This window comes from Fodinicola feengrottensis (genome assembly GCF_010993775.1).
GTDB classification, from domain to species: Bacteria; Actinomycetota; Actinomycetes; order Mycobacteriales; family HKI-0501; genus Fodinicola; species Fodinicola feengrottensis.
The window spans coordinates 1-55,314 of sequence record NZ_WOTO01000061.1; the positions used below are offsets into that span (position 1 = coordinate 1).

Genomic DNA, 55,314 nt, shown 5'->3' on the forward strand with positions numbered 1-55,314 from the left:
ACGCCCAGCACTCCCGATACGCCCGGCCGGGGAAAAGAGATCGCGGTCCGGGAGGTCTGCGCCTTGCCCTGTTGCCCACCGCGCGGACAATCAAACGCATCAAGGCTCTTTGCCGCGTATTTCACGGCGTCCTGGATCTGCCCGTAGTTTCCGTAACCAGCCAGCGAAAGGTTGATGACCTTGGCGCCCTGGTCGGCGGCGTACCGAATGCCTTTCGCGACGATGTTCGGATCGATCGGCGTCGCCTCGCCGGAATCGGACTGGGCGTCGTCGACGATGCGTACGGGCAGGATCGTCGCGCCCGGCGCGATGCCTTCGAAACCGACGCCACTGGCCGCCCGCGCGGCGATGATCGACGCGACGGCCGTACCGTGCGAAGCGCAGTCGTAGTTGCCGGGAAGCGTTCCCACCAAATAGAAATCCCGGCCCGGCAGGACGGCTCCGCGCAGCTGCGGATGATCCGCGTCCACGCCGGAGTCGACGACCGCGACTGTACTCAGGTCGAAAAGCTGCTGGGCCCACGGCAGCTGCGTGATCACCGGGCGGGACGGCGACGGGTTGTTGCACGCACCGTCCGGCGGCGCGGCGGCAACCGACGCCGGAAGGGACAGCGCCGCTATCACCGCCGCGCCGCGGCGGCCAATGCCGCAAGTCTCCTCATGGTTTGCCATCATCGGGCCTCAGCGGGCTCTTCAACCCGGCGTGGCAGTTACCGGTCAAGACCCGGAATCCGGTGGCCTACCTGGAAAGATCATGCGCACAGACGTCCGTACGAGCGACCGGGAGACTCGTTGCATTCCACCGCGCAGCACCTGGCCAGCATCGCGGAGATTGCGACCAAACTCCGCACCCTTCGCGACGAGAGCGCGAAACTGGAGGCGACCGCCGAGTCGCCGGACGGTCTCGTGGCCGCCACCGTCAACTCCCGCGGCGATGTGGTCGAGCTGGAACTCGACGACCGCGTTTACCGTACGAGCGACTCCGCCGCGCTGGCCGCCGCCATCACCCAGAGACCATCCGCGCCGCCGCGGCAGACCTCGAGCGCATCATGGCTACCCGCGCCAACGCTCTCTTCGCCAACCAGCCGGAAAAATCCGACCTCGCCCGCTCCTGGTAAATCACTATCGGTCAGTCGGTCAGTCGCTTCGCAGTCACAGGAACAATCGCACCATCCATCTGATGAGGTTCGCCGCCCAACTCACAGGAGTTGAACGCGCGCGCTCTATTGTCCTGCGTCTGAAATCCATTAAGTAAGTGTGGGATTTCTGTTCATGGCGGGGAGTGGGGCGTCCGAAGGCTGAGTTGGTGCTGAGAAACTGGAGGCGACCGCCGAGTCGCCGGACGGTCTCGTGGCCGCCACCGTCAACTCCAGCGGCGATGTGGTCGAACTAGAACTCGACGACCGCGTCTACCGTACGAGCGACTCCGCCGCACTGGCCGCCGCCATCACCCAGACCATCCGCGCCGCCGCGTCAATCGCGCCGTCCATCTGATGGGTTCGCCCCCAACTCGCAGGAGTTGAACGCGCGCGCTCTATGTTTCGTTGGGGTTATTGTGAAAGTATCCAATTCCTGATCACCCGTACGCGGCCATATTGTCGGTGCCGGCGGTAGAATTAATTAATGTCATGGCCGCCGGCGACGAAGTCACCTCTCCAGAGCTCTGGAGGTGTGACCCGGACGAGTTGGGTGAGTTGCTGCAGGAGAAAGAAAAAGCGGTCTGGCTACTGCAGGTCGAAGTGTTGGACATTGTCGCGGCGATCCACCGGGGAAACGTCGGCAAGACGCTCGGGCACCGCAACACCCTGGGCATGCTGCAAGACCTCCTTCGACTGTCCCCCACAGAGGCATCCCGCCGCTACAAACGGGCCCTGAACCTGTGCCCCAGCCAAGCCCTGACCGGGGAAACACTCGCACCCACACTCAGCATCGCGAGTGAGGCGATGCGCCGCGGGGAACTCGCGGACTCCCAGATCGACACGATTGTTGGGGTCGTGACCAGGCTCCCGGCCAGGGTGACCATCAAGGACCGTGAGGAAGCCGAAGCGTCGCTGGTGGAGCACGCGAAACGGTACACCGCACCAGGCCTAGCCAAAGTCGGGCGACGGATCCATGATCACCTGGGCCCCCCGACGGACCGGCGCCGTCCGAACACGAAAACGAGAAACCACGCCGCGAACTGTCCTTGCACACCGGGACAGACGGACGCCTGAACTTCAGTGGCTCGTTCGACGGGGGGAAACCGGCACTTTGTTCAGTGAAATTCTGAGCCCCCTGGCCAAACCCCGCCCCGCCGAGAATGGCACCCCTGATCAGCGGTCAGTGTCCGAACGCAACGGGGACGCGCTCGCGGAAGCGTTGAATCTGATCGCGGACTCCGGGAAACTCCCCGTCCAGGGCGCCGAGCGGCCGCATCTCACCATCACCATCAACTGGGACATGCTCCGCGACCGCCTCGGAGTCGCATACCCACACAGCGGCGCACCGATTTCCCCAGAAGGCGTCCGACGGCTTGCCTGTGACGCGGACATCATCCCGATCGTGCTGGGCAGCGACAGCGTGCCCCTTGATGTCGGGCGCAACGAACGACTCATCACACCAGCCCTACGCAAAGCCTTGATAGCGCGAGACAAAGGCTGCGCCAGATGCGGCCGACCACCCCGCTGGACGCGGGGGCACCACGTGCAGCACTGGGCCGATGGTGGGCATACCTGCCTTGACAATTGCGTACTCCTGTGCGACCGCTGCCATCGATTAGTGCACCACGGTGGCTGGGACGTACGCATCGTCGACGGAATCGTTGAATTCCTACCGCCCGCCTACGTTGACCGCGAACGAAGACCCATCCGCGGCATCAACCAACTCGCCGCATAGAAAAATCCACCCGGCCGCCGGGCACCACCACGCCCGGCGGCCCACAACCCTGCTCTACTAAGCCGGCCGTGTCGTAGTGGAACAAACGCCGTGGAGTGGGCAAGGGTTTCCTTCGATACACAGCCAGAGCGGTCTCTATGGATCACCCGGGTTCGTTGGAGGCCGACCGTTCCGGGAAGGATGAACGGTATGGCAGCGGCGATGAGATATCCGGCGGAGTTGAAGGTTCGCGCGGTGGGATGGCGCTTGAGCTTGGTGAGGGGGTGGCGCGATCGCGCGGGCGGAGCAGCTTGGCGTGAATGCTGAGACGTTGCGGCACTGGGTGCGGCAGGACGGCAAGGGGACGCGGCCCTCGGGTGAGCCGAGCGGCGGGGTCGGAGTCGGACGCGCGGATCGCGGTGTTGGAGGGAGATGATCAGGTCTCCACAAAGCCGGAGCGGTTCAATTAAATCAATGCCGTCTTGTAGCGCGCCAGACCCTGCGCGACAGGGATGAGCTGGCAAGCAAAAGGACCCGTCCAGAAGTGTCAGTGGCCGCCCTGGTGCTCGGTGGGCGAGGACCCCGCTTTGGCGTCTCTCCAGTCCTGACTATCGGAACCGTACAGGGAATCCAGCAGCCGGCCCTGGTCCGCCGCCGACAGCGGAGTCCGGAGCTGCGGAACGTTGTTCGCGTCGACCTGCCCCGAATAGAGGTCGGGCGGGACGTACGCGCCGTGGATACGCCCGGCGTTGACGTACTGCACGGCGATATTCGCCTCCGACGCGCCACCGTCGGTGTTGTTCAGAGCCTACAACGGCGCCACGCCGCTCCCGGCGTCGTGGGAGACCGCGTCCTTCCATTCGGTGCCAGCGATCACCGACGCGACCGTTCCGACGCCAGGAAGTTTGGTGATCACTTTGGTCGCGATGGCCTTGCCGACCGCGATCGCGCGCCCGGTGTCGCTCGCGTTCTCGGCCCTGACATGGTCGGCCGCGAGAGTGTGCTGGTGCTGTGCCTCCTGCTGAGCGTTGTAAAGGTTTCCTCGAGAATTCTGCTGCGGTAAGCGCTCGCGCCGGGCGACAGATCCGGATCATGGATCAGCTGCTGCTCCTGCGAGCCAGCCGCGCCGGCGAACGCGTGCAGCGCCTCCGGCTTGGCTCCGATCTGGGTGAGCAGATCCTTTCGAGCGTCCGCGCCGATCTCCAGGTGTCCACCAACCACACCCGTGTTGCTGTTCTGGGCGGCCGGCTCGGTGAACGCGCTGACGTTGGCCTGCGCCACCCGGCCAAGACTGGTGGCAAGCTCCGGGTTCTTTGAGAAATCGTGGAAAAGCTGCTGGTCACTGCCCCCATCCCGGAAACCGCCATCGGTGATGAGGTGGATAGGTTTCGCGGCCGCGTCGTTCGCGGGCTGGTCTTCGGTACCGTGCTGGTGAGCGGCGATGGTGTCATCCGCGATCCAGTTCGTCAGGCCACCAGCCGCCTTTCCCTTGTCGGCCCAGTCGAAGTCGGCGAATGTGTGATAGGTGCTCGCGCCGTCCGGTGCGAGGAACACCTGAGCGTCGGCGTCATGGCTACGAGTGGAAGCGGACAGGATGTCCTGAAGGCTGTTGGACAGGGCATCATGGTTTGATTTCGCGAAGAGGCCCTCTCCAAGAACCGGCGCGAACCAGGGCGTGGCAGCGATTTCCGTACCGACGTGGGCGAACTCGGCCGCTCGCCTGGTCAGGTCGCTGGAGAATTCCGTGCCGCCGGTAAGCGTCGAAGCACCCAGCGCCGTCGACAGTCCGCGCCACGCCTCATTGTTGGCGAACAGATAGGTGGCGGTCGACTGGGCGCCCGCCGGATTCGGGCTGGGAACAAGACTGACCTGGTTTGGCGTCGCCGTGAGGTCATGGATGGCCAGCGGCAGGCCATAGCCGGGGTTGTCCGGGGTGGCGGCGAGCGAAAGCGCGCCGCCACCGAGTTGTTGGTTGGACAGCGCCAGAATGCTGTCGCCAATGATTCCAGCGGCGCCGGGATGGCCGTTGAGCAGGCCAGGGAGTGTGGTCAGGGTTGGGACCAATCGCGCCGAGCGACTGGTCGAGGAAGTTGATGTCGGCGGTGCTGAAATGTTCGCCGTTCTTCAGCGCGTCGCCGGCCTTGTCGTTGATCCTTGAGGGTCGCGAGCGCTTTGTTCAGTTCGGCCGGATCGACGTTCTCTCCCATCGCCGCCCGGTTCAGTACGTAGGACACGCTGTGCTGCCAGGGCTGTGACCTTGCTGGTCCGTCCACCCACCCATCGCAGCAGCCAAACGAGAGCAGCAGCTGCCTCGTACCGCAAGGCAGCTGCCGCGTGACTTTCGTGCGGAGAACCTAAAAGTGACCGTCACGCCGTTCGGTCGTGTACGCGTCGCCGAGGTTGCCGCCATAGCTGTCGATGAAGGCCCCGCCGTTGTCGTCACGGACGGCCCCCTCCAACGCCTGGCGCTCTTCGCTGCTCAGCGACTCAAGCCGGCGCAGCTGCGGCGGTGTGCCGGCTGGCTGTGTATGGTCGATGAAAGGCTGCAAATTCTGCGGTACGTGGCCATCGCGCACGAGGCTCGACGCGTAGTTGTACGTCGCCTCGTTGGTATAGCCGCCGACATAGTCGTAACCGTGATGGTCCTGGACCGCCGGGTCGATGGTCGGCTGCGGCACATGATTGGCCGGGTTGTTGAAATAGTCGACGATCGCGCCAACGCCGCCGAGGCTCGCGATCGGGGCGGCCGGAGTCGGCAGCACACCGGTGGCGAACTGCAGACCCGTCTTTCCTTCGTTGAGCCAGAAGGTGACCTGCTTGTCGTCCGCGGCCGCGACGTCGTTGTAATGGTCTTGCAAAAGATGCGGTGCGCCGACGACACGTGCTTCCAGCCGTGACAGCTCCTCGACCTGCAGTTGCTGGGCTGACGTGAGCGGCGCGTTGCCGGTCAGGCCACGATCGTGGGTGATCTGGTCGATCACGCCATGTTCGTAGTCGCCGATCTTGAGGCTCACGGCGTTGTACGCGTCGCGGTTGGTCGAGACCACGCCCAGCAGCCGGTTGGCGTCCCGGTCGGAAATCTGCAACCCGTCGCCGTCGACGCCGGTCGGGCTGTCGCCGGCCGAGCCGCCCAGCGCGTGCGGCCAGGAGCTCGGACCGTACCGAGGCCGTTCGCCCATCCCGCGTTGTGCTCGACACCCGCGAGAATCGCATTGGTGTTGTGGTCGTCGCCGACAGCTTGGAAGACGCCGATCGAGGCATTACGCGCGTCGAGGTATTCCGCCGAGTTGTGCGGTTGTTGAGAACCCGCCGCGACCCAGTCGACCAGACCCGACGCGGCTTTGCCGCCATCGCTCCACTTGTACGTCGTCAGGTCGGACAGCAGCTTGCCCGCGTCCGGGCTGGCGTTGACTTTTCCGTCCGGACCTACCGTACTGAGCAGCCCGGCGTCCGCGTCGTGGTTCCGCGTCGAGGCGGTGAGGACGTTCTGCAGCACCTCGGAAGTGCCGTTTTTGTCTCCCAGCAGGCCCTCGCCGTGGTTCTCGTTGACTTCGAGTCCGAGCAGGTGGCTCGTCGGGGTCGCTCGCGTCTGTGCCGCCGCGATGTCCGCGGCCCGTTTCGTCAGGTCACTGGAGAACTCCGTTCCCCCGTCAGGGTGGACGCTCCGAGCAGGGTCGACAGCCCCTTCCAGCCGGCTTCGTCGGTCAGCCGAGCCGAGGGTTCCTGCCCGATCGCGAGGGACGCCGAGGCCACCGACGTGATCGGGTTCTGCGTCACCAGGTCGCGGATCCCGGCGGGAAGACCGAACCGCGGGTGCGCCGGATCCCCACCGGCGGTCATCCCGCCGCCGAGCTTTTCGTTGGACAGCGCGAGAAGACCGTCGCCGAGTGTCTTGTCTGCGATGGCCGGGTCCACACCGGGGACGGATTTGAGGACATCCGGGAGCTTGGTGACGTCTTTGTCAAGTGTCCCATAGATATTCGTGAGCTCGTTCAGCTCGGCCGGGCTGAGGCTGTGCTTCCCGTCCAGTGGCAGGGCCGCCGCGCGTGGTCGTCGATCTTCTTGATAAGCGCGAGCGCGTCCGCGATCTCCTGCGGGCTCGCCTTTGCGTCGGCGGCGCGCTTCAGAACGTCAGCGGCGCTGTGCTGCCCCGGCCGGAATGATCGAGGGCGCGGGCGGCGCGGCTGGTTCGTCGGCCTGCAAATCCGTACGCGCCTGACTGAGAACACCAGCGATCCGCATCGCCACGCCCAGGACGAAACTCTGCCGGAAGGCAGCGAACAGGATGTTGTTGGGAATCTGCTGGTACGCGGCGTCGAACTGCTGGATCGTGTCGCTGATCCCGCGTTTGGTCGTGGTGAGCACCTGCGCGTACCGGTTCGCCGCCATCGAGCGGCTCTGGGCCTGCTGCGACGCGCTCTCCAACTGCTCGACCTGCCGAATCATCCCGTCATGCATGGACTGTCCCGCAACATCTGGCCAGGCCTGGCTTTCCTGCTGGGAGAGCGGATAGATGGTTCGGGTGCCGCCGCTCAGCGACTGGGCGACGCCGTCCCACGTCTGTGCGAGATGGCCGGCGTTCTGCTCGGAGTCCAGCGGCCACGGGTTCGAACCGATGTATCCGACCACGGCATCCCAAAGCGCGCCGGACGGAAAGCGAGCGCGCGACGGCGGCGGTGGTGGTGGTCGAACCCGTCGGGTCCACCGGGGTGAGCGGCATCTGAATCCTCTGATCGGACCGGCCCCAGCTCGACTTTTGACCTCGCTGGCTGAGCGCGGTGAAAGCTAGTGAGTGGGAGCGCCGGGAAATCCCTGCTTCGCCTGGGCGTCCGCGGCCTGGTAGAGCTGGACGCTTTGCGCGCCGACCGTCGCGAGGCGTTCACCGGCGTCGACCTGCTGTTGGGCCTGTTGCTCGACCGCCGTCGCGGCCGGCCGGTATTTGGCCATGAACAACTGGCCGAGATCGTCCCGCCCGAGCTGGCCTTCCCACGAGCCGATCTGGCCCTTGGCGCTGGCCCACTGCGTGTTGATCTGGTCGGCCGCGGCCCGCAGGCTCGACATCATGGCGGCGGCACTTTCGACATCGATGTTCGCGCCGGGAGCAGTCATGCCCGCCGCCAGCAGGACGGGGGCGCCGCCGTACGCGTGCCGGTGATCTTGTCGATCGCGGTCAACAACGGGTCGAAGACGAGGTCGGCGTCCTCGACGGTGGCGCCAGGCGGCAGGTCTGGTTCGAGGATCTCGTACGCCCGCCGGCGGGCCAAGGCCGCGGCCGACCTGACGGTCTGTTGGATGTCGCCGGCCAACTCGGCCGCGTCACGGTTGCGGTAGACGCGCGGGTCCAGCCAGAGCGACCGTAGTTCGCCACACTCGCCGACAGTCGCGGCGACCAGGCCGTCCGGCGACTCGGCGCTCTCCGCGATCGCCGCCAAAGCCGAGCGCCGCCGGGCGACTTCCTGGGATCCGGTCATGCTCGCAGTGTGCCGTCGCGCCCGCGACTGGTACGACCGGTGGCAGCTAGTGGCCAGTCATTCCCGATGGCGCCAGCTTCTGCCGTTATGTCCTGAACTATTCCGCCACCAGCGCGCGCGGCACGGACCCACGGACCCGTCGGCCAAGCGCGGTGGGAAGCCGTCGCGTACGAGTCTTCCCGGCGGCTGGAGACCACAGGCTGCCCGGACGCAAAGTCGCCCGAATACGGGAAAACAGCGGCTGGCTGGCTGGCCAGGCCGCGGCGGACCAGCAGCACCGCTGACCACGCGCCTTCCACCGCGCCGGCTTGGGTCGCGGCGCCGGACCAGAGCGCGGAATCCAGCAACACGGCCAAAACCCGGACGTGCGCGCCAACCGGCGGGCCTTCGCCACGATCGCAGGCGGCGGCCACGTCCCGAGGGGTCATGCCGGCGGCGACCGCCAAACCGTGTGACCGCAACAGATCCCGTGCCTCGGCCCACGCCGCGACGACACCGTCCAGACCCGTCGCCCGCCGCCGGCGTACCCGACGCAGGGCCTTCAGCACCGGAATGCCGATCAGGACGAGGGCCATCAAAGCCAGCAGCAGCACCAAACCCGGCACGATCCACCCGAGGCTGATGACCGGTGGCCGGCCGCCGTCATCGGCGCGCGGAGGCAGCGGCGGGTCGCGGAGTTGCTTGACTGGCGGCAGATCCTGGCGCGCCTTGTCGGCGGCGGCGGCGAGGCTGTTGTCGGCGGCCACCGACGCACCAGAGCCGGCGGCCGTACGGGTCGGATCCAGCGGCACCCAGCCGACGCCGGCCACCGCCACCTCGGGCCAGGCGAGCACGTCCCGGTTGTGCACGGTGATCGGCAGCCCGGGCGCCGCAACCTCGCCGCGGTAGCCGACCGCGATCCGGGCCGGGATGCCCAGCAGCCGGGCCAGCACGACGTACGCGGCGGCGAACTGCTCGCTGGTGCCGCGCTTGCTCTGCAACAGGAAGTTCGTCAGCTGCGGCCAGGCGGCGCCGGTCGGCAGGTCCTTTCCGGTCGCGACCTTGTAGTTGTCGGCCAGGAACCGCTCCAGCACGAGGGCAGCCTGGAAGGACGGCCGGATGCCATGCACGGCACTGGTCGCGAGGTCGAAGATGCCAGGTGGGATCTCGCCGAGCCCGCCAAAGCCGCCGTCGGCGTGCGGGTCGACCGCGGCGCCGGCCAGCGCGGCCGAGCTGACCTCGGGCTCACGCCAGGTCAGGCGGTAGCTGGTCGAGGCCGGGCGGTCGTGCGCCACCAAGACGCCGGAACTCTGGTCGAGCCATGGCGTCGTACCAGCCACCGACGTGGGCAGCGGCTGGCTGGGCAGCCACCAGGCATTCTGGTCGCTTTGATCGGTCTGCCCGGTCGCGCCCGGCAGGTAGACGGTCGCGGCCCGGCTGGTGGTCGGCACGGTGATGCCGCTGGGCAGCGCGACCGTGGCGCCCATCCGCCGGAACACCGCGCTGGACGACCAGTTGGCACCATCGAAGCCAGCGAGGACGGCGAGCCGCCAGCGGTCGACGTGCCCGGTCGACGTGTACGTGAACACCGGTACGTCCGGCTCCCGCAGGTTCGCGGCCAGGTCGTCGAGCGGGCTGGTCAGGATCACCGGCGCCGCGGACGGTTGGGTTTGACGCAGCGACAGGACCGGGGTGACCGGATCGAGCAGCGTCACCAGGATCGCGCGCCGACCAGGCCCAGGACCAGCGTCGGCGCCCACACCCGGACGCCCCACCGGCTCGCCGAGCGCAGGAAGGCGGTGTCGCGCGAGACCATCAGCAGAGCCGCGGCGACACCGCCGTAGGCGCAGGCGCCGCCGGCCGCGGCCCATCCCGTCAGCGGCAGGTACGCCTGGCTGAAACCGACCACGACCAGGCTCGGCAGCAGCGCGGCTGGCGCCCAGCGGACCAGCTCGACGCCCAGCAGCGCGGCCAGCGCGACCGCCAGCGGGACGAAAAGCAGCGCCGCTGGATCGGGCCGCGCGGGCCAGGTCGACTGCAGCGTGAGCTGCCAGGACTGGGTGATGCCCAAGACCAGGCCACGAATGGTCGCGTCGGTCGGCAGCCCGAACACCGTGGTCGCGAACAGCTCGCTCTCGACGGCTCCCAGCAGGCCGCCAAGCATCACCAGCGGCGCCCGCAAGACGGCCAGGGGCGGGAATCGTACGCTCAACTCCACGGCGAGGTAGCAGCCGACGAGAACGGCGGCGACCGGGCGTAAGACCGCCCAGAAGCCAAAGATCGGCGAGAAAAACAGCCCGGCGACACCGGCCGCGAGCAGGACCAGGACCGCGCGCGCGCGCGCCTTCATCGGGTGACGGCCGTGTTCCAGCGGTCCGCCGCCTCGTCCGCGGTCGCGGCGCGCAGGACGCTCACCCCGGCGATCGGCGCGATCTCGGTGGACCCCAGCGCGATCACCACGACGGTGGCGAATGTCGATCGTACGGCCGCGACGCGCGCCGCGCGGTCGGCGGCCGTCAGCGCGGCCACCACCAGGGTGAGACCGCCGCCTTCGCGGCCGCCGATCCGGTCGGGCACCAGCGGGGCCGCGCTGTCCGAGCCGCGGCCCAGCAGGCACAGCTCGTCGAGCATCCGCCGGCCCAGCGCTCGGGCGCCGGGCCTGGAAACCGAGTCGATGCCGCAGGTCGTCAGCAGCCGGCAGCCGTAGTCAGCGAACCGCGCCGAGATGACGAGTGAGGCCGCCACATCCACGGCGTCTTCGAAAACGTGCGCGGGCATCGTCTCCGAGCGCGAGTCGAGCAGGACGGTGAACCGCGGCTGGTTCGGGTCGACGTACTCGCGGACCATCAGCTGGCCGGTCTTCGCCGTCGCCTTCCAGTGCAGATGCCGAACCTCGTCGCCCGGCACGTACGGCCGGACCTCGCGCAGGTCCATCGAACCGCGCAGGGAGTACGGCGTTGCCGCGCCGTCGTAGTGCAAACGCAGCCGGCCGCGGGACATCGCGCGCATCGGCAGGGTCCGCGGCAGCACCCACAGGGTCGCGGTCGCACCGGTGCTGACCCGGCTGTGGCCGAGGCCGAGCGCGTCCTGACGGTCCAGCGTCAGCGGACCTACCAGGTGTTTTTCCGCGTACGTCCGTCGGCAGCTCGTACGTGTAGTGCGCACTGGTGCCGCGCCTCAGCGGCCGCACGACGACCTGGCGGAACCGCTCGCCGATCCAGTCCCCGGCGGTGAAACCGGCCTGCCAGCGGGTGCCCGGGTTCTGCACCCGCGCCGCGCGATCGCCGCGCCACCGCGCGAGACCCGGTCTGGATAGACCTCGCGCGTCACCTCGACTTTCGGCCGATGCGTACCAACCAGCAGGGCGGCCACCAGCGCGCCGACACCCACGCCGGCGAGCGCGAGCAGGACCGCGAAGCCGAGCAGCTGACCGGCCGCGAAAACGACGACGACGGCGACCAGCAGCGCGACCCCGCGGCGGGTCAGCCGGGGCATCAGCTTTCCGTACCCGCTCTGCCGCCGACCCGGGTCGGGGCCGGGGTGTGTGCCAGCACCTCGGCGACGATGGTGGCCGGGTCGCGCTGGTTCAGCTCCGCCTCCGGCGTCAGGATCAGCCGATGCGCGAGCACCGGCACGGCGACTTCCTTGATGTCGTCCGGCGTCACGAACGCCCTTCCGTACGTGACGGCCAACGCCTGCGCCGCCCGGGAGTGCGAGTGCGATGCTGCCGCGCGGGCTGGCGCCATAGCGCAGGTCGGCATGGGTACGCGTGACGCTGGCCAGCTGCGCCGCATAGCGCACGATCGCGTCGTCGATATGTGCCCCCGCGGACGTGCTGGACAGCCGCGTACAGCTCGGCCAGCGACACCACCGGGTTCAGCGTGTCCGGCCCGAAGCCGGCGCATTCGCCGCGGATCACCATGACCTCGGTCTCCAGGTCCGGGTAGCCGACCTCGATCCGCATCAGGAACCGGTCGAGCTGTGCCTCCGGCAGCCGGTACGTGCCTTCCATCTCGATCGGGTTCTGCGTCGCGATCACCAGGAACGGCCGCGGCACCTCATGCCGCACCGAGTCGACCGTGACGGTCCGCTCAGCCATCACCTCCAACAGCGCCGACTGAGTTTTCGGCGTACCACGGTTGATCTCATCGGCGAGAACAACGTTCGCGAAGACCCCACCCGGATGAAACTCGAAGCGTTCCAGATTCTGGTGATACACCTGCACACCAGTGATGTCACCAGGCAACAGGTCCGGCGTGAACTGGATGCGGCTGAGCGTCCCGCCAATGCTGCGGGCGAGACAGCGGCCAATCGTCGTCTTGCCCAGCCCGGGCACGTCCTCGATCAGGACATGGCCCTCGGCGAGCAGCGCGCAGATCGCCAGCCGGACAACCTGCGGCTTGCCTCTTACAACGGTCTGCACGTTGGCGGCGATCCGCTCGTAGACGCTCTGTGCGGCGGCCTGGGTCGCCGGGTTCGGCGCGGCGCCGTTCGGCGGCATGCCGCTCTGACTCGTCAGGTCAGGCTGGTTCACCCGGACCCCCATCGCAGCTTCCCCAACACCCACGCCAACCGGATACAACGTCCGGTCATGGTATCCAAAATCCACGGCTTATCCCCAAGAACAATCAACTCAGCCGTATGACCACTCGGCACCGAGTTATCCCTTCCGAAGCTGGCTATCAAAGACCGTCGACGAGGAGAACGAGTCAAGGGCGATCAAGTCACAGCCAGCCCGCCTTCGGTTTCCAGGACGTAGGTGGGTCATCCGCGCTGCATCGCGGCGCCCTGCGACAGTCCTGGCCCCTGCGGCAGCCGGGCCATCAGGGCTGCCGGCACCTTGACCGGCGTCACACCGTCGTAGCCCAGCCAACCGAGCACGTCCCGGCTGGCCAGCGGATAGCCGATGCCAAGGTCGGTGACGACGGCGAGGGTGCCGGCGAGGGCGGTACGGCTGGGCATCACCTCGACGACCGCGATCTGGCCCGGCGGCACGTACACATAGTCGGCGAGAGCGACGCCGCCCGGGCGTACGACCGGCGGTCGCGATCTGGCGGTCCGGTGCCGGGAGAACGTCCGCGACCGACACGTCCGGAACGAACGACCCGGACGCGAAGCCGAGGCACACGGTCGTCTGGTCGGCGATCGAGACGAAGTCCGGCCGCACGGACGGCGCCGACGACTCGGTAACCGCGGTCGGCGTCGCCATCCGCGCGCCGGAGGCGATGTTCGGGCTCAGCGCCATCCCGAACGGGTCACCTTGGTACGCCTTCGCGGTCGGCGGGTAGGCGAGCTGGATGTCGTACGCGAGCTCGGAGATCGGCTGCAGCTGCGTCGTACTCGCGAGGTAGTGCTGCGCCCCACCGCCGGGCGTCTGCATGGTCAACAAAGCCCCGGACCGGATGTCCGACCGGCCCGGCACCGCCGTCGACGCCTTGCCCGCGTCGGCGACCGCGATCGGCGCGATCGGGTCGCCCTGCGGCAGCGACTCGACCAGTGCCGGGCTGACGGTGGCGACCTGGACGGACCCGACCGCGAGGCCCACGTTCACCGTCTCCGGGCTGTCGATCAGGTGCCGATATCCCTGGTAGATCAGGTATTCCGTGCCATTTCCAGCGGCCCTGACCAGGATGGACCGCTGGCCGGTCGGGAAGCCGCTGGCCGGTGGCGCGCCGACCAGCAGCACCGAGCTGACCGTCGCCGCGCCGGTCGCCGTGGTGGTGGTCGGCTCCGAGCACAGCGTCCAATCGCCGACCACCCGGTCCGGCCCGGGCAGCGCGTCCGGCGCGTCCGGGATGCCGATCTGCGGACCGCGGGTGAACCCGACCAGCGAGTTGTGCGAGACGCTGGCGGTTTCCGCGTGCTTGCCCAGCGCCAGCAGCGCCGACGAGTAGTTGATCATCGGATGCAGCTCACCGTTGAGGTAGACATACCTTGTCCCGGTCTCCTTCTCCACGATGACCGAGTTGCCGTCCTTCCAGGAGGAGTTGCCGCCCGGGAAGATCAGGCCGAAGACACCGGCCGCGACCAGGGACAGCACGCCGAGCACGAGGCCGGCCACGGCCGCGCCGCCGACCCGGCGAAACGGCGGATGCTCCGGGTCGCTCTCCTGCAGCACGAGCGCCGAGACGGCCCGCTGGATCTGGAACTGGTGGGCCTGGAGCTGGTCGCGTTTGGACGCCATGTCAACCCGCCAATCCGCGCAGCAACCCGTACAGGCCAAGGACCCAGCAGCCGATCGGTACGACCGAGAGCACCACGAAGATCTCGAAGATCTCGGCCGCCCGCGGCAGATACGGGCTCGCCGCGCGTGCGTGCTGTGCCAGCGGGCCACCAGCCCCACGACGACCGCGAGCAGGATCAGGATCGGCACGTCGATGGCCAGCAGGTACGCCCGCGTCGCGACCAACATCCAGCTGGTGGAGCAGGCCAGGCAACCCAGGCCCGCGGCCAGCAGCGCCGAGCGTTGCCGCACGATCGGGTAAAGCCTCGCCCGGAGCAGGAAGCCGATGCTCAGCACGCCCGAGAGCACGACCCCGGCCGTACCACCTTGCACGACCAGCAGGACGTTGCCGATGACCGCGGTCGCCGCGAGCGCCCAGACCAGCCCGGTGAGCAGCGAGTCCGCGCGCAGCACGGACGCGTACACGGACGAACGCGGCGGCAGCGGGTCGTCGTTGAGCAGGTCACCGGCCGTACGCGGCAGGACGGGCAGCGGCATCCGCGCCATCCAGATCGACAGCGGCGCGAAGACCGGCGAGATGATCAGCCCGAGGCCTGCCACCACCGCCGCGGCGCCGCGCCGTTCGCCGCGGTGCCGGTGGCGAGCCAGCCGCCGACGATGCCCAGCACGCCGGCGGTCGCGGCGGCGGTGAACAACGCGGCCCGGTCGACGACGCCGAACAACCCGGCGATCGCGGCCAGCAGCAGCGCCGCGCTGGCCGCCAGCACGTGCGGCGCCCCGAGCTGGGTCAACGGCAGGTTGCCAGCGAAAAGCAGGCCACCGCCCACGAACGCGTACGGCAACGCCAAAGACCCGAGTACGGCCCCGGCCCGCGCGTCGCCGGCCGCACGCGCGAGCGCGATCGCCGACGCGATGAGCACCAGCGCGACGGCCAGCGCGGTCAGCGCCGCGAAACCCCACTGCGGGCCGGCGCGCAGTACGGCCGCCAGCCCGAGCGCGGCGATGACACCGCTGCCGGCGAAACCCGCCCATCGGGGTGTGCCGTGGAGTCCAGGCGCTGGAGGCACCGGCCGAGCCGCTCGCGACCGCGTCGATCAGGTCGTCGTACTCCAGCTCAGGCCAGTCCGTCCGGGCCGGTACGAGATGCAGGACCTCGCCGTCCATCACCCGCAACGCGAACAGCGACTTCGTCCGATCCAGGCGCGTACCGTCCGCGCGGCACAGCGCCCAACCGCCGGCCGCGACGCCGTCGTCGGGCAACTGCTCACCGGCGTGCCGGAGCAGGCCCGGCAACAGTTCGGCGAGCGGCGACCGTTCCGGCAGCGCGAGATCGATGCGCCGCGACGGCGCCGCGACGGTCACCTTCACGAGATTGACTTTGTTCACCAGACCGTTGTTCATCAGACCGCTCGTCCTCTGGAATTCCCTTGTTTTCCTGCCACGTCGGCTCTGTGCGGGCGGCAGCAACCTGCCGGTCGGTCCCGCCCGTCTGGCCGGACTCACCCATCATCGGGCCGAGGACGACGGCCGGAACCCATGCGGCAGCTTGCGGTCACGGACACAACGTCAGCGCGAACCGGGTGCCGCGGTGAGCCACCCGCCGACCGTCGGATGGGTCAGCAGCGCGATGATGACCGCGACCGCGACGAACAGTGGCGTGAGCGAATACAGGTGGCCGGCGAAGGCGTTGACGGCGTTCTCCAGAATCCCGGCCGCCTCCAGGACGACCGCGAATGTACGCGCCCGCGGCCGCCGCGACAGCAGGGTCGTGAACGCGACCGCGAGCAGCACGGCCACCACCAGGTTGACGGCCAGGAGCACGTACTCGAACCCAGTGGTGACCCGGCCGTGCTGGGCCTGCTGGCCGGCGTCGCTGAACTGATAGGCCGTGACGAACATCGTCGCGACCGCCTGTACCAGCATGCCGAGGGCGGCGACCCAGACGATCTTGGGCACGCTGCGCAGCGAGGTCTCGGGCGGTCCCGACATGGCGACTCCGTGGTGGCAGGCAGAGGGGTTAACGACGGTCGTACGCGACGCTCACCAGTCACCCCAAAGAATGCGGTTGGACGTGGCGACAACGGTGCCGTCGGGCGTCTCAGCGGTCACCCAGACGTAGTGGCCCGTTCCGTAGTACTCAAACGCGTCGAACTCCTGGTAACCGTTCGAGTCCGTGTCCTGCCCGGAACCGGGGTTCCTGTACGACGCATCGTCCGAATGCGGTTTGATCTCGTAGTGCGTGTTCGGGCTGAAGCCTTGGAGCACCACGTGCATCCGATAGCAGTCCTGCTGCGGATACTGCGACGAGCAGTCGTGCGTCCCGCGGCTGACCGTCAGCGTCTGGCTCGGGAGCACTTTGGTCCGGCTCGCGGCCGCGCCGGTCAGGGTGCGCCCGTCCGGCGCCTGGGTGATCGCCCGTACCGTGAAGGTCACGCTGCTGCCTTTGGCCAGGCCGCTGACCGTGGCGTTCTCGGTGGTCACCGAACGGCTCGCCACGCCAGTCGCGCTGACCTGGTAGCGCACCAGCGAGCCGCCGTTGAGCGCCGGTCGTGACCAGCTGAGCGTCGCGGTCGTCCCGGCAGTCGTGACCGAGAGGCCGCCCGGCGCCGCGGCCGCGGCCAACGGCGTCACCGCGGCCGCGGCAGCCGCCGGCCCGTCGCCCACCCGGTTGCGCGCGGCGACGCTGAACGTGTACGCCACGCCGTTGCCTAACCCGGACACAGTGGTCGTACGAGCGGACCCCGCGACCACCTGGGAACCGGTCGCGCCGGATGAGTTTCGCCAGGTCACGACATATGCGCTGATCGTCGCACGGTTCGCGACCGCGGCACTCCAGCGCACCGTCGCCGACCCGGAACCCGCGGCCGCGGAGACGCCGGGTGGCGCGCCGGGCACGGTTGCCGGCACCGCCGGCGGCGGCCCCCCTGCGGCGGCGGCGCCTGGATCGTCGGCGGACCGGGTTCGGTGGGCGGCTGGGGCGATGTCCGTGGCGGCACCGGTGGCGGCGTCGAAGACAGCGGCGGAGCCGGCGTCTGCGGCGGACTTGATGGCTGCGGGCTGCCCGTCGGCGCTGGCGTACCGATGACGGGCGCGTCGCTGATGGTGCCGTCCTTGCCGACCACCAGCAAATGCGTACCGGCGCCGTTCTGCACATAGACGCGGCCATCGGCGCCACTGGTCATCGTCGGCATGCCGTCGCTGGCCGGGATCGGCTTCGCGTCCTTGCGGTGACCCTGATTGTCGTACGTGACCAACGTCCCGCTGGTCACGTCGACCATCGCGACCAACGGGCCGCTGGACAGCGGTCCGGCGTACCGGCCGGCGCCCAGCGGCACCTGGATCGGCTGGGCGGGCCTGTCCGGGTCCACCAGATAGAGCGTGCGACCGGTCGGGTCGAGCAGCGGCAACCGACCGTTCGCGTCGGCTGGCGAGAGCCGGGTCGCGGCTGAGGTTGGTACGCCCAGTGGCCTGCCGGTGCCGAGCCCATGGGCGCCGAGCGGGTAGAGCGTGCCCGCGGTGGTGTCCAACACCCGCGGGCTGGCTGCGGCGACCGTGGTCAGCGCCCCGCCGTGTCCCGCCGGCAGATGCCCCGGGCAGGTGGTGGTGCTGACAGCCGTCTTGGGCAGCTCGCACAGCAGGCCGCTGCCGGTGTGCAGCATCCACATCGTGCCGTCGCGGCCGATCACCGGGTCGCCAATCGCGTCGCCGACGGTGACGACCTGCGCGGATGCGCCGAGCCGGACGATCTTGCCGGAGCTGCGATAGATCAGATAGGACCCGCCGGTCGCCTCGATCGCCAGCGGTTCCTCCGCGGCCGGCGCCGCCGTCGTGCTGCTGACCCGCAGGTTCGACTTGCCGAACTGGACGACCTTGGAGTGGCCGACGACGTAGCCGTCGGTGTCGGTCTGGACAACCTGCGTACCAGGCTCGGACTGTACGTCGATGCCGGCGTCGACCTGACCGGTCGCGCCGTCGACGTGGAAGGCGGTCTGCTTGGCCACGTTGTATACCCAGTGCCCGGTCGGCGCGAACCGCGCGCCCGAGGTTGGCGCCACCACGCCGCTGACCGCTGACCGCTGCCGCCACCAGACCGAGGCTCGCCACGGCGGCGATCAACGGCGACACCAGCCGCCGGCGCCGCCGCGCCCCGCTGGTCGCAACGAGCCGTCGACCGGCATCGAGCTGCTCGGACGCACTCAGGTCAGCCACGCGTGGGACTCTACGGAACCAGACGCGGGAGATGTCCCGCATTCGCTGTGTAGTCAGCTGCAGGTCAGCACCTTTGCGACATTCTGCCCTCCACCAGGTGCTGCCGCGCCATCTTGGGCTGAGCTTGGCCGGGGTCAGTACGCTCGTGCCGCGTACTTTTGACCCCAGGAGCGCAGCACCATGACCACCAGTGTTTTTTTTTCCCCGTATCTCAGGCCCACACCCGTGCCCCCGTCGCACCGTTTGGACTCGCGCCAGCTGACCCGTACGGCCGGTGTAACCGTCGTCCTCAGTCTGCTTCTGGTGCTGCTCACGTTGCTCTTCCTCTACGCCTTTCCGTTCTTCGCGAACAACCGAATTATCAGCCTGACCAGCACAAACGCCATGTCGGTCGCGGCCGGCATCGGAGCGGCCGCGGTGTCTTTGCTGGTCCTTGGGCGGCTGCGCCAGCTGCCCGCGCCGGTAGCCACGATTCTCGTCTCGCTGGCCGTGGGTTTCGTGCCGGCGGCGATCGCCGGCGGCGTGGTCATCGTCAACACCGGCGCGCCGCAGGGCTTCGCGGTGCTGCTCAACATCCTGATCGGGGCCCTGATCTACGGCCTGGTGGCGTTGGTCCGGCCCATCCAGGTCGCGCTCGGCGCGGTCATGGTCGCGGTCTTCACCGCGCTGGCCTTCCGGTTCGTCGGCGCTCTCACGTCGACGATTTTGTTGCACTGGCTGGTGTACGGGCTGCAGCTGGGCATTGCCGAGCTGCAGCCGATCGCGATCGGCATCAACGTCGTGGTGGAGGTCCTGGCGACCGCCATCTGCGTCGCCGCGATCGTGCCGGCGGCGTGGTGCGGTCCGCCGCGGTCGCCGGGCACCCGGTCCGCGCCGGCCTGCTGGTCGGGCTGCTGCCGGGCGGGCTGAGCCTGGTGATCGACCTGATCAGCTGGCTGCCCGTACTCCTGTTCCCGACCGACGGCGACGGCTCGACGATCGACTTCTGGTTCACGGTCGGCGCCTCCGCCGGCTATGCCCTGGTGGGTACGTCGCTTGGCGCGTTGATCGGCGTCCTGGTGGCGCTCGTCGCCCGCCCCGCCCGGATCGTACTCAAACCGACCTGACCTCCAAGGAGCCCGATGCCGGCCGTTGACCCGGATTTCGACCACCTGGTCTATGCCACCGCCGACCTCGCGGCGACCGTCCGCCGGTTCGCCGAGCTGACCGGGATCACGCCGGCCGAGGGCGGCCGGCACGTCGGCCGCGGCACCCGCAACTTCCTGGCCGGCCTCGGCGGCCGGCGCTACCTGGAGATCATCGGCCCGGATCCTGACCAGCCCACGCGGACGCGCGCGCCGCGTCCTTTCGGCATCGACGACCTGTCCACCACCGCGCTGGTCACCTGGGCCGTACGCGCGACGGATCTCGAAGAGCGGGTCTCCAAGGCGCGTACGGCCGGATACGACCCGGGCTCGATCGGCCTACTGTCCCGCCGCACTCCGGCCGGTGACCTGCTGCAATGGCGGCTCACCACGCCGGCGTCGGGCGACCGGCAGGGCATCGTGCCCTTCCTGATCGACTGGGGAACCACCACCCACCCGGCCGACGCCAACCTGCCCGCCGTCGACCTGACGTCCCTCATCGCCACCCATCCCGACCCGGCGGCGGCCGAGTCGCGACTGGCCGCTCTCGGGGTGACCTTGCCCGTACGACCCGGCGCCGAGGAAAGCCTCACAGCAACCCTCCAGACCCCACACGGCTGGGTCACCCTCACCTAGCGGCAGCGATGCGCGCGGCGGTCGGTGTTGTTGATCTTGGTTAGTTGGCCCGTACGAAAACGACATTCCGGACTGATGCCCGTTATGGGTGGGCCAACTAACCAAGATCAACACCGGGCATCCCGGAAGGTTGGCCTCGGACGTACCAGTGCGGCGACGAGGAGACCCCCGCCGCCGCACTGGAACGCGAAACCTACTGGAGAGCGAAAACCTAACCGATCTTGTACGTGTACGGCAGGACCGAGATCACCTCACCGGTGCCCTCGAACGGGATGCCGGTCGCGCCGGTCGGCAGGGTCGGCACCGTCACCAGGTTCAGGTGGCCGGTGACCGTGGAGCCCTTGGCGCCGTTCGGCGTGATCGTCACCATCACGACCGCGCTCGCGCCCGGCTGGATGACCGCCGGCGCGCCGAAGCCGCCGTTCGGGTCCACCGAATTCGCGTACGGGTCGTTGGTGGACGAGGTGACTGCCTTGTCGAAGCCAGCGGTCCGCATCGACGCGGTGTACGACGCCGTGCCGGACGGAGCACCGGATGGGCCGAACGGGCCGATTTCCTGGACGCTGCCGAACCAGATTCCCTTGCTGATGAATCCGGTGTGCTCGGAGATCGTGGCGATCGAGACCGTGCTGCCGTTCTGTGCGGCCTGCAGGTCACCGAGCACGTCGATGCCCGCGGCCGAGCCCTGCAGCTCGATCTGCGCCGGCACGCTGGAAGACGTGGCGACGCTGAGCTTGCTGGTGTCCGGCGGCACCGAGTAGACCGGCGCGTTGGAGCCGACCTCGGGCAGGTCCACCGTGGTGTTGCCCTGGATGGCCACCGGCTGGATGGTCTGCACCGTGTTCGTACGAGCGTTCACGCCCACCGCGATCGGCTCGACTCCAGTGTTGTGCACAATCACCGGCACCTGCGTCGCCTTGCCCGCCGTCAAGGTCGTGTGCGCCGACGCGGCAGGCCCGCGGCCTTCACGTCCACCTTGTCGTAGCCGACGGTTCCGTTGAACTGCTCGGAAATGTCCGAACCGGTCACCGGGTTCTGTACGACCACCACGAAAGTCCAGCGGCCGGGCAGCAGCGGGTTCGCGTCGAACAGCTGGACACCCTTGCCCTGGGTGACCGTCTGGTACGACGGGTCCAGCGAGGCGTTGCTGTTCACGTCGGCGAGTTCGCCGTTCGGGTCGATCAGGATACCGTCGACCAGGTCACCGGCGTCCTTTGCCAGCGTCAGCGCGACATCCAGGTCACGGTGCCCCTTCGCCACGTCGAACTGGTAGCTGAAGGTCTGCGCCGGCGACTGCGCCCGCGCGTTGCCACCGGTGATGGCGCCACTGAACGTACCGCCGCCGTGGTTGGTCGGGATCAGGCTGCGCAGGATCACCGACTCCGAGGTCTGGTGCCCGTCGGAGCTGGCGAAAGTCGCCGAGTAGTCGGCGTCCCCCCACCGCTGGCCGGCGTGGTCATCGAGACCTTGACCTGCTTGCTGGCACCCGGCGCGAGGATGAAGTTCGCCGGGCTGATCTGCCCGTACGGGACAGTGCGCTCGTTGTCGGTGGCGAGCTGGATCGGGCCGGTGTAAGCCGCCCGCGCCGGCCAGCGAGTAAAGCACCGCGGTCCACGTGCCGGCCTTGGGAGAACGTACGTCCACGTTGGCGTAGTTAGCCGTCGCGGGACCGCCCTGCGGCCGGCTGTTGGCCACGAAAGTGCCGTCCGGAGCCAACAACGTCATCCGTACGACCGGGGTCACCGACGCACCGTTGACGGTCTTCGGGCTGCCCTGCCAGGCCATCCGCTCGAACAGCCGCTGCGAACCGGCCGGCACGGTGAACGTGACCTTCTTGTACGCCCACGTGGCTCCGTTGTAGTAAGAGAAAGTCGGCAACGTGGAGGAGTCGAAAGCGGTGCTGGCGCGGGCCGACGAGATCGGCGCGAAACCACGGGTGCCACCGGCCACCGTCAACGCCTTGTTGCCCACGTTCGTGACCTTGACCGTGCTCGACTGGGTGCTGCCCGGCGCGCCGGACAACGTGACCTGGTTGGTCGACAGGGTGATGTTGGAGCTCACGCCGGCCGGGGCGCGGGAACTGCCCGGCGCGGTCAGCGCGGCCTCGACGGCGGCGCGGGCATCCAGCAGACCCGAACCCTGCTCGTCGGCCGGCAGGCCGAGGTCGCGGGGGTGGTGCCGGTGATCAGCTGCTTGACCAGCGCGGGAGACGGCGAGGCGCCCTTGTGGGTGCCGCGGTACGCCTGAATGACCAGCGCCGCGACGCCGGCGGTCAGCGGGGCCGACTCGCTCGTACCGCCGAAGGACTGCACGTCGGCGCCCTGCGTCGGCGACTGGAACGTCCGGCATTCGGCGTAGGTCGGCTCACAGTCCGACCAGTTACCCTCGCCGGGCGCCACCAGGTCGACCGTACGGCCGCCCTGCGTCAGGCCGGACGACGACAGCGCGGAAATGTTGTCGCTGATCCATTTTCCGTTGGAGAACGGGAAAGCCGCGTACGTGGTCTGCGCGTACAGCCGGTTGTCCGTGGTCGCGCCGGCGGAGATCACCAGCGGGTCGGTGGCCGGCGAGCCGATCGTGCCGGTGATGCCGGCGTCGCCGCTGGAGGCGGTGACGGTGATCCCGGCGGCGACCGCCTGGTCGTTGAAGACCTGGAACAGCGCGCGCGAGCTGCTGTCCGGGTATTGGTTCAGGCCGAGCGACTCGTTGATCACGTCGACGTGGTCGACGGTCACCGCGTAGTCGATGGCCTGCAGGACCGCGGAGTTCGTCGCGGTGGAGCCGAAAACGTTCAGGCCGACCAGGCTGGCGCCCGGTGCCACGCCGCGGATCCGGATGTTGCAGCCCGGCGGCAGCGGGTGGGCCTGGTTGACGAACTTGGAGAGGTCGTGCACGACAGTGCCCTGCGCGGCGATCGAGGAGGCGTCACCGTACGCTTCGGCCCCGGCGTCGGTCGTGTTCGGCCCGTCCCCGGAGAAGTCCTGGTAGTCGGCGAAAACGTGGCTGCCGTCGGGCCGGATGAAGTCCGCGTAGTTCGGGTTCATGTTGTCGGCCAGGAAGGCGACCTTGACCCCGGCACCGGACGCCAGGTCCGCGGCGCTCTTGCTGCCGTCGGTGCTGGCGGCGTGGATGGAGGTCAGCGCCTCCGGCTCCAGCAGCGGCTTGCTCGGGTCGGCCGGGCAGATCGCCCCGGGCGCGTCATTAGGCGTCGCGGCCTTGGCCGAGGTGCCGGTGCTCGCGCCCGCGGCCGGGCCGGCGGTCGGCGCCGGCAGCTGGACCTTGGAGTCGGGAAGGACCGCCGCGACCGACGGGTCAGCGGCCAGCGCGGCCGCCTGATCCGGCGTCACGGTCGCGGAAAACGCGTTACCCAGCGCGAAATGCTTGACCTTCGACGGTTTCGCGCCGGACAGCCGGCCCAACACCGCGTCCTGGGCACTGGTCGCCTTGGCCTTGCGGTTGGACGACTGCGCCTTGGTCGCCGGGTTGGCACCCAGCTGGTCGTGCAGCACGACCACGACGGCGCGGTCGGCGCCACTCGCGGAAGCGGGCTTCACGGTCGACGGGCCCGCGGTCGCGGGCTGCCCGATCGCGAACGGAATAGTGACCGCCAGTGCCACCGCACTGACGACCGTTCTGGTCCTTCTTTTTGCCGAGTGCATTCGCCGCCTCGTCCCCTCACCGCGGAAGAAAAAAATTGCCAGAACCCGGGATAAAGACCCAGGTCCGGAGTGACTATTGCCCGGCGTACGAGCGCAGCACAATAGGCGAATCGGCTGAGCGGAATTGGTCGGTTTTAAAGTGAAAAAGAACAAATACCCGAATCACTGGATCGTGTTTGTTTTGCGGTGATCAACAACAGACCAAGAAAACTTTGGATTCAGAACAGGGTCCTTTAATGTTCGGAAAAAGGCGAAGGTGGAGCGGCCGGATTGGGGCGGCCACTCCACCTTCTACTCGGGGAGATCCTGGACGGATCTGTTCAGTTGTGTTCGTACGACCTCAGAGGCGGTTTCTTTGCCAATCGGGAGCGCTATCCGCCGAACAGCCCGTTGAGCTTGCCCATCAGCGCGGAGTAGTTGCTGGCGGCGCCGTCGGTGGCCGACACGAGCTTGTTGAACGCGCTCTGCACCTGGGTGAAGTGCGCGTCGTATTCCTGGTGCTGCTTGGAATAACCCTCGGAGGAGCCACCGTCCCATTTGGACAGGGTGTCCTTGGCGGCCGAGTTGATCTCGTTCAGGATGCCGTTGAACCGGCCAATGTAGCTCTGCTGGTCCGACGCCAGGTTCTGCAGCCCGGAAACGTTGCCGCCGACCTCGTACTGTGCGCCCATGACAAATCCTCGCTCTCAGGTTCGGCTTAGCGGTTGGGGTTGGCGATCAGGGCAGACAGGCCGGAGCTGGCGCTGGACAGGTCGTCACCGGACTGCTGATCGGTGGAATTGACCCCGGTCTGCGCATCACTCAGGTGAATACCGTGCGTGTTGATCCACTGCATCAACTCACCAAAACGACCCACCAACTCGTTCTTCGCGTTCTGGAACGCCACCAACCCATTGCCCTGAATCACGTCCTTCCTTGGACATGTCATCAATCAACGCGTTCAACTGCTGCTGAATGCTCTGCGCCTGCGAACCCAGATGCTGCCCGCCCTGACCCAACGCATTCGCCTGAGTCAAACCAATGAAGTTGTCAGCCATCGCACTCACTCCCTTGTGTTCCGTCCCCCGGCTCCCCGCCGGGCATGACACAAGAATGCCGGTCGGGCCGCCCATGCGCCTCCGCGGACCGCGGAGGTGGCACGAACTGGGGACCCGGCCGGCTCTGAGCTGCGATTTCTCCCCTCAGCCGCGGTGACAATCGGATTCCGATTGCGCCAACGGCACCCACTTCACCTGCGGAAATGTGCTGGCACGTGACAATCGGACATCGACCTCAGTCGGGTACGCCGGCCGCCAACCGCTGCGCCGCCGCCGCGACGGCGTCCAGCGTCGGTCGTAGGGCCGGGCTGAGCAGCTGGCCGTCGCGCTTGACGACCTTCCCGGCGACCAGCACGGTGTCCACGTTGCCGGGGTGCGCCGCGGTCACGACCGCGCCGATCGGGTCGTGGTGTACGGCACCGACGAGGTTGAGCGCGTCCGTACGCAGCAGCACGACATCGGCCTGTTTACCAGGGCTTAGCGAGCCAATCCGGTCCCGCATGCCCAGCGCGGCGGCGCCGTCGATGGTGGCCATCCGCAGGACGTCGGCCGGGCTGACCCGTACGCCTTCGCCAAACTGTCCTGTCAGCAACGTCGCCCGCATCACCGAAAAGGGGTCGCCGGCAACAGACGTCACCACGTCGACGCCCAGCCCAGTGGTCACACCGAGTGCCGCCAGCCGTCCGACAGTGGGCGCGCCATGGCCCATTCGCGCCTCCACCGCGGGCGTGATGGACACCGCGCCGCCGGACTCGCCAATCAGTTTCAGCTCGTCGTCAGGCAGCGAGTTGGCGTGCACATAAGTCGTGTCCGCGGTCAGCAGGCCCTGGTCGCGGAGCGTCTCGATCGGCCGATGCGCGACCGGCCCGGAGCCACGTGGACGAAGATCCGCAGCCCCAGCTCCGCGGCCATCCGCCAGTCTTCGATCGTCTGGTCAAGACGCTGGTACGACGGCCCAAGCGGCCCCCCAGCGCCATCGTCACCAGCTGCGCGTCCGACCGGAAATACTGGTCGCGTACCCGCCGCACCTCGGACGGCGTGCGCTGGTCACCGGCCGCCACCGAGTAGCCGTACCCGAAAACCGCCCGAATGCCGGCCTCGGTCAGCCCGGCGACCGCCGCGTCGGCGTGCTCGGGCCGGCGCTGGATGTGCGAGAAGTCCTGCAGCGTGGTGATGCCCGCGTCGAGGCACTCCAGCGCCCCCGCCAGCGTGCTGACGCGTACGTCCTCAGAGGTGAATCGCGAGGCCAACACGCCTCCGACCAGATCCAGGTAAGCCATCAGATCGATGTCGACGGCGACGCTGCGCAGCGCGGCCTGCCAGGTGTGCCGGTGGGTGTCCACCAGCCCGGGCATCACGATCCGGTCAGTGGCGTCGTCGATCACCTTCGCGTCCGCGACCGACAGCTCCGGCCCGACCGCGACGATCCGGTCGTCCTCGATCAGCACGTCGGTCTTTGGCCGTACGACTGGTGCCGGCTCTCGGTGTCGATCACCCAACCGTTGCGCAGCAAGGTCCGTTCCATCAGTGTCACTCCTTCAATTGAAAAGCTTTTCACAAAGCTATCACGTGAAGGGTTGCCATTTTCACGTTCCCTCTCCGCTGGCGGTCGCCTAACGTACGAAGCAACCAGCGCGCGACCCCTTATGGAGCAGACCGTGAACTCACCGGACAGTGCCGACTTCCTCGACCTCGACAGCGAGCTGACCGGTGAGGAACGGGACATCCGCGACGCGGTCCGGGCGTACGCGAGCGCCGAGCTCGAACCGAACATCGCCGACTGGTACGAGACCGGCGCGCTGCCGGCGAAGCAGCTCGCCAAGGGCTTCGGCCAGCTCGGGCTGCTCGGCATGCACCTGGAGGGCTACGGCTGCGCCGGGCACCAGCGCCGTCGCGTACGGCATCGCCTGCCGCGAACTGGAGGCGGTCGACTCCGGGCTGCGCAGTTTCGTGTCCGTGCAGGGCTCGCTGGCGATGTTCGCGATCCACCGCTGGGGCACCGAAGAGCAGCGCCAGCAGTGGCTGCCCGCGATGGCCACCGGCGAACTGCTCGGCTGTTTTGGCCTCACCGAGCCCGATGCCGGCAGCGACCCCGGCAGCATGCGTACGCGGGCCCGCCGCGACGGCGGCGACTGGGTCATTGATGGCACCAAGATGTGGATCACCAACGGCACGGTCGCCGATGTCGCGGTCGTCTGGGCCCAGACCGACGAAGGCGTCCGCGGTTTCGTCGTACCCACCAACACCCCGGGTTTCAGTGCCAACGAAGTGAAACACAAGCTCTCACTGCGCGCGTCCCTGACCGCCGAGCTGGTGCTGGAAGGCGTACGAGTGCCAGCTTCGGCCGCCTTCCCCGAAGTACGCGGCCTGCGCGGCCCACTCAGCTGCCTGAACGAGGCCCGCTACGGCATCTTGTACGGCGTGGTCGGCGCCGCCCGCGCCTGCTACCAGTCCGCGCTGAACTACACGCTGAACCGCGAACAGTTCGGCAAACCGTTGGCCGGTTTCCAACTCACCCAACGCAAACTCGCCGACCTGCTGGTCGAGGTCAACCGCGCCGGCCTGGTCGCGCTGCGCATCGGCCGCCTCAAGGACGCCGGCAAACTGCACCACAACCACGTCAGCTTCGGGAAAATGGCCAACGTCCGCAGCGCCATCGAAGTCGCCCGTACGGCTCGCACCCTGCTCGGCGCCAACGGCATTTCGTTGGAATATCCGGTCATGCGGCACATGGCCAACCTGGAAACCGTGCTCACGTACGAAGGCACCGAGGAAATGCACGCCCTCAGCCTCGGCCAGGCCATCACCGGCCTCGCCGCCTTCCGCTGACCCCACCGAAGGTAACGAAACGGCTCAGTCTTTCCGGACTTGGGTGAGCCGTTTCGTTATATTCGTGGAAAACTAGCTTCTCAGGTCGTAGACGGTCTGCCCGCCGACTGTCTTCGCGGTGTAATGGGCGGCGACCCAAGTGGCGATCGCTGTTCCGGAGCCGTCTCCGCCGCGGCCCTGCTGCCCGCCGCCGATGTAGTAGCTGATCTTGCCCTGCGCGACATATTGTTGGAACTGCGCCAAAGTCGGCGAGTTGTCCGTACCGCTGAAGCCGCCGATGGCCATCACCGACTTCCCGGACGCCAGTTCCAGGCTGGCCGCGCCCTGCGAGCCGTTCGTGGCCGCCGCCCACATTGTCGAGGTGGCTTTCACCAGCGCGGTGAGCTGGCTGTTAGCGGTCGCATCCCCACCAGGACCACCGCTTTGGTTGCCAGGCCGAGAAGTCCCGGAGGTGGGTGGCTGCCCATCAAAACCGCGCTGACCGCCCGAGCCTGGCTGTCCGCCACCGAAGTTCGGCCGGCCACCTTCCCTGATGATCATCCCTCCGGAGGGACCGCCACCGAACCCTCCCTGACCGCCGGCTGAGGCTGGCCCAGAGGTGGGAATCGAACCGTTGTGTGGCACCGATGCGGTCGCCACCGCGTATGCGGACGCGCCACCGAATCCGGTCATCACCGCCGCGATCGCCGCGATAACAGCGATCCGCCTCGTACGATGGGCGCCGACCAACAGACCAGTCGCGGCCAACACGCCAGCGATCACTACGATCCAGCGCAGCGCCGGCAGCCAGGAAGAGTCGCGGCCCAGCAGGTCGTACGCCCAGATGCCAGTAACCGCGACCATGGCGGCAAGCGCCACCCGCGGCGCGATTTCGGTACGAGAGCGCCACAAAGTGACCGAACTGATGCCGATGAGCGCACCGATCGCCGGCGCCAACGCGACTGTGTAGTACGGGTGGATAATCCCACTCATGTAGCTGAAAACCAGCCCGGTGACCAGCAGCCAGCCGCCCCAGAGCAGCACTGCGGCCCTGGTCCGATCAGTGCGCGGCGCACGCCGGCCAACCCACAGCACAGTAACCATGCCGATCAAAGCGGCCGGCAACAGCCACGAGATCTCACTGCCGAAAGAGTCCGAGAACAGCCGGGTAATGCCAGTGGCACCACCAAAACCGCCACCCCCACCGCCTGCTCCACCACCGCCGCCGAAGCCACCGGCGCCACCGCCCTGCCCGAAAATCCGGCCGAGGCCGTTGTATCCCAGCGCCAGCTCCAAAAGGCTGTTGTTGGTCGAGCCGCCGATGTACGGGCGAGAGGCCGCCGGCCAGAGCTCGACCAGTGCGACGAACCAGCCGGCGGACACCAGCAGCGTCCCGCCGGCGGCCAGCAAATGCAGCAACCTGCGTGGCCACGAGAACCTGGAAACCACCAGATAGACCAACACAAACGCCGGCAGTACGAGGAAAGCCTGCATCATCTTGGTAAGGAACCCGAAGCCGATCGCGGCACCGGCCACCATCAGCCACAGCATCGCGGCCCGGCTGGACACCTTTTCCAGAGCCCGTACGACACAGTAGGCAGCGGCCACCATCAGCAGGGTCAGCAGCGCGTCCGGATTGTTGAAGCGGAACATCAAGACCGCGACCGGGGTCAACGCCAGTGCGGCGCCGGCGATCAGGCCGGCGACTGGACCGGACCACCGGCGTACGGCGGCATAAAGCAGCGCGACCGCGGCCACTCCGCACAGTGCCTGCGGAATCAGCATGCTCCAGCTGGAAAATCCGAAGACCCGGCCGGAAAGCGCGTCGAGCCAGAGCGCGGCCGGCGGCTTGTCGACGGTGATGGAGTTGCCGGCGTCCAGCGAGCCGAAAAGCAAGGCCTTCCAACTTTGTGTGCCGGCTTGGACAGCGGCGGCGTAGAAAGTGTTCGCATAGCCCGAAGCCGCGAGATTCCACATATAGAGGAACGCCGTTCCGACCAACAGGACCAGCACGGACGGGCGTACCCATGCCGATTGCCCCTCCGGGCCCAACAAAAATCGGCGTACGGGCGGCGGGATCCACGTCCTGCCGGACCCGCGGTTGATCTGCGGTGACTGTCATCGGAATGCCTCTTTCGATTTCTGGCGCGGGAAGGCCCAGATTGACGGCGGTGACTGTATGCGGCCTGTGTCCCGAATAGGCGTCCGCTGTGACCGGAACACCCACAGGTGGGAGCTATTGGTCGCACAGGTGACGCACAGCCGGCGCATGGACTCTGGAGACAGTCACCACCCAGGACGGGAGGACGGCCGGCATGGCCTGGAGCCCGACCGCGCGCCTGGTCGTCTCGGATCCTGCTGTGCTGCCCAAAGCCCGCGCGATCGTGACGGCCGAGCTGGCCGCGATTGATCGGGCGTGCAGCCGGTTCCGGGCCGATTCCGAGCTGATGCGCGCCCATCGCGACGGCCGGCCGGTGCCGGTCAGCCCACTGCTGTCGGAGTTCGTCGCGGCCGCGTTGGACGCGGCCCGGCAGACCGACGGGGACGTGTCCCCCACGGTTGGCTCGGCGCTCAACCAACTCGGCCACGACCGGGATTTCGACCTGCTGACCGACGGCGGCACAGCCGTACACGTCATCGTCCAACCGGCTCCCGGCTGGCGGCGGGTCCGGCTGGCCGGCGGGCACCTGACCGTGCCGGCCGGCGTCGTGCTGGACCTCGGCGCGACCGCCACAGCGGTGGCCGCCGACCGGTGCGCCCGGCTGGTGGCCGATCGCTGCGGGGTCGGCGCTCTGGTCAGCCTCGGCGGCGATATCGCCACCGCCGGCTCGCACCCGGGCGGTTGGCAGGTTTTGGTGCAGGACCAGGAAGACGACCCGGCTTGTACGGTACGAGTGCCGGCCGGTGCGGCGATGGCGACCTCCAGCACCCGGAGCCGGCAGTGGGTCCGCGACGGCCGGCTGCCGCACCACATCATCGACCGGCGGACCGGCCAGCCGGCCGCCGCGGGGTGGCGAAGCGCATCCGTGGTGGCCGCCAGCTGCCTGACCGCGAACGTGGCCTCCACCTGCGCTTTGGTACGTGGTTCGGGGGCGCTGCCATGGCTGCGCGACCGGCGGCTGCCGAGCCGACTGGTGGGCCAGGACGGCAGCGTCCACACAGTCAACGGCTGCCACCTTCTGCCCCTTCTCCCCAGCCCTGAATTCAAGTGACGTGAAGCCGTTGCGGTGACAGGATCCGGGTGTGGATCTGGACGGTTTCGTACGGGACGGCTATGTCGTGGTGCGTGCCACGTTCGACCCCACCACGGCTCGGGAATGTCGGGACTTGATCTGGGAATCCCTTGCTGCGCAAGGGATTCAGGAAGACGACCAGACGACTTGGACCCGCTCATGCGTCAGCGTCGACTGCCCGGAGGCGGAGCCGTTCGCAGCGGCCGCCGCGTCGCCGGCGTTGTCCGCCGCGTACGACGAGTTGATCGGCCCGGGCCGATGGACGCGCGGAAAAAGGGGTCGGCGGCTCGGTGCCGGTCCGGTTCCCGTCGGAGGACCGCGGCAACGCCGGCTACCACATCGAGGGCAGCTGGGACAGTCCCGACGGTTACCGGGTGAACGTACGGTCCAGGGCCAGGGGGGGGTCTGCTTGCGCTGTTCCTTTTCTCCGACGTGGGAGACGACGACGCGCCGACCCGGCTGGTGACCGGTTCGCACCAGCACATCGCGCGAATTCTCGCGCCTTATGGAGAAACTGGCGTCACCAGCGAGGAAGTCGAGAGCAAGTGGCGGCCGTCGATCCTCTGCCGGCGCACCGCGCACGCCACCGGCAGAGCCGGCGACGTGTATCTCTGCCACCCTTTCGTCGTCCACACCGCCACCTGGCCACACCGTGGCACGACACCCCGGATGATGGCCCAACCAGCTGTGCACGTACGCAGCGGATTCACCCTCGACGGAACAGACACGTCCCCGGTCGCCCAGGCCATCATGGCCGGCCTGTCCGGCACAGACTGAGTCGAATCGAGGCATTGTCAACGAATGCAACGAAACAGCTGCCTGTTCGTTAATCGCAAAAGCGAGCCTACGGCTGCAGTGCCGCCTCAACCCTGGCGCGGACAGCACTTGCCAGTTCGGCGTGGGCGGCGTTGAGGTCTATGGCGTCGGGTTCCAGGAGGTATTGCTGGGCGATGCCGCGCAGGGCGCCGACAAACCAGGCGGCCATGCCTTCAAGGTCGACGCCGGTGTCTTCGGTGACACCGGAGCGCCGCATGCCTTCGACGAAGGCGTCGCGGAATTTGCGGCGGAGCCGGACGAATTCGGAGCGAAGGTGCGGGGACGGGCCCAGAGACTCGAGCAGCAGGACGTAATAGACGCGGTAGGCGACGGTGCCTTCCATGACCATTTTGCGGTGCGCCAGCAGCGCAGCCTCCATGGCGGTGGCGAAGTCCGCGGCGGCGGCCAGTTCGGGCAGCAGAACCGCTTGCTCCCACTCTTCGATGACCTTGCCGACGACGGCGGCCAGCAACGCGTCCTTGGATCCGAAGTGGAAATTCACGGCGGCGCGGCTCATGCCGGCGCGGGCGCCGATCTCGGCGACGGAGGTGGCCTGGACTCCCTTTTCGGCCAGCAGCGTGAGCGCCGCGGCGAGGAGCCGTTGACGGCTCGCGGCGGAGCGTTCTGCCTGGGTGGCCACACGGAAACCTTCCTCGGCGGGACTCCTGGTCTATACCAAATATACCGTACGACGTTAAGTTGCTAAACGCTTCGCAACAATGTACGGTTTGCTCCAGCGCTCGCTGGCACCCCCCCGACCTGCGAGCGCGACCTGTCACCAGTCATTCGGCAGGGGCCGGTCGAGGTGTTTCGACGCCTTGACCGCCGGGCAGGTTTGCAAGCAGCGGCCCACCGCTTCTGCCGGGTGGGTGGGCCGCTCGCTTCCTCCCCGCATTCATGCGGGTCGAGAAAATTCCCCGCTCGCGCACATAAACTGCGCTCTTATGCTGGGTGTCAGCTGTGTGTTCAACAGCCGACCGCTGTGCACCACAACATACAGCGAACGCCCAGAATTCCTTATTGTCTGCACAGCCGGATTTCATCGACGCGGCCAACTATCTCGGATAGCTTTCGAAGTGTCAGATCAACACAAAAGGAGGTGAAGAAAATGGCATTCACCAGGGTCACCCCGCGCAAAACCAGTGTGCCGCCGGCCGCAGCCGCGCAAGCCCGCGCCGCGCAAGCCCATCCACAAGTAGCAACGAGAAAATCCCTGAGCCGGGGCGGGCATTCATTAGCCCGCCCCGGCTTTTCGTTTCCACCAAAGGAAAGTCAGATGGCCAACTCGCCCAGTGCCGCGGTCCGGCCGTTGCTGCGACGGTTCTGGCCGTACGCGCGCCCCGACCGCGGCCGGCTTTTCGTGGCGGCCGCGCTGACGCTGGGCGGCGCGGCCGGTGAGCTGGTCGCGGTGGTGATGTTCGCGGAAATCACCGACAACGCGTTGGCGACCGGAAAGCTCGGCGGATTCTGGTGGCCGGCAGCGGGTTGGCTGGGTGTCACCGCGATCGGCGGAATGACCTCGTATTTCGCCTCCATGGTGACCGCGAAAGTAGCCGAACGATTCCTGCTCAGGCTGCGAGACGCGGTTTTTCGCGCACCTGCAAAGGCTCTCGCCGGATTTCTTCGCTGGCAGCAAGATCGGCGACCTGGTGAGCCGACTGTCGTCCGACATCGCGGCGGTCGAACAGCTGGTGGTCTCCGGCGCCGTCGAATTCTCCACTGCTGCCGCCTCAGCTTTGCTGTTCGCGGCCGCCGCGCTCCTTATCCGCTGGGAACTCGCATTGGTGGTTTTCGCGGTGGCACCGCTGTTCCTGCTGGCCGCGCGATATTTCTCCGGTCGACTGCAGCGCGCCTCAGTGGACGAGCGGGCCAGCAACGGCGACATCGCGGCCGCGGTGCAGGAGGGACTGGCAAGCGTTGCGATGGTCCAAGCGTACACCACCAACAAAACGCTGAGTCCGACCGGCTGCACCGGCATGGTTTGGCTTGGATGCGGGCCAAACTCAGCCAGAGCAGAGCCACCGCCGCCTATGGACCGCTGGTCGACCTGGTCGAAGTGGCCTGCATCCTGGGCATCATCGGCCTGGGCGTCTGGGAGATCGCGGCCGGCCGGCTCACCCTTGGCGGGACTGCTCGCTTTCGTCGCCTACCTGGGATTTCTCTACCCGCCCATTCAACAGCTCGGCCAGCTGAACCTCGCCATCAGCGAGGCCACCGCCGGTTCGGCGCGACTCACCGATTTGCTGGCGATCGAGCCAGCGGTCGTGGACGCGCCGCTGGCGATCGCGCGGCGCCGCGGGCTCGCGGGGTCGTCGAGGTCACCGACGTGACCTTCCACTATCCAGGCGCCGAGCAGCCGGCCGCTGACAGCCTTACTTTCGTGGCCAACCCACGGGAACTGGTGATGATCACCGGGTCGAGCGGGGCCGGGAAATCCACCATCGCCAAGCTGTTGCTGCGATTCTACGATCCGGATCGTGGCGAGATCCGGTTGGACGGCGTCGTCGACATCCGAGCGCTGACGCTCGCCTCGCTCCGCGAGAACATCACCCTGGTTCCCCAGGAAACCGTGGTTTTCCATGCCACGATCAGGGAAAACATCCGCTACGCCCGGCCACAGGAGAGAGAGACGAGGACGTCGTACGGGCCGCCGCCGCGGCGGGCGCGCATTCCTTCATCACCGCGTTGTCGGACGGCTACGACACGGTCGCCGGTGAGCGCGGCAGCCGACTCTCCGGCGGCCAACGCCAGCGCGTCGGCCTCGCCCGTGCGCTCCTGCGCGACACTCCCGTGCTGGTCCTGGACGAACCCACCGCAAGCCTGGACGCGGTCGCCGCCGACCGGTTCCTGGAGCCGATCCGGATGATCGCGAAGAACCGCACAGTCATCATGATCACCCACGACCGCCGGCTCACCCGGCACGCGGACCGACTTCTCGTGATACAGGACGGGAAACTCGACCGCGCCAGCTAGTCCGAATCGCGAGATGTATCCGCGCAGTGGGTAGTTGGTGCTGTACATCCCCCAGTCGAGGCTGTAGACTCAGCCGTCGACGGTACGAGCCCGTGGATCCCGATAGGCCGCGATCCGCTGCTTGGCCGCCTTCACCGCGTTGTCCAGGACCGCGGCCTCGGTCGTGGGCTTGCCGCCCGGGGTGATGCCGAGACTCGCGAAACGTCGTACGGCTGGCTGGTCGGCGGCAGCTGGCGGATTGGCGGCCATCAACGTACAAAGCCTGGTGAAAAACGTCGACCCGTCCATCGCCGCGACGGTGGACATCGGGTTGGCTTAAGCGTGTCGCTGCACCAACGTTCTCGCCCGTCGGCGTTGAACGCGCGCGCTCTATGTTTCGTTGGGATTATTGTGAAAGTATCCAATTCCTGATCACCCGTACGCGGCCATATTGTCGGCGCCGGCGGTAGAATTAATGTCATGGCCGCCGGCGACGAAGTCACCTCTCCAGAGCTCTGGAGGTGTGACCCGGACGAGCTCGGCGAGCTGCTACAGGAGAAGAAAAAAGCGGTCTGGCTACTACAGGTCGAAGTGTTGGACATTGTCGCGGCGATCCACCGGGGAAACGTCGGCAAGACGCTCGGGCACCGCAACACCCTGGGCATGCTGCAAGACCTCCTTCGACTGTCCCCCACAGAGGCATCCCGCCGCTACAAACGGGCCCTGAACCTGTGCCCCAGCCAAGCCCTGACCGGGGAAACACTCGCACCCACACTCAGCATCGCGAGTGAGGCGATGCGCCGCGGGGAACTCGCGGACTCCCAGATCGACACGATTGTTGGGGTCGTGACCAGGCTCCCGGCCAGGGTGACCATCAAGGACCGTGAGGAAGCCGAAGCGTCGCTGGTGGAGCACGCGAAACGGTACACCGCACCAGGCCTAGCCAAAGTCGGGCGACGGATCCATGATCACCTGGGCCCCGACGGACCGGCGCCGTCCGAACACGAAAACGAGAAACCACGCCGCGAACTGTCCTTGCACACCGGGACAGACGGACGCCTGAACTTCAGTGGCTCGTTCGACGGGGAAACCGGCACTTTGTTCAGTGAAATTCTGAGCCCCCTGGCCAAACCCCGCCCCGCCGAGAATGGCACCCCTGATCAGCGGTCAGTGTCCGAACGCAACGGGGACGCGCTCGCGGAAGCGTTGAATCTGATCGCGGACTCCGGGAAACTCCCCGTCCAGGGCGCCGAGCGGCCGCATCTCACCATCACCATCAACTGGGACATGCTCCGCGACCGCCTCGGAGTCGCATACCCACACAGCGGCGCACCGATTTCCCCAGAAGGCGTCCGACGGCTTGCCTGTGACGCGGACATCATCCCGATCGTGCTGGGCAGCGACAGCGTGCCCCTTGATGTCGGACGCAACGAACGACTCATCACACCAGCCCTACGCAAAGCCCTGATAGCGCGAGACAAAGGCTGCGCCAGATGCGGCCGACCACCCCGCTGGACGCGGGGGCACCACGTGCAGCACTGGGCCGATGGTGGGCATACCTGCCTGCCTTGACAATTGCGTGCTCCTGTGCGATCGCTGTCATCGTTTGCTGCACCACGGCGGTTGGGATGTACGCATTGTTGACGGAATTGTTGAATTCCTGCCGCCCGCGTACGTTGACCGCGAACGAAGACCCATCCGCGGCATCAACCAACTCGCCGCATAGAAAAGCCACCCGGCCGCCGGGCACCACCACGCCCGGCGGCCCACAACCCTGCAGACGAGCCATCACCCATCCTTCTCAACAGACCTGAACCCGAGAACCGCCAACAAACAGTGGCTTGTCGGATTGTGTCCGCTGTTGATGAGGGCTCGCCACTCACAATCTCGCCGCGCTGGCCTCACCGCCCGACACGCCGAAGCGGCGCGAAACTGTCGTACCGATGCTGTTTTCTGGCCCCCCCCTTTGAACGGGCGGGGGGTGGGTTTGAGGACCGACGTCCACTAAAAATTGCAAATTTGCCTCTCTCGACCCCCCCCCCCCGCCCGTCACTGGGTGGGGGCAACTTTGCGGTTGGGTACGACAGTTTCGCGCCGCACCTGGGTCTATTCGCAGGTCGGCGAAACAGTCCGCGGCCTCGGTCCGCGCAGGGGGACGAGCGCGACGCACGTCAGCAGCCCGCAACACTCAGCGTCACCCAGCCACGTGCTTGTTGCTACTGGTAGTGAGATTCGTTGTTGATCTTGCCTACTTTGCCTACCCAAAACGGACATGGGACTGAATTGTCCTTTTTGGGTAGGCAAAGTAGGCAAGATCAACAACTTCGACACCGACTCCGACGGAGTTGCCCATTTCGGGGTCTTGGGGCACTAACGGACTGGCACGGCCAGGTCGGCCGCGGGTAGCGCTGAGCCGGTGGCGTCGGGGAAATAGCGGTCGAGCAGGGCCAGCGAGATTTCCGCGCGCGGCGGACGCGTTCACGGGCCAGCGAGATGGCCGTGTCGAGCAGATGGGTGCCGGCTGGATAGATGTTGGGCGAATTGCGCAGGCCGAATTTGAGGTAGACGGGCGCGGCCACTCGGACGATCTCGGCGATTTCGAAATGCCGGACGAAACCGCCCTGGTCGTCCGGCGACTCCACGTAAATGTCCAGCGGGATATCGATCGCCTGCCGGATCGCGGCCAACTGAGCCAGGCTCAGGTCGGTCGGCACGTTGTAGGTGTTGGCGCCGGTCCGCTCGGCGAGCCGGATCGACGCCGGGTTGGCCAGTCCCATCTGGACACTCACTTTGAACCGCAAGGCGGCCGGAAACTCGCCTTCAGCGCGCATCGCCGCGGCGACCGAGAGCACCCCGAGATCGGTCACCAGCACGCTGCGGAAACCGTGTTCGCACGTACGCCGAATGTCCTCCAGGACATACACCAACTGCTCGGTGCCACGAGCCTGCGCGACCACGCTGCCGGCGCCGGCAGCCAGTGCGGCCGCGCCAGTGTCCCAGCCGGCCAGTGGCCGAGCGAAAAGGCTGACTTCGACACTGCGCTCAGCGGCGATCCCTGCCATCGCGGCATTTCACCGTCGGTCTGCAGCATTCCACCGCTGCCCTGGGAAACCCGGTGCACCAGCACCCCGCGAGCGTCCGCTTCGGCGAACACCGCCGACAACACTTCGGGGCCTTCCACGCTGGGAATCTCGACCCGGTATTGGGCGCCATCGGGGAACCGCTTGGCACTGCTCGGCAGGTCCCCGGGATCGGCGCCCGGCAACCCGATGCCTCGCAGGAATTCGCGCGTACGCTGCACAGTCCATTCTCCTTGTTCGAAATCTCGAACGATGACTGATATACCGAACAATGGTGCTAGTGTACGCCCTGGAAGGAGGTGGCGATGACTCGAGCGGTGCCGGCGGTCACCAGGGCACTGGACATCCTGGAGCTGTTCCTGACCGGCGAGGCGCTCTCGGCGCCGGACATCTGCGGCCGTTCCGGACTGCCCCGGACGACCGTTCACGAGCTTCTGCACACCTTGTTGGACCGCGATTTTCTTGCCACCGCCCCAGAAAGGCCGAACCACTACCGGCTCGGCGTAAGGGTTTTCCAGCTCGGCGGGGTGTTTGCCGGTCAGCTGGACCTGGCCCGGGATGGCCAGCCGATCGCGGCCGCGGTGGCCGCCCGGTGCGCCGAGACCGTGCACCTCGCGGTGTTGGACGGCGTTGAGGAGGGTTTACGTCGTACGCATCGAAAGCACCCAGCCAGTCCGGATGGTCTCGTCGGTCGGCCGCCGGCTGCCGGCGCATTGCACGGCGGTCGGCAAGGTATTGCTGGCCGAGTTGGCACCGGCGGAGCTGGATTTACGCTATCGCCGCCGGAAACTGACCGCCATGACCCCGCGAAGCATCACCACTTTGGCTGCGTTGAAGAAGGAAACAGCCCGGATCCGAGAAGCCGAGCTGGCCACCGAATTCTGCGAGTCGAACGAAGCGGTCGCGTGCGTGGCCGCGCCGGTGCGAGATCATCAGGGCGAAACCGTGGCCGCGATGAGCATTTCGGTGCCGATCACCCGCTGGAATGCCGCCCAGATCAACAGAACTCGCCGCGATCGTACGCGACGGCGCCCGCCAACTGTCCGGCCGGCTCGGCTTTGCGATCAAAGGAACTTGAGACCGCCGAACACCTCGACGACCAGCGATGAGTCGGTCGAGGACGCCACCGCGGGGCCGGAAACAGCGAGCGAATAGAGATCCCCATCGCGTTGCCGGACAAGGACGAACACTCCCCGCTGGACACCTCCGTCCATCCAGGTCCAGCTCCACACGGCGGCATCGGCCGAGTCGTCCTTGTATCCGGCGTCGACTTTCAACGATTTCAGGTGATAGCCCGTCCGGTTTTTATAGGCGTAACTGTCCTCGCCGGTCAGCCAGTCTCTCGGCGAAAGATGGTCGGCCCGGTCCGCCGGAATCGCCTGCACCTGAATGACGAGCTGCCCACTGTCAACGTCCTTGCTCGCGGCGAAACCAGGCGCGGTCCGCAGGTCGGGAGGTGACGTGAGCGTGGTCCAGTTGGTCGGCAGCACGGTAGTGGCGCGGCCGAACCGGATGATCTCGCCGAGTTCCAGAGTCCCCTTGCTGGTCGCGACCTTCTGGTAGCCGCCCGCAGGCGGAGCCTCCAGGGTGTAGACGAGGTAGCCGTCAATAAATTCGGGTCTGTTCAGCCGTACGACAGTGATCGTCACGCCAACCGCCACCACGATGGCGACCGCCGCGGCCACGAGTGTCCACATGAGACGACGGCGTCGCCTCGGCGCCGGAACTACCGGAGCCGGCGGCGGGGCATCGGACGTGACCGTCGAACTTTCCGGCCGTACGAACGATTCAGCCGGCACCGCCGCCCCAGACGCAGGCTCCAGCCGTACGAACGATTCGGCCGGCACCGGCACCGACACCGGCTCCGGCCGCTCCGGACGTACGACTGGGGGGTCCACGACCATGGGTGCGGGCTCCGCGATCCCTCCGGCTGTGAGTCGAGAAAGGTCTCCGGTGGTCGGTGCTTGCTCGACCGCCATAATCGTCCGCAGCGCCTCCTCGACCTCTTCCGCGCTGGGCCGTCGGTCGGGTTCCTTTTCCAGCAACCCTGCCAGAACCGGCTGCAGCGGGCCGGCATGCTCAAAAGCGTCCGGCGGATCGCTGAGGACCGCGGCCAGCGTCGGCAGCTGGCCCGTACGAGCGAATGGCGCCCGCCCCTCGACGGCCGCGTAAAGCGTGGCGCCCAACGAAAACAAGTCGCTGGCCGGCCCTGGCGACTCACCGCGGACCCGCTCCGGCGCCATGTACTGCGGCGACCCGATCATGGTGCCGGTCGCGGTCAGCGACACCTGGTCCATCTCGTACGCGATGCCGAAATCCGTCAGGACAACGGCATCGTCGTCTTCGACGAGTACGTTCGCGGGCTTCACGTCCCGGTGAATCACGCCAGCCTTATGAGCAGCGCGAAGAGCACCTAGCAGGCTCAGCCCCAGGGCGGCCACCCCCGAGCCGGCGGCAGCGCTCCTTCGGCCTCGACCAGCTCCTCCAGGCTGCGCCCGTCGACCAACTCCATCACGATCCACGGATGGTTTGTCGGCGGTGATCACGTCATGCACCCGTACGATCGCCGGATGCCGCAGCCGGGCGCCCAGCCGGGCCTCCCGCAGCATCCGTTCGGCCATCTGCGCCTTGGCCAGCTCGGACATGCCCAGCGGCAGCAGCACTTCCTTCAGCGCCACCTCGCGGTCCAGGGTCTGGTCGTGGGCTCGCCAGACCCGCCCCATGCCGCCCTGACCGATCGCCGCCCGAATGACGTACCGGCCGGCGATCACCCGCGCTTCAACCACTGGACCAGGCTAGGGGAAAGGGAAACCAAAAACCTTGAACCGCATGGGCGATGCCCGAAGGTGCACTACTGGTTGGTCGGGCTGCTCTTGTAGACGTTGGTGAACAGCTGGCCATTGGCCTGGAAATCGGCCTCGGGACCCGCGAAGGACAGCACGTAGAAGGCGCCCTGGTAAAGCTGGCCGAACTGAAGGACGTGCCGCTTCACCCCACCGTCCGTCCAGGTCCACTCCCAGCGAATGTCCGCGGTTGGCTTGCTGTCGCTGAAGTTGACCTTCTCCAACACGATCAGCGCGTAGCCCGGCTGAGCCGTCAACGCCACCGACTGCGCGGCCTGAAACCAGCTCAGCGGTGTCTTCGCGGTCGGGCCGGTGGGCGACGCCAACTGGATCACCACCTGCTGGTTGCGATCGGCGACGGCCTTCGCGTAGCCAGCGACCGGCTGCTCGTCCGAGCCACCGACCCGCACCCATCCGGCCGGGATGGTGATCGACACTTTCCCCACCGTGAAAGGCGCGATCGGGGTCAGAGTGCCGCTGGAGGTCGCCGGCGCGGTGTTGCCGCTGCTCGTGCTGGCCGTCGGCCGGTGCCCCGAAGTGAGCGCCCAGACCGCACCGGCCGCGATGACCACGACGACGACAACGGCCGCGGCGCCCAGCAGAATCAGCCGCGACCGGCGCTTGGCCGGCGCAGCGGCTGGTACGGGCAACGCCTCGGTCAGCTCCGCCTGGGTGGCGGCCGGCTCCAGCGGCGGCACGGCTCCCACCCCAGGAGTCGCAACGGGCTCGGTCGCGCAGGCAGGCAGCACCGCGGTCGGCGCGCTGGCCGGAATTCGCGCTGGTACGGGCAAGTCGTCGCCGGTGCTGACGCTGGACTCGACTGCGGCAACAGACCGCAGAGCATCCTCGACGGCGTCCGCGTCCATTCGCCGTGCCGGGTCCTTTTCCAACATTCCAGCCAAAACTGGCTGCAGCTGACCGGCCGAAGCGAAGGCATCGGGCGCATCGCTCAAAACCGCGGCCAAAGTGGCGAGCTGTCCCGTTCGTACGAACGGAGACCGCCCCTCAACGGCCGCGTAAAGCGTGGCGCCCAACGAGAAAATGTCGCTGGCCGGCCCGGGTTTGTCACCGCGCACCCGCTCCGGAGCCATGAACTGCGGCGACCCGATCATGGTGCCGGTCGCGGTCAGCGAGGACTGCTCCAGCTCGTACGCGATGCCGAAATCCGTCAGGCTGACCGATCCGTCGGGCTCTACAAGAACGTTCGCCGGCTTCACGTCCCGATGGATGACGCCGGCCTTATGAGCAGCCTGCAGAGCGCCCAGCAGACTCAAGCCAATGTCCGCGACCTGGGCCACCGGCAGCGCGCCCTCGGCCTCGATCAGCTCCTCCAGGCTGCGCCCGTCGACCAGCTCCATCACGATCCACGGCCGCGAATCCACGATCAGCACGTCATGCACCCGTACGATCGCCGGATGCCGCAGCCGGGCGCCGAACCGGGCCTCGCGCAGCATCCGCTCGGACATCTGCGCCTTCGCGGCCTCCGCCATCCCCTCGGGCAGCAGCACTTCCTTCAGCGCGACCTCGCGGTCCAGCATCTGGTCATGGGCCCGCCAGACGCGACCCATCCCGCCCTGCCCGATGACGTCGCGAATGGCGTACCGATCGGCGATCACCCGCATCGCCCCAGGCTAGGGCAAGGAAAGCAGGCCCGAGCCGGGACCGCGAAGGCCATGCCCGAAGGTGCACGCAGGCACCGAAAATCCGTTGCGAAGCGTACGAAACGCACCGGATCCTGGGGCGATGTTGCGACGGCGGGTGCGCGCATATGTGAGCCACCGAGGCGAGTATCTCGGCACTCTCGACATCGGCCAGGTGGACAGTCCCTGGTGGTCCGAAGCGCAATCGGTGAACGCGGCCGTCGATGCAAAGCTCGGCACCGAAGTTGCTATCTGCCGGCTGCTGACGGTCGTCCCGGACGGCGACCACGGCCCGCGCGGCGGCGAAGTCGCCTACCACGTTGAGGTCCTCGGTGCACCGACTCGCCAGCACCTCAACGAAAGTCCGGTGGACGACTGGGCGGCCATCATCGCGCCGCACCCGCTGCGGTCCGCCTGGGCCACCCCGGACGGCGTACGGGACCTGCTCGACTGGGCGACGGCCGCGGCGGACCGGCCGCTGCGGGGCAAGTCGTGGCAATGGAAGACCTGAATCTGTCGTGCCTGTTCACACTGAACACTGTGGATGGTTTGCGCTGGGCGAAGGCGGCGCCCGCATTCGGCAACTCCGAAGCGGACGTGATCGAGGTTGTCCGGCGGTACGACCCGGCGCTGGTGCCGACCGTGCTCGCCGCCGACCGCGCGACCAAGCGGACGCTGCTCGCGAATGCGCCGGGCGAGGGCTGCTGGAAGGCGTCGACCAAGACCGCGTGTGAGGTCATCCAACGCTGGGTCGCGGTGCAGGCCGCGATCGGCGAGCCGGACCTGGTCGACCTGCCAGCGGTCGACCCGGTGATCTCAACGCGCGGGCTCCTGGCCGGTGAGGCCGGCGGCCAGCTGACCCAGACCGAGCTGGCCGCCGCGTACGAACTGCTGGACCAACTCCCGAAGCTGCTGGCCGAACAGGCCAGCGCGGAGTTGCCACCCACGCTCGTACACGGCGACTTCCACCCCGGCAACTGGCACTCCGACGGGACCACCCACACCATCAGACGACTGGGCCGACAGCTTCGCCGGCAACCCGGCGACGGACGTGCTCAGGCTGACCGACTGGCTGCCGGAAGAGCAGCGGGAGGCGGTCCTTACGGCATGGGTGGACGCGTGGCGTACGCACCGGCCCCAGAGCTTCCCAGAGCGCGCGCTTGCTCCAACGCGAGTCATCGGTCACCTGCTGGCGGCCGACACGTACCAGCGCTTCCTGGACGGCATCGAGCCGGCAGAGCGCGTCTACCACGAAGGTGACCCCGCCGGCGAGCTGCGGGCCGCGACAACTGCGTTATCGGGGTAGAGCGTTCTCAAGCGGGAGCCCAAAAGGGCAGAACCAGTGGCTGGATAGAGCCTCCCGGCCACTCGTCGTTTTACCGTGCGGCATGCAGACCTTCGTGGTGCGCGTCTGGGTGCCAGGCGACGACGCGGATCGCCCCGTCCCGGCCGAGGTTCACGGGGTGGTGGAACACGTCCGTTCGGGCCGGATCACCACCTTCTGCGACGACGAAGAGCTGCTCGGATTCATCCACGAGTGCGTCGGCCAGGACCTCCGGCCGCCGGAGCACGGGTAAGGGGCGGCGGCCACCGCTGGCACTCATTTACCGCCGAACGCAAGGCGGCGGTCCCTTTTGCCATCGTCCGATCGGTCACAGATCTCGGCCATAGGGGCATACGTAGCACGTAGCCGACAGGAACATACGTACCTTCCCCGATGCTCCGAAGCCCTTCCCTCGCGCACTCTGATACCTGGTCGCTTCTCGGTCCAGACCAAAACGAGAGCGACGCGGTGTCAGAGTGGGGAGACCGACGGATGGATGGGGCGTAGTGGCCAGTTCGTTGCAGGCGGCTTCGACGGTGACGGCCGGACCGCGTACGCGTGGCGGCCGGACGCTCTCATCGGTGTGGGTCGACCGGCCCGCGCTGGTGCGCCGGCTGGCTGGGGTGACCGACCAACGTCTGACGATTCTGATCGCGGACGCGGGCTATGGCAAGACCTCCCTGCTGACCTCCTGGGCCAGCCAGGTCCCGCACTGCTGGTACACGCTCGGCCGTCACGACGCGGCGCTGTCCACGCTCGTACGCAACCTGTCCGAGCAACTGCTGACCCCCGTCCCGGACGCCGAGCTGCCGATCGACGAGGTGGCGCTCGCGCTGCTCGGCCCGCTGTCCCGGCAGCCCGACGACCTCGTACTGATCCTCGACGACCTGCACGAACTGCCCGAGGGCAGCGCTTCTGGGCAGCTGGTGGAGGCACTGTGCCGGTACGCGCCGGCCAACCTGCACATTGTGCTGTCCTCGCGCCGGCAGCCGCCGTTCTCGATCGAGCGGCTGCGCGGTCGCGGTCAACTGCTGGAGCTGGACGGCCACGCGCTGGCCTTCACCGCGGCCGAGACGCACGCGCTGCTGTCCACCGCGATCGGCGACGCGGCCGCCGACGACCTGGCCGAGAAGCTGCACGAGAACACCGGCGGTTGGCCGGCCGCGACCGTGCTCGCGGCCCGCTGGCTGCTGGACTTTCCGCCGGACGGGTACGCCGACGAGCTGTCCCGGCTGGGACATCCCGGCGGGCCGCTGTTCGGCTATGTGGCCGACGAGGTGGCCGGCAACCAGCCGGCCGACATCCAGGACCTGCTGCGCTGGGTGTCGCCGCTGCGCTGGTTCACCGCCGACCTGTGCGCCTTCGCCGGGCTGCCGGCCGACGGCGACCAGCTGAACCGGCTGGCCCGGGCCGGCGCGCTGCTCTGGCGGCGACCGGACGGCACCTTCACGGTCAGTCCGCTGGCCCGGGACGCGATTCGCGCGACCGCGCCGCTGCCGGCGAACGACTGGGCGCAGCTGCACCGACAGGCGGCCACGTGGTTCCTGCGCCACGAGGACACCCAGGAGGCGCTGCGGTGCGTACGGGCGATTGGCGACCCGCCAACCACCGCCGCGTTCATCTGCGAAAACGCCTCTGAGCTGCTGCGCGCGGGCGCGGCCACAGTGGTCCTGGAAGCGTTCGGCCAGCTGCCGCCGTGGGCCCGTACGGCCGACACCGAGCGGGTCGAGGGGCAGGCCAAGTTCTGCCTCGGCGACTGGAGCGGCGCGCTGCGCTGCTTCTACCGCGGGGGTGGAGATCGCCGGTGCGGTCGAGCCGCGGTTCGGCTGGCGACTGGCCGCCCTCTACCACTTCCTCGGCGAGCCCAACCGGGCGCTGGCGATCTGCGAGCAGGTCACCGCGGTCGGCAACGGCGGGCCGGCGAGCGCCGACGAGGCACTCGTACTGGCGTGGACGGCGTATTCGCACTGGGTACGCAACGAGCACCCAGCGAGCCGGGACCTCGCGGCGCGCGCGTTGCGGGTCGCGCAGGCCGCCGGCGACAACAGCGCGTTGGCTGCCGCATACAGCGTCATGGGGTTGCTCAACGGCATCGACACGGACGCCCACCACGAGGCCGCGGTCGAAGCGGCCGCCCTCAGCCGCAACACCATGCACATCATCTTCGCGCACACCAACTACGCGCGGACGCTGACGCTGATCATTCGCGGGGACGTACGGGCCGGACTGACGCAGCTGGACGTGGCCGTCACCGCCGCCGAACGCAGCGGCGACCGCAACATGGTGCTCTTCACGCACTGCCACCGCGGCACCGCGAAGCTGGCGCTCGGCCGGCTCGACGAGGCGGCCGCCGACTTCCAGGCCGCGCGGGCCGGTTACCAGCGCGGCGGGCCGGGCACGAGCGCGCGGCCGCTGGTCGGGCTGGGCGAGGTCTACCGGGAGCACGGCGACCTGGCGCTGGCCGCCGCCGCGTACCAGGAAGCGGCCGACATCTCTGCCGAGTCCGGCGACCAGGAGATGCACGGCGTCGCGCTGACCGGCCTCGCGAAGGTGCGGCTGGCCGACGACCCGGAGGCGGCCGCGGTGCTCGCCGAGCAGGCGGTGGCCTCCTCCGAGGGGTCCGAGCGGGTACGCGCGCAAATCGCCGCCGGCTGGGTGGCCCTGGCCCGCGGCGACCGGCAGCGGTTGTCCGAGGCGGTGGCCGCGGCCACCGCCGGCGTCGGGATCGGCGCCGACCGCGGCGGGCTCGCCCGGCTGCTGAACTGCTGCGCGCGGCTGCCCTCACCGACCAGCCCGCCGAGCAACTTCGGCTGCTGCACCAGGCCGCCGACATCTGGGCGGCCACCGGCCAGCTGATCGGCGCCGCCCGCGTCGGGGTCGCGGTGGCCCGGCTGACCGAGGCGCCGGCGCCGGTACTGGAAGCGGCCACCGCGGCCCTTCGCCAGTACGGCGTCCACCCGGCCGCCGAGGTCGCCGCCGGGCTGCTTCGCTTCGTACCGATCCCGGCGCCGAACTCCCTTGAGGTCCGTACGCTCGGCGGCTTTGGCCTGCTCCGCGACGGGCAGCTGGTGGGCGCCGAGGAATGGCGGTCGAAGAAGGCCCGCGACCTGTTCAAGCTGCTGGTGGCCCGCGCGCGGCCGGCCCACCCCGCGCGAGCTGCTGATGGACATCCTGTGGCCGGACGGACGAGGATCCGACCAAATGCGCCAACCGACTTTCCGTTGCGCTGTCGACGATTCGTACGGTCCTTGACCCCGGCCGAGCGTTCCCGCCGGACCATTTCGTGGGCACCGACAAATACGCCATCGAGTTGCGCAACCTGGCCGTCGACGTCGAGGTTTTCCTTGCCATCGCGGCAAAGGCCCAGATGGAGTACGAGCGTGGCAGTGCCGACGCACCGCGCGCGCTGGCGCTGGCCGAGGCCACCTACAGCGGGGATTTCCTGGAGGAAGACCCGTACCAGGACTGGGCCGTGCCGCTGCGTGAGGAAGCCAAGGCTCGCTATTTGGAGCTCGTACGGCTGCTCGCCAGCATCGCCTCCAAGGCTGGCGAATACGACCGCGCGGCGCGTTATCGCTTGCGTGCGTTGGAAAGGGACACTTTCGACGAGGAAGCGCACCTCGGCCTGATCGGCGCACTGGTGGCCGCCGGCCGCCATGGCGAGGCCAAGCGGCGCTACCAGATCTCTACCGCGAGCAGATGGCGGAGATCGGCATCGACCCGGCGCCGTTCCCGCAGCGGTCGCAGCGCCGGCCCTCTCCGGCTGGCAGGTAAACGGTTTTTTTTTGTCTTGCGCTGGACCGCACACTCCGTGCGGTCCAGCTCTCTTTGTGTGAACGGTTTTTACGTATACGGACGTACGTGGGGCGAAATTACGTGGTGGCACGGATGGTAAGGGCTACCTGTTCGGGCGAGAATTTCCAGTATGAGACAGGTATCCCCCCCGCCAGACCAACTGCGGTCCGGCATGAGCGCACCGATGGCGGCGCCCGGCGCCGCACCATATGTCCGCACCATGGGAACCTTCCAGGTGATCCGCGGCCGGAGCCCGTTCGACACCGCCGAGTGGCCCTCGAAAAAAGCCCGTGAGCTGTTCAAACTGCTGATCGCCCGGCGCGGTCGGCCGACCGCCCGCGAGCTCTTGATGGACACGCTGTGGCCGGACGACGAGCCCACCAGATGCGCCAAACCGGCTGTCCGTCGCATTGTCGACCATCCGTACGGTTCTCGACCCTTACCGTCGGTACCCGGCTGACCATTTCGTGAGCACCGACAAATACGTGGTGAGCCTTTCCAACGTCACCGTCGACGTGGAGGTTTTCCTTGCCGCCGCGCGGGAAGCCGTGCTGCGCTACGAGAACGGCGAGCCGGACGCGCTGACCGCGCTGGCGCTCGCCGAGGCTGGCTACGCCGGGGACTTCCTGGCCGAAGACCGTTACTACGAGTGGGCCGTGTCACTGCGCGAGCTGGCCCGTGCGAGTTATCTGGACCTCGTTCGTACGCTCGCTACCGCCGCTGCCCGCAGCGGCGACTACGAGCGGGCGCAGGCGTACCAACTGCGTGCCCTGGAGCGGGACCCGTTCGACGAGCAGGCGCACCTCGGGCTCATCGACGCGTTGGCGTGCACCGGAAAACACGACCGGGCTCGCCGGCAGTATCACGACTATCGCCGGCAGATGGACCGGATCGGCATCGAGCCGGTCCCGTTCCCGCCGCACCGGGTGGCGGCCCGGCCGCTGTCCACTGTCGGGCGCTGATCTCGTATGTCCTGGGCTTGCGGTGGTGATCCTTCGCGGGGAAGCTGATCCGATCAGTCGAACCCGAAGGACGCACCGTGCCCGGTCAGGTCGAGACTTCCCGCGGTCTGCGCCGCACCCTGTCGGTTTGGCAGGCCATCGGCCTGTCGGTGGCGCTGATGGCGCCCAGCATGGCCGCGAACATCAACCCGCAACAGACCGCCGGCCCGGCTGGTAGAGCGGTGCCGCTGGCATTTTTCCTGTCCGCACTGGGCGTTCTGCTGGTCGCGTACGGTTTTGTCCGACTCTGCCAGTATTATCAGCACGCCGGCTCGGTTTATGCCTTCGTTGGAGCCACTCTCGGGCCACGAGCCGGCGTGGTGTCCGGCGTCGGGCTGCTCGGCACGTACACGTTCTACGCGGTGGTCACCTCCTCAGCCGCCGGCAACCTCGGCGGCACCGCTTTCCTTACCGAGGTGGGAATCTGGCCGAATCCGCCGGCTTGGGCGCCTTTCGTGCTGACCGGCGTGGCGCTGGTCGGCAGCTGGCTGCTCGCGATGGCCCCGGCCCGCCGCGGCACCACCGTCCTGCTGGTCGTCGAGGGCGCCACCGTCGCGCTGATCCTGCTGATCACCGCCATCATCGCGGTTCGGCTGATCGGCGGCACCGCACCCGGCGGCCAGCATTTCACCTCGCAGGTCTTCACCTTCACCCCCGACAGCGGCCTCTCCGGCGTCTTCCTCGGTGCCGTCTTCGGCTTCCTTTCCTTCGCCGGCTTCGAAGCCGCCGCCACCCTCGGCGAGGAAACCAGCAACCCGCGCCGGGACATCTCCCGCGCCATCCTGGGCACCGCGATCTTCGGCGGCGCATACTTCGTCATCGTCACCGCGGTCGAGATGATGGCCTTCGGCACCGACGCGGCCGGCGTCAGGAAATTCGCCAATTCCGGTTCACTGCTGGGAGACCTCGGCACCGGCTACGTCGGCGCCTGGGCTGGCGACCTCATCAGCCTCGGGGCCACCATCAGCGCCTTCGGCTGCTGCCTCGCCTGCGTCGTCGGCGCCTCCCGCATGCTTTTCGCGCTGGGCCGCGACATCGGGGGCGCCCGCGGCATCGGCCGTACGTCCGCCAGCGGCACCCCCGCCATCGCCACCACCGTCATCACCCTCCTGGCCGCCGCCTTCATCGTGATCTGCGCGGTCTTCTTCGGCGCCACCACGAAAGACACCTTCGCCTGGTCCGGCACCATCGGCACCCTGATCTTGCTCGTGGTCTATTTACTGACCACCGTCGGAGCGATCTGGCTGATTTTCGTACGCCGAAAGATGGCCGTGCCTCGCTGGCAGGTCGTTTTTCCGTTGGGAGCACTGGCCTTGCTCGGCTACACGGTTTACGTGAACGTCATCCCGTACCCGACCGCGGGCCCGGCCCGCTGGTTCCCGGTCGTCGCTGGGGATTCTGGTGGTCGCCCTGGTGGGTGTGCTCGCCCTCCCCCGCGTCGCCCGTCGCGTCGGCACCCAGCTCGCCTCCCTCAGCAGCGTTTCGCGCGAGGGTGACATTTGAGGGGTTGAATGCCCCCTATTTGTCGCCCCAAACGTCACCCTCGCGGAGGTTACGTTCAGGTCCAGCGTAAGCAACGGGGCGTTGCGGACCAGCGAGCCAGTTAACCGTTGAGGTAAGCCAAAACAGCGAGCACCCGGCGGTTGGTGTCATCGGACGGTCCGATGCCGAGTTTGCCGAAAATGCTGGCGGTGTGCTTGCCGACCGAGCCCTCGCTGATGAACAACCGGGCCGCGATCGCCGCGTTGGAACAACCTTCCGCCATCAACGACAACACGTCTCGCTCGCGCGGTGACAATGCCGCCAGCGGTTCGTCGCGGGCATTACTGACGAGCAGTTTCGCGATCACTTCTGGGTCCATAGCGGTGCCGCCGCCGGCGACTCTTCGTACGGCGTCAATGAACTGCTCGGCGTTGAACACTCGGTCTTTCAACAAATAGCCGATCCCGCCGGTGCCGTCGGCGAGCAGCTCCCGGGCGTACAACTGCTCGACGTGCTGCGACAGTACGAGCACCGGCAGGCCGGGTTCGCGTTGGCGGGCATGCAAAGCCGCCTGCAACCCCTCGTCTGTGAACGTCGGTGGCAGTCGTACGTCCACAATGGCCACATCTGGTTTTTCTTCTATCAGCGCCTGTTCCAGCGCCGGACCACTCTCGACCGCCGCCACCACCTCAAAACCGTGCGCGGACAGCAGGTGCGTCAGTCCGTCGCGGAGAAGGTAGAGGTCTTCGGCGAGGACAACGCGCATGGCAGCTCCATCGTCACCATTGTCGGACCGCCCGAAGGGCTACTGACGGTGACCCTACCGTCGAAGGTGCCCAGTCGGCGCTCAATGCCGCGCAGGCCACTGCCGCGGCTCGGGTCGGCGCCGCCCGTGCCGTCGTCAAGCACGCTGATCCGCAGCGCGCTGTCCAAGTGCCGCAGGTCGATCCACACCCGCTCGGCGCCGGAATGGCGGGCCGCGTTCGTCAGCAGCTCGGCGACCGCGAAGTAGGCGGCGGACTCCACCGGCGCGGCCAGCTGGCCATCCAGCGCCGCCTTGACCTGTACGTCCAACGGGCTGTCCAGCGCGATCGCGCGGATCGCGTCGGCCAACCCGCGCTCGGCGAGGATCGGCGGGTGGATGCCGCGGACCAGCGTACGCAGCTCAGCCAGCGCCGACGCGGAGCTGTCCCGCGCCTTGCTCACAAGCGCCTTCGCGGCCGCCGGGTCCTGGTCTATAAGTGCCTCGATGGCGCCAAGCGTCATGCCCATCGCGACCAGCCGCGCCTGCGCCCCGTCGTGCAGATCGCGCTCAATCCGGCGAACCTCGGCGGCCTGCGTGTCGGTCGCGGCCGTACGGGTCTCGGTGAGTTGCTCCACGCGCGCGGTCAACTCCTCGCGCTCGACCAGCATCATCGCCTTCGCTGTCGGGCGCAGCAGCAGCGACGACCACAGACTGTGAGCACGCACCAGCGGCGGCGAAAGGGCCAGCATGGCGACCACCAGCAGCACGCCGCCGACGAGCGCGAGCCACCTCGACCCGTACAGCTGCCCCACCCACTGCGATCCGTTCGGATCGAACAGTCCCGGCCCGATCAGCCCACCCATGGCGTAACAGAACGCGGTCATCGGCAGCAGCATCGGAACAATCCCGATTACTGGCTGGAAAATCAGCCAACCCAGGTCCCGCCAGGTCGCCGGATCGCGCAGCACCCAGCGTTCGCGATCCATCCAGGACGAACCACTGACCGGCAGGTACGGCCGCGGCAAGTCCAGCTCTGACCACCTGCGCCCGTACATTCGGAACAGGTTCGGCAACCAACGCGACCACACCACCACCGGGGCACCGAGCGGGCCGAGCAGGAGCGCCAGCAGGTAAACCGGCACCAGGGGGATCACCAGGAGGACTGGACGCCGATCGCGAAACACCGCGAGTTCGCGATCTGGCCGTTGGCGAACCACCAGCCGAAGGCCCGGGCTCGTACGATCGCGGCCGCGGACGCAGGACTGAGCAGCGCTCTGGTCCATAAGCCGTGCAGCCGTAGCATCCATGGCGCGATAAGCACACCTACCGCGATGCTTACCAGCCCGATGAAGACGTTCGTACGCAGAAGCAGCGGACCGGTGACGCCGAAGGCGATCAGGGCCGCCGGCAGCACCGCGATCGCGCCGCCGATCACTGGATCGAGCACCAACCAACCGAGGTCCCGCCAAGTGGCGAGGTCCGACATCACCCAGGTGTAGTAACGCCCAAAGGCGGGTCCGGCGGCAGTCTTATAGAGCGTACGACCGTCCGCCGAGCGATAGAGACCGTCAGGTCCAGGCGTGGGCGGCGGTGGTTTCGGCTGGTACGGGACGGGGATCGGGACACCGGACCACTCGCCGGCCAGCCGGCGCGCGAGGCCCATCAGCGGCCGCGGGAACTCGATGAGCCACGGCAGCGCGGCGATCCCGAGCAGAGAGCCGACGGCGAAAACGGGCTTCAGCGGCCCGATCGCGAAGAGCGCGAGACCGCGCCAGACCGCCCGCACATACCGCATCCCGCCGTCCCTTCCTCGCCGTTGGTGTCCAGTTTGACCTCCTCCGCCGGCGTCGCACAGTGGCCCCAGCTCTCGAGGTGGGGGTAGCTAGGCCCACTGTCAGTGGCCGCGGAAGGCTTCTTCGAGCCACCAGGACGGGCCGCTGGTGACTTTGGCGTCGATGACAAGGGGCCGATCCCGTGGACCTGCGAGCCAGTCAGTCAGACCGTCCAAATCGGACAGTGCTCGTACCGTGATCGCGTCGGCGCCGAATCCGCGGCCCATCGCGGCGATGTCGGTTTCCGGGAACAGCACAGTGTCCAGATTATGGCCGTGCGGACCAAAATGATGCACCTCGGCGCCGTACGCCTCGTCGTTGTAGAACACCACAACCATCGGCAGCCGGAGTCGTACGACGGTGTCCAGTTCAGCGATGGACATCAGGCCACCGCCGTCCCCCACAGCCGCTATCGGCAGCCGGGACGGCTCGGCGAGCGCGGCGCCAATCGCGGTGGCCAGGCCCAGGCCAATCGACTGATATGCCTGGGTGAAGCAAAAAACCACGCTCATCCGGCACCGCCAGGTAGGCACTCGGATATCCCATGAAGTTCCCGGAATCCACTGCGAGCACCCGGTCGACTGGGAGCCGCTCGTCGAGTCCAATCGACAGCGTTCGCGGGTCAATTCGGTCCACAGTGGACACGTCTTCGTACGACACTTCCCGCCAGCGGCCGTCCGGCAGCGACTTTTCCCGATATCCGATGCTTTCCTCGACGAGCTTCGCGACCGCGTCGGCCGTACGAGCGACATCGCCCAGCACGCCGAGGTCGATCGGCCGGTGCGCGCCCAAAGCGTCCGCGTCCAGATCCACCTGGACAACCGTCGCGGCCGCGCGATCAGGGCGCCGTGCCGCATCGTCCACATGTTCAGGCCGGCGCCCCAACCGACCACCAGATCCGCGCCACTGATCAATTCCACGGCCTGCGGTGTGGCAAATCCACCGGAAATCCCCAGAGACCACGGATTGCCGGCGAAAAGTCCGTTGGCCACCGCGGAAGTCGCCAGCAGCGCGCCACAACGGTCGGCCAGCAGTTCCAGCTCTTTCCGGGCTCCCCGGGCACCTCGCCCGGCCACGAAAACCGGCCGCTGAGCAGCCGCGATCGCCTTCGCGAGGGCTTGCGCCGCGGTCGGGTCCGGGCTGGGGACCTGAGCGGCCAGCAGTTTCGGTCGTACCGATGGAAAATCCTCGGCGGCCTGAACATCCAGCGGTAGGTTCAAAACGACCGTTCGGCGCCCTTCGACAGCGGTGCGATAGGCACGTACGACGTCGTCCATCGCACTCGCCGCACTGAAGACCCGCTCGCTGATCGCCCCAACCGCGACCGCGAGAGCGTCTTGATCCACCCGGAAATTCGAGCGTACGGCGGCGGCCGCGGTGTCCGCGGCCAGCACGATCATCGGAGTCCGGCTCTTGGCCGCCTCGGTGATCCCCGTCATCGCGTTGGTCAGGCCGCAGCCCTGATGGACGGACACGACACCGAGCCGCCCGCTCGTACGCGCATAGCCATCGGCCATGGTGGCGGCACCGGATTCGTGCCGGGCGGCCACAAATCGCGCACCCGCCGCCGCCATCGCGTTGGTGACGTGGAAATTCCCGCTGCCCACCACCCCGAAGACGTGGTCCGCGCCCAATTCCACCAGCGTACGGCCGACCAGCTCGGCGACCGTCACGACTCGACCAGCCCCAGCACCCGCGCCGGACTGCCGGAACCGCCCACGATCGGCAGTCCGGTGGCGATGACCACCGCGCCGGTCGGCGGCAGCTCGGCGAGGTTCTGCAACTGGGTCAGCCCGTACCGGCCGGAGCCGGCCAGCGAGCCGTGGCACGGAAACGGCGGATCAAAGCCGTGCGCCGCACCGGCGTCGGTGCCGGCCGTCTCCACGCCGATGCCCACGATGGACCGTTCGGCGAGCAGCCAGGCCACGCAGTCGGCGGCGATCCCGGGCGTGTGCGGGCCGGTTTCGTTGGCGTTCAGGAAATTGTCCTGGTCACCGCTGCGGGCATCCCAGCCGGTACGGTAAAGGAACCACCCGTGAACCGTCCCATGCTCGCTTTCCCAGACCTGGACATCGTTGACTTGCAACAGAAAGTCCGGGTCCTGGAGAGCCCGGTCGGCGAAGTCCAACACGCTGGCGGGCGCGATCAGCTCGCCGGGCGGGATTTCCGCGACACTGCGGCCATCCCGGCCGGTCACCCAGTGAATCGGTGCGTCCAGGTGGGTGCCGGTGTGCTCGCCGGTGTGGATGTTGTTCCAATACCAAGCCGGACCGCGGTCGTCGTAACGACTGATCTCCTCCAGTTGGAACGGCACAGTGTTCCCGAACGGCGGCGGCAACTGCAAAATCGGTGTGGTGCTTTGCAAAGGCGCGGTCAGGTCGACCACCCGAATGCCACCTGAGCACAACTGTGCACTGAAATCCCGCAAAACCGACATTGAGCCAACCTCCGCGGTCAGGGCCTCCAGCGGCGGTGCCTGGTGGCCGGTTCGCCCTCTCTCACCAGCGCCAGCCGCGGTTTCGGCGCGTCCGTACGGCCGGTTGGCGGCTGTCGCCTCCCGGCGGCGAACTGGAGTGGCCACGCCGCCGCCGGACCGGTGTAATCCTGCTCCA

General features: G+C 67.8%; 63 protein-coding genes and 8 pseudogenes. 25 read left to right on the top strand and 46 right to left on the bottom strand.

Features of this window, described 5'->3' with window-relative positions; all coding sequences use genetic code 11:
* The coding region (locus GNX96_RS39170) for a S8 family serine peptidase (RefSeq protein ID WP_163572739.1) at nt 1–671 on the bottom strand (671 nt) is incomplete at its 3' end.
* Nucleotides 672–791: 120 nt separating this feature from the next.
* Here GNX96_RS39170 and GNX96_RS39175 point away from each other — a divergent pair.
* The 4 genes from GNX96_RS39175 (at nt 792) to GNX96_RS39190 (ending at nt 2,873) form a co-directional block, all read left to right on the top strand.
* Complete coding sequence (locus tag GNX96_RS39175; RefSeq protein ID WP_279582669.1) at nt 792–1,211, top strand: YbaB/EbfC family nucleoid-associated protein; 420 nt, start codon at nt 792–794, stop codon at nt 1,209–1,211.
* Nucleotides 1,212–1,316: 105 nt separating this feature from the next.
* Nucleotides 1,317–1,493 carry a YbaB/EbfC family nucleoid-associated protein gene (locus tag GNX96_RS39180; RefSeq protein ID WP_163572785.1) on the top strand — a complete coding sequence of 59 codons (177 nt, stop codon included), beginning with the start codon at nt 1,317–1,319 and terminating at the stop codon, nt 1,491–1,493.
* Between the two features lie 134 nt (nt 1,494–1,627).
* Entirely contained in the window at nt 1,628–2,212 is a 585-nt protein-coding gene (locus GNX96_RS39185; protein WP_163572741.1) for a DUF222 domain-containing protein, read from the top strand.
* Nucleotides 2,112–2,873 (top strand): HNH endonuclease, encoded by a 762-nt coding sequence (locus GNX96_RS39190; RefSeq protein ID WP_279582670.1) that lies wholly within the window; start codon nt 2,112–2,114, stop codon nt 2,871–2,873. Before GNX96_RS39185 ends, GNX96_RS39190 begins: the two co-directional genes overlap by 101 nt.
* Before the next feature lie 526 nt (nt 2,874–3,399).
* On the opposite strand, the gene GNX96_RS39195 is transcribed toward GNX96_RS39190, so the two are convergent.
* From GNX96_RS39195 to GNX96_RS39280, 23 genes and pseudogenes are all read right to left on the bottom strand, one after another.
* Nucleotides 3,400–3,615 (bottom strand): hypothetical protein, encoded by a 216-nt coding sequence (locus tag GNX96_RS39195; protein ID WP_163572743.1) that lies wholly within the window; start codon nt 3,613–3,615, stop codon nt 3,400–3,402.
* A 149-nt stretch (nt 3,616–3,764) separates the two neighbouring features.
* On the bottom strand, nt 3,765–4,916 hold the full coding sequence (locus GNX96_RS39200) for a TPR repeat region-containing protein (protein ID WP_163572744.1): 1,152 nt from the start codon (nt 4,914–4,916) through the stop codon (nt 3,765–3,767).
* Between the two features lie 290 nt (nt 4,917–5,206).
* On the bottom strand, nt 5,207–5,866 hold the full coding sequence (locus tag GNX96_RS39205) for a hypothetical protein (RefSeq protein WP_163572745.1): 660 nt from the start codon (nt 5,864–5,866) through the stop codon (nt 5,207–5,209).
* On the bottom strand, nt 5,863–6,543 hold the full coding sequence (locus GNX96_RS39210) for a TPR repeat region-containing protein (protein WP_452124501.1): 681 nt from the start codon (nt 6,541–6,543) through the stop codon (nt 5,863–5,865). The genes GNX96_RS39205 and GNX96_RS39210 overlap by 4 nt, the downstream gene beginning before the upstream one ends.
* Entirely contained in the window at nt 6,474–6,887 is a 414-nt protein-coding gene (locus GNX96_RS39215; protein WP_452124502.1) for a TPR repeat region-containing protein, read from the bottom strand. The genes GNX96_RS39210 and GNX96_RS39215 overlap by 70 nt, the downstream gene beginning before the upstream one ends.
* A gap of 96 nt (nt 6,888–6,983) precedes the next feature.
* Entirely contained in the window at nt 6,984–7,586 is a 603-nt protein-coding gene (locus tag GNX96_RS39220) for a WXG100-like domain-containing protein (protein ID WP_452124503.1), read from the bottom strand.
* A 51-nt stretch (nt 7,587–7,637) separates the two neighbouring features.
* Complete coding sequence (locus GNX96_RS39225) at nt 7,638–7,961, bottom strand: hypothetical protein (protein WP_163572749.1); 324 nt, start codon at nt 7,959–7,961, stop codon at nt 7,638–7,640.
* Nucleotides 7,958–8,323, bottom strand: a complete 366-nt coding sequence (locus GNX96_RS39230; protein ID WP_163572750.1) for a YbaB/EbfC family nucleoid-associated protein — start codon at nt 8,321–8,323, stop codon at nt 7,958–7,960. The genes GNX96_RS39225 and GNX96_RS39230 overlap by 4 nt, the downstream gene beginning before the upstream one ends.
* Nucleotides 8,320–10,077: a transglutaminase family protein gene (locus GNX96_RS39235; RefSeq protein WP_279582671.1), complete on the bottom strand. Its 1,758-nt coding sequence runs from the start codon at nt 10,075–10,077 to the stop codon at nt 8,320–8,322. The genes GNX96_RS39230 and GNX96_RS39235 overlap by 4 nt, the downstream gene beginning before the upstream one ends.
* Nucleotides 10,014–10,652 carry a hypothetical protein gene (locus GNX96_RS39240; RefSeq protein WP_163572752.1) on the bottom strand — a complete coding sequence of 213 codons (639 nt, stop codon included), beginning with the start codon at nt 10,650–10,652 and terminating at the stop codon, nt 10,014–10,016. Before GNX96_RS39240 ends, GNX96_RS39235 begins: the two co-directional genes overlap by 64 nt.
* Nucleotides 10,649–11,467: a DUF58 domain-containing protein gene (locus GNX96_RS39245; protein ID WP_163572753.1), complete on the bottom strand. Its 819-nt coding sequence runs from the start codon at nt 11,465–11,467 to the stop codon at nt 10,649–10,651. Before GNX96_RS39245 ends, GNX96_RS39240 begins: the two co-directional genes overlap by 4 nt.
* Before the next feature lie 12 nt (nt 11,468–11,479).
* Complete coding sequence (locus tag GNX96_RS39250) at nt 11,480–11,797, bottom strand: hypothetical protein (RefSeq protein WP_163572754.1); 318 nt, start codon at nt 11,795–11,797, stop codon at nt 11,480–11,482.
* Complete coding sequence (locus GNX96_RS58705; protein ID WP_279582672.1) at nt 11,797–11,967, bottom strand: hypothetical protein; 171 nt, start codon at nt 11,965–11,967, stop codon at nt 11,797–11,799. Before GNX96_RS58705 ends, GNX96_RS39250 begins: the two co-directional genes overlap by 1 nt.
* Nucleotides 11,964–12,848: an AAA family ATPase gene (locus tag GNX96_RS39255; protein WP_279582673.1), complete on the bottom strand. Its 885-nt coding sequence runs from the start codon at nt 12,846–12,848 to the stop codon at nt 11,964–11,966. Before GNX96_RS39255 ends, GNX96_RS58705 begins: the two co-directional genes overlap by 4 nt.
* A 218-nt stretch (nt 12,849–13,066) precedes the next feature.
* Nucleotides 13,067–13,303: a type VII secretion protein EccB gene (locus GNX96_RS66035; RefSeq protein WP_390624261.1), complete on the bottom strand. Its 237-nt coding sequence runs from the start codon at nt 13,301–13,303 to the stop codon at nt 13,067–13,069.
* A 109-nt stretch (nt 13,304–13,412) separates the two neighbouring features.
* Nucleotides 13,413–14,486, bottom strand: a pseudogene (gene eccB, locus GNX96_RS67455) (type VII secretion protein EccB); the annotation flags it as partial.
* Nucleotide 14,487: 1 nt separating this feature from the next.
* Entirely contained in the window at nt 14,488–14,562 is a 75-nt protein-coding gene (locus GNX96_RS67460; RefSeq protein WP_452124504.1) for a hypothetical protein, read from the bottom strand.
* Nucleotides 14,563–14,684: 122 nt separating this feature from the next.
* Nucleotides 14,685–15,089: pseudogene (locus GNX96_RS67465) on the bottom strand (hypothetical protein); the annotation flags it as partial.
* Complete coding sequence (locus GNX96_RS58710; protein WP_279582675.1) at nt 15,068–15,553, bottom strand: hypothetical protein; 486 nt, start codon at nt 15,551–15,553, stop codon at nt 15,068–15,070. The pseudogene GNX96_RS67465 and the gene GNX96_RS58710, both read right to left, overlap by 22 nt.
* A gap of 85 nt (nt 15,554–15,638) precedes the next feature.
* A pseudogene (locus GNX96_RS66040) lies at nt 15,639–15,887 on the bottom strand (EsaB/YukD family protein); the annotation flags it as partial.
* Nucleotides 15,888–16,052: 165 nt separating this feature from the next.
* Nucleotides 16,053–16,475, bottom strand: coding sequence for a hypothetical protein (locus GNX96_RS39270; protein WP_163572755.1), 423 nt, complete (start codon nt 16,473–16,475; stop codon nt 16,053–16,055).
* 51 nt (nt 16,476–16,526) lie between these two features.
* A complete protein-coding gene (locus GNX96_RS39275; RefSeq protein ID WP_163572756.1) occupies nt 16,527–17,381 on the bottom strand; it encodes a fibronectin type III domain-containing protein in 855 nt (284 codons plus the stop codon).
* Nucleotides 17,273–18,544, bottom strand: a complete 1,272-nt coding sequence (locus tag GNX96_RS39280; RefSeq protein ID WP_163572757.1) for a hypothetical protein — start codon at nt 18,542–18,544, stop codon at nt 17,273–17,275. The genes GNX96_RS39275 and GNX96_RS39280 overlap by 109 nt, the downstream gene beginning before the upstream one ends.
* Before the next feature lie 331 nt (nt 18,545–18,875).
* Between GNX96_RS39280 and GNX96_RS39285 the strand changes: the two genes are divergently transcribed.
* The 3 genes from GNX96_RS39285 to GNX96_RS39295 are packed head-to-tail and all read left to right on the top strand — an operon-like array spanning nt 18,876 to nt 20,455.
* Nucleotides 18,876–19,604: a hypothetical protein gene (locus tag GNX96_RS39285; RefSeq protein WP_279582676.1), complete on the top strand. Its 729-nt coding sequence runs from the start codon at nt 18,876–18,878 to the stop codon at nt 19,602–19,604.
* Between the two features lie 5 nt (nt 19,605–19,609).
* Nucleotides 19,610–19,801: a hypothetical protein gene (locus GNX96_RS39290; protein ID WP_279582677.1), complete on the top strand. Its 192-nt coding sequence runs from the start codon at nt 19,610–19,612 to the stop codon at nt 19,799–19,801.
* Between the two features lie 15 nt (nt 19,802–19,816).
* The gene (locus GNX96_RS39295; RefSeq protein ID WP_163572760.1) at nt 19,817–20,455 is read left to right on the top strand and encodes a VOC family protein; all 639 of its coding nucleotides are present in this window, start codon (nt 19,817–19,819) and stop codon (nt 20,453–20,455) included.
* A 211-nt stretch (nt 20,456–20,666) separates the two neighbouring features.
* On the opposite strand, the gene GNX96_RS58715 is transcribed toward GNX96_RS39295, so the two are convergent.
* The 8 genes from GNX96_RS58715 to GNX96_RS58735 form a co-directional block, all read right to left on the bottom strand.
* Nucleotides 20,667–21,386, bottom strand: coding sequence for a hypothetical protein (locus tag GNX96_RS58715; protein WP_279582678.1), 720 nt, complete (start codon nt 21,384–21,386; stop codon nt 20,667–20,669).
* Nucleotides 21,383–22,516, bottom strand: coding sequence for a hypothetical protein (locus tag GNX96_RS58720; protein WP_279582679.1), 1,134 nt, complete (start codon nt 22,514–22,516; stop codon nt 21,383–21,385). The genes GNX96_RS58715 and GNX96_RS58720 overlap by 4 nt, the downstream gene beginning before the upstream one ends.
* Nucleotides 22,517–22,548: 32 nt before the next feature.
* On the bottom strand, nt 22,549–24,072 hold the full coding sequence (locus GNX96_RS58725; RefSeq protein WP_279582680.1) for a S8 family serine peptidase: 1,524 nt from the start codon (nt 24,070–24,072) through the stop codon (nt 22,549–22,551).
* 413 nt (nt 24,073–24,485) lie between these two features.
* Nucleotides 24,486–24,785, bottom strand: a complete 300-nt coding sequence (locus tag GNX96_RS39305) for a WXG100 family type VII secretion target (protein ID WP_163572761.1) — start codon at nt 24,783–24,785, stop codon at nt 24,486–24,488.
* Nucleotides 24,786–24,811: 26 nt separating this feature from the next.
* Entirely contained in the window at nt 24,812–24,949 is a 138-nt protein-coding gene (locus GNX96_RS39310) for a hypothetical protein (protein ID WP_163572762.1), read from the bottom strand.
* A 4-nt stretch (nt 24,950–24,953) separates the two neighbouring features.
* Nucleotides 24,954–25,151: a hypothetical protein gene (locus tag GNX96_RS39315; protein WP_163572763.1), complete on the bottom strand. Its 198-nt coding sequence runs from the start codon at nt 25,149–25,151 to the stop codon at nt 24,954–24,956.
* A gap of 235 nt (nt 25,152–25,386) precedes the next feature.
* Nucleotides 25,387–25,950 (bottom strand): amidohydrolase family protein, encoded by a 564-nt coding sequence (locus GNX96_RS58730; protein WP_279582681.1) that lies wholly within the window; start codon nt 25,948–25,950, stop codon nt 25,387–25,389.
* Nucleotides 25,928–26,599, bottom strand: coding sequence for an amidohydrolase family protein (locus tag GNX96_RS58735; protein ID WP_279582682.1), 672 nt, complete (start codon nt 26,597–26,599; stop codon nt 25,928–25,930). Before GNX96_RS58735 ends, GNX96_RS58730 begins: the two co-directional genes overlap by 23 nt.
* Nucleotides 26,600–26,797: 198 nt before the next feature.
* Between GNX96_RS58735 and GNX96_RS39325 the strand changes: the two are divergent.
* Nucleotides 26,798–27,980: pseudogene (locus GNX96_RS39325) on the top strand (acyl-CoA dehydrogenase family protein).
* A gap of 72 nt (nt 27,981–28,052) precedes the next feature.
* On the opposite strand, the gene GNX96_RS39330 reads toward GNX96_RS39325, so the two are convergent.
* Nucleotides 28,053–29,972: an ArnT family glycosyltransferase gene (locus GNX96_RS39330; protein WP_452124500.1), complete on the bottom strand. Its 1,920-nt coding sequence runs from the start codon at nt 29,970–29,972 to the stop codon at nt 28,053–28,055.
* A gap of 302 nt (nt 29,973–30,274) precedes the next feature.
* On the opposite strand from GNX96_RS39330, the gene GNX96_RS39335 reads away from it, so the two are divergent.
* Genes GNX96_RS39335 through GNX96_RS58745 form a run of 3 tightly spaced genes read left to right on the top strand, consistent with a single transcriptional unit; the run spans nt 30,275 to nt 31,969 of the window.
* Nucleotides 30,275–31,171 carry an FAD:protein FMN transferase gene (locus tag GNX96_RS39335; RefSeq protein WP_163572764.1) on the top strand — a complete coding sequence of 299 codons (897 nt, stop codon included), beginning with the start codon at nt 30,275–30,277 and terminating at the stop codon, nt 31,169–31,171.
* Nucleotides 31,172–31,202: 31 nt separating this feature from the next.
* The gene (locus GNX96_RS58740; protein ID WP_279582683.1) at nt 31,203–31,658 is read left to right on the top strand and encodes a hypothetical protein; all 456 of its coding nucleotides are present in this window, start codon (nt 31,203–31,205) and stop codon (nt 31,656–31,658) included.
* Nucleotides 31,625–31,969 (top strand): 2OG-Fe(II) oxygenase family protein, encoded by a 345-nt coding sequence (locus GNX96_RS58745; protein WP_279582684.1) that lies wholly within the window; start codon nt 31,625–31,627, stop codon nt 31,967–31,969. The genes GNX96_RS58740 and GNX96_RS58745 overlap by 34 nt, the downstream gene beginning before the upstream one ends.
* A gap of 67 nt (nt 31,970–32,036) precedes the next feature.
* On the opposite strand, the gene GNX96_RS39345 is transcribed toward GNX96_RS58745, so the two are convergent.
* Both GNX96_RS39345 and GNX96_RS39350 read right to left on the bottom strand, forming a co-directional pair.
* Nucleotides 32,037–32,648, bottom strand: a complete 612-nt coding sequence (locus tag GNX96_RS39345) for a TetR/AcrR family transcriptional regulator (RefSeq protein ID WP_163572765.1) — start codon at nt 32,646–32,648, stop codon at nt 32,037–32,039.
* 632 nt (nt 32,649–33,280) lie between these two features.
* A complete protein-coding gene (locus tag GNX96_RS39350; protein WP_163572766.1) occupies nt 33,281–33,544 on the bottom strand; it encodes a hypothetical protein in 264 nt (87 codons plus the stop codon).
* Between the two features lie 56 nt (nt 33,545–33,600).
* On the opposite strand from GNX96_RS39350, the pseudogene GNX96_RS39355 reads away from it, so the two are divergent.
* Nucleotides 33,601–34,338 (top strand): annotated as a pseudogene (locus GNX96_RS39355) (ABC transporter transmembrane domain-containing protein); the annotation flags it as partial.
* Nucleotides 34,339–34,412: 74 nt separating this feature from the next.
* Nucleotides 34,413–34,981: pseudogene (locus tag GNX96_RS58750) on the top strand (ATP-binding cassette domain-containing protein).
* Nucleotides 34,982–35,050: 69 nt separating this feature from the next.
* Here the strand turns inward: GNX96_RS58750 and GNX96_RS39370 are convergent.
* Nucleotides 35,051–35,287 carry a hypothetical protein gene (locus GNX96_RS39370; RefSeq protein WP_163572769.1) on the bottom strand — a complete coding sequence of 79 codons (237 nt, stop codon included), beginning with the start codon at nt 35,285–35,287 and terminating at the stop codon, nt 35,051–35,053.
* Nucleotides 35,288–35,440: 153 nt separating this feature from the next.
* Between GNX96_RS39370 and GNX96_RS39375 the strand changes: the two genes are divergently transcribed.
* The gene (locus GNX96_RS39375) at nt 35,441–36,532 is read left to right on the top strand and encodes an HNH endonuclease signature motif containing protein (protein WP_163572770.1); all 1,092 of its coding nucleotides are present in this window, start codon (nt 35,441–35,443) and stop codon (nt 36,530–36,532) included.
* Between the two features lie 743 nt (nt 36,533–37,275).
* On the opposite strand, the gene GNX96_RS39380 is transcribed toward GNX96_RS39375, so the two are convergent.
* Nucleotides 37,276–38,022 carry a U32 family peptidase gene (locus GNX96_RS39380; RefSeq protein ID WP_279582685.1) on the bottom strand — a complete coding sequence of 249 codons (747 nt, stop codon included), beginning with the start codon at nt 38,020–38,022 and terminating at the stop codon, nt 37,276–37,278.
* Between the two features lie 53 nt (nt 38,023–38,075).
* On the opposite strand from GNX96_RS39380, the gene GNX96_RS58755 reads away from it, so the two are divergent.
* From GNX96_RS58755 to GNX96_RS66050, 3 genes and pseudogenes are all read left to right on the top strand, one after another.
* A complete protein-coding gene (locus GNX96_RS58755) occupies nt 38,076–38,300 on the top strand; it encodes a hypothetical protein (protein WP_279582686.1) in 225 nt (74 codons plus the stop codon).
* Nucleotides 38,301–38,345: 45 nt separating this feature from the next.
* Nucleotides 38,346–38,498: pseudogene (locus GNX96_RS66045) on the top strand (helix-turn-helix domain-containing protein); the annotation flags it as partial.
* A 220-nt stretch (nt 38,499–38,718) separates the two neighbouring features.
* Entirely contained in the window at nt 38,719–39,195 is a 477-nt protein-coding gene (locus GNX96_RS66050; protein ID WP_390624262.1) for an IclR family transcriptional regulator, read from the top strand.
* Here GNX96_RS66050 and GNX96_RS39390 read toward each other — a convergent pair.
* Together GNX96_RS39390 and GNX96_RS39395 are read right to left on the bottom strand one after the other, a co-directional pair.
* On the bottom strand, nt 39,105–40,826 hold the full coding sequence (locus GNX96_RS39390; RefSeq protein WP_279582688.1) for a serine/threonine-protein kinase: 1,722 nt from the start codon (nt 40,824–40,826) through the stop codon (nt 39,105–39,107). The genes GNX96_RS66050 and GNX96_RS39390 overlap by 91 nt on opposite strands.
* A gap of 65 nt (nt 40,827–40,891) precedes the next feature.
* Nucleotides 40,892–42,505 (bottom strand): serine/threonine-protein kinase, encoded by a 1,614-nt coding sequence (locus GNX96_RS39395; RefSeq protein WP_279582689.1) that lies wholly within the window; start codon nt 42,503–42,505, stop codon nt 40,892–40,894.
* A gap of 121 nt (nt 42,506–42,626) precedes the next feature.
* On the opposite strand from GNX96_RS39395, the gene GNX96_RS39400 reads away from it, so the two are divergent.
* From GNX96_RS39400 to GNX96_RS39410, 3 genes are all read left to right on the top strand, one after another.
* Complete coding sequence (locus GNX96_RS39400) at nt 42,627–43,034, top strand: hypothetical protein (protein ID WP_279582690.1); 408 nt, start codon at nt 42,627–42,629, stop codon at nt 43,032–43,034.
* Nucleotides 43,022–43,783: a phosphotransferase gene (locus tag GNX96_RS39405; RefSeq protein WP_163572774.1), complete on the top strand. Its 762-nt coding sequence runs from the start codon at nt 43,022–43,024 to the stop codon at nt 43,781–43,783. The genes GNX96_RS39400 and GNX96_RS39405 overlap by 13 nt, the downstream gene beginning before the upstream one ends.
* A 128-nt stretch (nt 43,784–43,911) precedes the next feature.
* Nucleotides 43,912–44,100 carry a hypothetical protein gene (locus GNX96_RS39410; protein WP_163572775.1) on the top strand — a complete coding sequence of 63 codons (189 nt, stop codon included), beginning with the start codon at nt 43,912–43,914 and terminating at the stop codon, nt 44,098–44,100.
* A 322-nt stretch (nt 44,101–44,422) separates the two neighbouring features.
* On the opposite strand, the gene GNX96_RS39415 is transcribed toward GNX96_RS39410, so the two are convergent.
* Together GNX96_RS39415 and GNX96_RS39420 are read right to left on the bottom strand one after the other, a co-directional pair.
* On the bottom strand, nt 44,423–45,088 hold the full coding sequence (locus GNX96_RS39415) for a hypothetical protein (protein ID WP_163572776.1): 666 nt from the start codon (nt 45,086–45,088) through the stop codon (nt 44,423–44,425).
* Between the two features lie 20 nt (nt 45,089–45,108).
* Nucleotides 45,109–45,588 carry a hypothetical protein gene (locus tag GNX96_RS39420; protein WP_163572777.1) on the bottom strand — a complete coding sequence of 160 codons (480 nt, stop codon included), beginning with the start codon at nt 45,586–45,588 and terminating at the stop codon, nt 45,109–45,111.
* A gap of 50 nt (nt 45,589–45,638) precedes the next feature.
* On the opposite strand from GNX96_RS39420, the gene GNX96_RS39425 reads away from it, so the two are divergent.
* The 5 genes from GNX96_RS39425 (at nt 45,639) to GNX96_RS39445 (ending at nt 50,139) form a co-directional block, all read left to right on the top strand.
* On the top strand, nt 45,639–46,703 hold the full coding sequence (locus tag GNX96_RS39425) for a tetratricopeptide repeat protein (protein WP_163572778.1): 1,065 nt from the start codon (nt 45,639–45,641) through the stop codon (nt 46,701–46,703).
* Nucleotides 46,704–47,130: 427 nt separating this feature from the next.
* A complete protein-coding gene (locus GNX96_RS39430) occupies nt 47,131–47,742 on the top strand; it encodes a bacterial transcriptional activator domain-containing protein (protein WP_163572779.1) in 612 nt (203 codons plus the stop codon).
* A gap of 72 nt (nt 47,743–47,814) precedes the next feature.
* Complete coding sequence (locus GNX96_RS39435) at nt 47,815–48,102, top strand: hypothetical protein (protein ID WP_163572780.1); 288 nt, start codon at nt 47,815–47,817, stop codon at nt 48,100–48,102.
* A gap of 7 nt (nt 48,103–48,109) precedes the next feature.
* Complete coding sequence (locus GNX96_RS39440) at nt 48,110–48,604, top strand: bacterial transcriptional activator domain-containing protein (RefSeq protein WP_163572781.1); 495 nt, start codon at nt 48,110–48,112, stop codon at nt 48,602–48,604.
* 77 nt (nt 48,605–48,681) lie between these two features.
* On the top strand, nt 48,682–50,139 hold the full coding sequence (locus GNX96_RS39445; protein ID WP_279582691.1) for an APC family permease: 1,458 nt from the start codon (nt 48,682–48,684) through the stop codon (nt 50,137–50,139).
* Between the two features lie 107 nt (nt 50,140–50,246).
* On the opposite strand, the gene GNX96_RS39450 is transcribed toward GNX96_RS39445, so the two are convergent.
* From GNX96_RS39450 to GNX96_RS39470, 5 genes and pseudogenes are all read right to left on the bottom strand, one after another.
* On the bottom strand, nt 50,247–50,891 hold the full coding sequence (locus GNX96_RS39450) for a LuxR C-terminal-related transcriptional regulator (RefSeq protein WP_163572782.1): 645 nt from the start codon (nt 50,889–50,891) through the stop codon (nt 50,247–50,249).
* The gene (locus tag GNX96_RS39455; protein WP_279582692.1) at nt 50,843–52,024 is read right to left on the bottom strand and encodes a sensor histidine kinase; all 1,182 of its coding nucleotides are present in this window, start codon (nt 52,022–52,024) and stop codon (nt 50,843–50,845) included. Before GNX96_RS39455 ends, GNX96_RS39450 begins: the two co-directional genes overlap by 49 nt.
* Nucleotides 52,021–52,665, bottom strand: a complete 645-nt coding sequence (locus GNX96_RS39460) for a sensor domain-containing protein (RefSeq protein ID WP_163572784.1) — start codon at nt 52,663–52,665, stop codon at nt 52,021–52,023. The genes GNX96_RS39455 and GNX96_RS39460 overlap by 4 nt, the downstream gene beginning before the upstream one ends.
* A gap of 99 nt (nt 52,666–52,764) precedes the next feature.
* A pseudogene (locus tag GNX96_RS39465) lies at nt 52,765–54,375 on the bottom strand (thiamine pyrophosphate-binding protein).
* Nucleotides 54,372–55,139, bottom strand: a complete 768-nt coding sequence (locus tag GNX96_RS39470) for a cyclase family protein (RefSeq protein WP_163572788.1) — start codon at nt 55,137–55,139, stop codon at nt 54,372–54,374. Before GNX96_RS39470 ends, GNX96_RS39465 begins: the two are co-directional and overlap by 4 nt.
* Nucleotides 55,140–55,314: the final 175 nt, after the last annotated feature.

Bases quoted from the DNA above. Each gene is read 5' to 3' on its own strand.
- GNX96_RS39470 (WP_163572788.1), bottom strand. From the start codon at position 55,139: ATGTCGGTTTTGCGGGATTTCAGTGCACAGTTGTGCTCAGGTGGCATT.
- GNX96_RS39435 (WP_163572780.1), top strand. From the start codon at position 47,815: ATGAGCGCACCGATGGCGGCGCCCGGCGCCGCACCATATGTCCGCACC.
- GNX96_RS39230 (WP_163572750.1), bottom strand. From the start codon at position 8,323: ATGACCGGATCCCAGGAAGTCGCCCGGCGGCGCTCGGCTTTGGCGGCG.
- GNX96_RS39460 (WP_163572784.1), bottom strand. From the start codon at position 52,665: ATGCGGTATGTGCGGGCGGTCTGGCGCGGTCTCGCGCTCTTCGCGATC.
- GNX96_RS39270 (WP_163572755.1), bottom strand. From the start codon at position 16,475: ATGTCGGGACCGCCCGAGACCTCGCTGCGCAGCGTGCCCAAGATCGTC.
- GNX96_RS39375 (WP_163572770.1), top strand. From the start codon at position 35,441: ATGGCCGCCGGCGACGAAGTCACCTCTCCAGAGCTCTGGAGGTGTGAC.
- GNX96_RS39225 (WP_163572749.1), bottom strand. From the start codon at position 7,961: ATGACTGCTCCCGGCGCGAACATCGATGTCGAAAGTGCCGCCGCCATG.
- GNX96_RS39410 (WP_163572775.1), top strand. From the start codon at position 43,912: ATGCAGACCTTCGTGGTGCGCGTCTGGGTGCCAGGCGACGACGCGGAT.
- GNX96_RS39370 (WP_163572769.1), bottom strand. From the start codon at position 35,287: ATGTCCACCGTCGCGGCGATGGACGGGTCGACGTTTTTCACCAGGCTT.
- GNX96_RS39295 (WP_163572760.1), top strand. From the start codon at position 19,817: ATGCCGGCCGTTGACCCGGATTTCGACCACCTGGTCTATGCCACCGCC.
- GNX96_RS39250 (WP_163572754.1), bottom strand. From the start codon at position 11,797: ATGCCCCGGCTGACCCGCCGCGGGGTCGCGCTGCTGGTCGCCGTCGTC.
- GNX96_RS39285 (WP_279582676.1), top strand. From the start codon at position 18,876: ATGACCACCAGTGTTTTTTTTTCCCCGTATCTCAGGCCCACACCCGTG.
- GNX96_RS39450 (WP_163572782.1), bottom strand. From the start codon at position 50,891: ATGCGCGTTGTCCTCGCCGAAGACCTCTACCTTCTCCGCGACGGACTG.
- GNX96_RS39185 (WP_163572741.1), top strand. From the start codon at position 1,628: ATGGCCGCCGGCGACGAAGTCACCTCTCCAGAGCTCTGGAGGTGTGAC.
- GNX96_RS39240 (WP_163572752.1), bottom strand. From the start codon at position 10,652: ATGAAGGCGCGCGCGCGCGCGGTCCTGGTCCTGCTCGCGGCCGGTGTC.
- GNX96_RS66050 (WP_390624262.1), top strand. From the start codon at position 38,719: ATGGTCTCGTCGGTCGGCCGCCGGCTGCCGGCGCATTGCACGGCGGTC.
- GNX96_RS39255 (WP_279582673.1), bottom strand. From the start codon at position 12,848: ATGGGGGTCCGGGTGAACCAGCCTGACCTGACGAGTCAGAGCGGCATG.
- GNX96_RS39380 (WP_279582685.1), bottom strand. From the start codon at position 38,022: ATGGCAGGGATCGCCGCTGAGCGCAGTGTCGAAGTCAGCCTTTTCGCT.
- GNX96_RS39310 (WP_163572762.1), bottom strand. From the start codon at position 24,949: ATGCAGTGGATCAACACGCACGGTATTCACCTGAGTGATGCGCAGACC.
- GNX96_RS39400 (WP_279582690.1), top strand. From the start codon at position 42,627: ATGTTGCGACGGCGGGTGCGCGCATATGTGAGCCACCGAGGCGAGTAT.
- GNX96_RS39315 (WP_163572763.1), bottom strand. From the start codon at position 25,151: ATGGCTGACAACTTCATTGGTTTGACTCAGGCGAATGCGTTGGGTCAG.
- GNX96_RS39415 (WP_163572776.1), bottom strand. From the start codon at position 45,088: ATGTCCCAGCCGGGACAGCTCGTCGGCGTACCCGTCCGGCGGAAAGTC.
- GNX96_RS39335 (WP_163572764.1), top strand. From the start codon at position 30,275: ATGGCCTGGAGCCCGACCGCGCGCCTGGTCGTCTCGGATCCTGCTGTG.
- GNX96_RS39305 (WP_163572761.1), bottom strand. From the start codon at position 24,785: ATGGGCGCACAGTACGAGGTCGGCGGCAACGTTTCCGGGCTGCAGAAC.
- GNX96_RS39395 (WP_279582689.1), bottom strand. From the start codon at position 42,505: ATGCGGGTGATCGCCGATCGGTACGCCATTCGCGACGTCATCGGGCAG.
- GNX96_RS39350 (WP_163572766.1), bottom strand. From the start codon at position 33,544: ATGGAGGCGAAATACGAGGTCATTCCGCCGATCGCGGTGACACCCAGC.
- GNX96_RS39405 (WP_163572774.1), top strand. From the start codon at position 43,022: ATGGAAGACCTGAATCTGTCGTGCCTGTTCACACTGAACACTGTGGAT.
- GNX96_RS39190 (WP_279582670.1), top strand. From the start codon at position 2,112: ATGATCACCTGGGCCCCCCGACGGACCGGCGCCGTCCGAACACGAAAA.